This is a genomic window from Kitasatospora atroaurantiaca (assembly GCF_007828955.1).
GTDB lineage: Bacteria > Actinomycetota > Actinomycetes > Streptomycetales > Streptomycetaceae > Kitasatospora > Kitasatospora atroaurantiaca.
This window is the reverse complement of record NZ_VIVR01000001.1, coordinates 1,084,668-1,141,395: the sequence shown is the minus strand read 5'-3', so window position 1 is coordinate 1,141,395 and position 56,728 is coordinate 1,084,668. Positions and strand designations below refer to the sequence as shown.

Annotated in this window: 53 protein-coding genes and 2 pseudogenes (2 of these 55 only partly in view); 28 read left to right on the top strand and 27 right to left on the bottom strand. The window is 73.4% G+C overall.

What is annotated here, in order from left to right:
- Positions 1-241, top strand: partial view of a geranylgeranyl reductase family protein gene (locus FB465_RS05200; RefSeq protein WP_145788013.1) — the 3' portion only. Its footprint begins 1,055 nt before the window's first position; 241 of the gene's 1,296 nt are visible here — the last part of the coding sequence; its start codon lies beyond the left edge, outside the window; the stop codon is at positions 239-241.
- A 95-nt stretch (positions 242-336) separates the two neighbouring features.
- Positions 337-591: pseudogene (locus tag FB465_RS05195) on the top strand (cytidine deaminase); the annotation flags it as partial.
- Between the two features lie 42 nt (positions 592-633).
- Here the strand turns inward: FB465_RS05195 and FB465_RS05190 are convergent.
- Both FB465_RS05190 and FB465_RS05185 read right to left on the bottom strand, forming a co-directional pair.
- Positions 634-2,349 (bottom strand): pentapeptide repeat-containing protein, encoded by a 1,716-nt coding sequence (locus FB465_RS05190; RefSeq protein ID WP_145788012.1) that lies wholly within the window; start codon positions 2,347-2,349, stop codon positions 634-636.
- 53 nt (positions 2,350-2,402) lie between these two features.
- Positions 2,403-3,386 (bottom strand): ArsR/SmtB family transcription factor, encoded by a 984-nt coding sequence (locus FB465_RS05185; protein ID WP_145788010.1) that lies wholly within the window; start codon positions 3,384-3,386, stop codon positions 2,403-2,405.
- Positions 3,387-3,457: 71 nt separating this feature from the next.
- Between FB465_RS05185 and FB465_RS05180 the strand changes: the two genes are divergently transcribed.
- On the top strand, positions 3,458-4,756 hold the full coding sequence (locus tag FB465_RS05180) for an MFS transporter (protein ID WP_145788008.1): 1,299 nt from the start codon (positions 3,458-3,460) through the stop codon (positions 4,754-4,756).
- Here the strand turns inward: FB465_RS05180 and FB465_RS05175 are convergent.
- Positions 4,749-5,546 (bottom strand): ATP-grasp domain-containing protein, encoded by a 798-nt coding sequence (locus FB465_RS05175; RefSeq protein WP_145788006.1) that lies wholly within the window; start codon positions 5,544-5,546, stop codon positions 4,749-4,751. The two genes, FB465_RS05180 and FB465_RS05175, sit on opposite strands and share 8 nt — an antisense overlap.
- Positions 5,547-5,716: 170 nt before the next feature.
- Between FB465_RS05175 and FB465_RS05170 the strand changes: the two genes are divergently transcribed.
- Positions 5,717-6,478, top strand: a complete 762-nt coding sequence (locus tag FB465_RS05170; RefSeq protein WP_145788004.1) for an enoyl-CoA hydratase family protein — start codon at positions 5,717-5,719, stop codon at positions 6,476-6,478.
- Between the two features lie 18 nt (positions 6,479-6,496).
- Here FB465_RS05170 and FB465_RS05165 read toward each other — a convergent pair whose 3' ends face one another.
- On the bottom strand, positions 6,497-7,255 hold the full coding sequence (locus FB465_RS05165) for a maleylpyruvate isomerase family mycothiol-dependent enzyme (RefSeq protein ID WP_145788002.1): 759 nt from the start codon (positions 7,253-7,255) through the stop codon (positions 6,497-6,499).
- Between the two features lie 90 nt (positions 7,256-7,345).
- Between FB465_RS05165 and FB465_RS05160 the strand changes: the two genes are divergently transcribed.
- Positions 7,346-8,113: an acyltransferase gene (locus FB465_RS05160; RefSeq protein ID WP_145788000.1), complete on the top strand. Its 768-nt coding sequence runs from the start codon at positions 7,346-7,348 to the stop codon at positions 8,111-8,113.
- On the opposite strand, the gene FB465_RS05155 is transcribed toward FB465_RS05160, so the two are convergent.
- From FB465_RS05155 to FB465_RS05140, 4 genes are all read right to left on the bottom strand, one after another.
- Positions 8,087-8,356, bottom strand: a complete 270-nt coding sequence (locus tag FB465_RS05155; RefSeq protein WP_145787999.1) for a hypothetical protein — start codon at positions 8,354-8,356, stop codon at positions 8,087-8,089. The genes FB465_RS05160 and FB465_RS05155 overlap by 27 nt on opposite strands.
- A gap of 11 nt (positions 8,357-8,367) precedes the next feature.
- Positions 8,368-9,294, bottom strand: coding sequence for an NAD-dependent epimerase/dehydratase family protein (locus tag FB465_RS05150; protein ID WP_145787997.1), 927 nt, complete (start codon positions 9,292-9,294; stop codon positions 8,368-8,370).
- A gap of 8 nt (positions 9,295-9,302) precedes the next feature.
- Complete coding sequence (locus FB465_RS05145; protein WP_145787995.1) at positions 9,303-9,875, bottom strand: HutD/Ves family protein; 573 nt, start codon at positions 9,873-9,875, stop codon at positions 9,303-9,305.
- A gap of 74 nt (positions 9,876-9,949) precedes the next feature.
- Positions 9,950-11,185, bottom strand: coding sequence for an MFS transporter (locus FB465_RS05140; RefSeq protein WP_145787993.1), 1,236 nt, complete (start codon positions 11,183-11,185; stop codon positions 9,950-9,952).
- 134 nt (positions 11,186-11,319) lie between these two features.
- Between FB465_RS05140 and FB465_RS05135 the strand changes: the two genes are divergently transcribed.
- From FB465_RS05135 to FB465_RS05090, 10 genes are all read left to right on the top strand, one after another.
- On the top strand, positions 11,320-12,495 hold the full coding sequence (locus tag FB465_RS05135) for an ROK family protein (protein ID WP_246193133.1): 1,176 nt from the start codon (positions 11,320-11,322) through the stop codon (positions 12,493-12,495).
- An 83-nt stretch (positions 12,496-12,578) separates the two neighbouring features.
- Positions 12,579-12,998 carry a VOC family protein gene (locus tag FB465_RS05130; RefSeq protein WP_145787990.1) on the top strand — a complete coding sequence of 140 codons (420 nt, stop codon included), beginning with the start codon at positions 12,579-12,581 and terminating at the stop codon, positions 12,996-12,998.
- Between the two features lie 46 nt (positions 12,999-13,044).
- A complete protein-coding gene (locus tag FB465_RS05125) occupies positions 13,045-13,896 on the top strand; it encodes a PhzF family phenazine biosynthesis protein (protein WP_145787988.1) in 852 nt (283 codons plus the stop codon).
- Positions 13,897-13,990: 94 nt separating this feature from the next.
- Positions 13,991-15,187, top strand: a complete 1,197-nt coding sequence (locus FB465_RS05120; RefSeq protein ID WP_145787986.1) for a sensor histidine kinase — start codon at positions 13,991-13,993, stop codon at positions 15,185-15,187.
- Positions 15,184-15,852 (top strand): response regulator, encoded by a 669-nt coding sequence (locus tag FB465_RS05115; protein ID WP_145787984.1) that lies wholly within the window; start codon positions 15,184-15,186, stop codon positions 15,850-15,852. Before FB465_RS05120 ends, FB465_RS05115 begins: the two co-directional genes overlap by 4 nt.
- A 156-nt stretch (positions 15,853-16,008) precedes the next feature.
- Positions 16,009-16,257, top strand: a complete 249-nt coding sequence (locus FB465_RS05110) for an SHOCT domain-containing protein (RefSeq protein ID WP_211785725.1) — start codon at positions 16,009-16,011, stop codon at positions 16,255-16,257.
- Positions 16,254-17,009: an ABC transporter ATP-binding protein gene (locus FB465_RS05105; RefSeq protein WP_145787982.1), complete on the top strand. Its 756-nt coding sequence runs from the start codon at positions 16,254-16,256 to the stop codon at positions 17,007-17,009. Before FB465_RS05110 ends, FB465_RS05105 begins: the two co-directional genes overlap by 4 nt.
- Complete coding sequence (locus tag FB465_RS05100) at positions 17,006-19,573, top strand: ABC transporter permease (RefSeq protein WP_145787980.1); 2,568 nt, start codon at positions 17,006-17,008, stop codon at positions 19,571-19,573. Before FB465_RS05105 ends, FB465_RS05100 begins: the two co-directional genes overlap by 4 nt.
- 136 nt (positions 19,574-19,709) lie before the next feature.
- Entirely contained in the window at positions 19,710-20,813 is a 1,104-nt protein-coding gene (locus tag FB465_RS05095; protein ID WP_145787978.1) for a PLP-dependent cysteine synthase family protein, read from the top strand.
- Between the two features lie 63 nt (positions 20,814-20,876).
- A complete protein-coding gene (locus FB465_RS05090) occupies positions 20,877-21,371 on the top strand; it encodes a GNAT family N-acetyltransferase (protein WP_145787976.1) in 495 nt (164 codons plus the stop codon).
- Positions 21,372-21,390: 19 nt separating this feature from the next.
- Here FB465_RS05090 and FB465_RS05085 read toward each other — a convergent pair whose 3' ends face one another.
- From FB465_RS05085 to FB465_RS05035, 11 genes are all read right to left on the bottom strand, one after another.
- Positions 21,391-22,191 (bottom strand): DeoR/GlpR family DNA-binding transcription regulator, encoded by an 801-nt coding sequence (locus FB465_RS05085; RefSeq protein ID WP_145787974.1) that lies wholly within the window; start codon positions 22,189-22,191, stop codon positions 21,391-21,393.
- 173 nt (positions 22,192-22,364) lie between these two features.
- Positions 22,365-24,728: a right-handed parallel beta-helix repeat-containing protein gene (locus FB465_RS05080; RefSeq protein WP_145787972.1), complete on the bottom strand. Its 2,364-nt coding sequence runs from the start codon at positions 24,726-24,728 to the stop codon at positions 22,365-22,367.
- A gap of 204 nt (positions 24,729-24,932) precedes the next feature.
- The gene (locus FB465_RS05075) at positions 24,933-25,826 is read right to left on the bottom strand and encodes an MOSC domain-containing protein (protein WP_145787970.1); all 894 of its coding nucleotides are present in this window, start codon (positions 25,824-25,826) and stop codon (positions 24,933-24,935) included.
- Between the two features lie 205 nt (positions 25,827-26,031).
- Positions 26,032-26,733: a DUF6643 family protein gene (locus FB465_RS37865; RefSeq protein ID WP_145787968.1), complete on the bottom strand. Its 702-nt coding sequence runs from the start codon at positions 26,731-26,733 to the stop codon at positions 26,032-26,034.
- Positions 26,734-27,063: 330 nt separating this feature from the next.
- Positions 27,064-27,507, bottom strand: coding sequence for a large conductance mechanosensitive channel protein MscL (mscL, locus tag FB465_RS05065; RefSeq protein ID WP_145787966.1), 444 nt, complete (start codon positions 27,505-27,507; stop codon positions 27,064-27,066).
- A 190-nt stretch (positions 27,508-27,697) separates the two neighbouring features.
- A complete protein-coding gene (locus FB465_RS05060; RefSeq protein WP_145787964.1) occupies positions 27,698-28,897 on the bottom strand; it encodes a DegT/DnrJ/EryC1/StrS family aminotransferase in 1,200 nt (399 codons plus the stop codon).
- On the bottom strand, positions 28,884-30,428 hold the full coding sequence (locus FB465_RS05055) for a hypothetical protein (RefSeq protein WP_145787961.1): 1,545 nt from the start codon (positions 30,426-30,428) through the stop codon (positions 28,884-28,886). The genes FB465_RS05060 and FB465_RS05055 overlap by 14 nt, the downstream gene beginning before the upstream one ends.
- A gap of 37 nt (positions 30,429-30,465) precedes the next feature.
- Entirely contained in the window at positions 30,466-31,509 is a 1,044-nt protein-coding gene (locus FB465_RS05050) for a GNAT family N-acetyltransferase (protein ID WP_145787960.1), read from the bottom strand.
- 40 nt (positions 31,510-31,549) lie between these two features.
- Complete coding sequence (locus FB465_RS05045; RefSeq protein ID WP_145787958.1) at positions 31,550-32,647, bottom strand: glycosyltransferase; 1,098 nt, start codon at positions 32,645-32,647, stop codon at positions 31,550-31,552.
- Complete coding sequence (locus FB465_RS05040; protein WP_145787956.1) at positions 32,644-34,368, bottom strand: tyrosine-protein kinase family protein; 1,725 nt, start codon at positions 34,366-34,368, stop codon at positions 32,644-32,646. The genes FB465_RS05045 and FB465_RS05040 overlap by 4 nt, the downstream gene beginning before the upstream one ends.
- 288 nt (positions 34,369-34,656) lie before the next feature.
- Positions 34,657-35,793 carry a glycosyltransferase family 4 protein gene (locus FB465_RS05035; RefSeq protein ID WP_145787955.1) on the bottom strand — a complete coding sequence of 379 codons (1,137 nt, stop codon included), beginning with the start codon at positions 35,791-35,793 and terminating at the stop codon, positions 34,657-34,659.
- Between the two features lie 160 nt (positions 35,794-35,953).
- On the opposite strand from FB465_RS05035, the gene FB465_RS05030 reads away from it, so the two are divergent.
- Positions 35,954-37,033 (top strand): glycosyltransferase family 4 protein, encoded by a 1,080-nt coding sequence (locus FB465_RS05030; protein WP_145787953.1) that lies wholly within the window; start codon positions 35,954-35,956, stop codon positions 37,031-37,033.
- Between the two features lie 318 nt (positions 37,034-37,351).
- The gene (locus FB465_RS05025) at positions 37,352-38,224 is read left to right on the top strand and encodes a slipin family protein (RefSeq protein ID WP_211785724.1); all 873 of its coding nucleotides are present in this window, start codon (positions 37,352-37,354) and stop codon (positions 38,222-38,224) included.
- A gap of 172 nt (positions 38,225-38,396) precedes the next feature.
- Here the strand turns inward: FB465_RS05025 and FB465_RS05020 are convergent, their stop codons facing one another.
- A complete protein-coding gene (locus FB465_RS05020) occupies positions 38,397-39,851 on the bottom strand; it encodes a purine-cytosine permease family protein (RefSeq protein ID WP_145787950.1) in 1,455 nt (484 codons plus the stop codon).
- A 223-nt stretch (positions 39,852-40,074) separates the two neighbouring features.
- On the opposite strand from FB465_RS05020, the gene FB465_RS05015 reads away from it, so the two are divergent.
- The 4 genes from FB465_RS05015 (at position 40,075) to FB465_RS05000 (ending at position 44,158) form a co-directional block, all read left to right on the top strand.
- The gene (locus tag FB465_RS05015; RefSeq protein ID WP_170290500.1) at positions 40,075-40,713 is read left to right on the top strand and encodes a thiol:disulfide interchange protein DsbA/DsbL; all 639 of its coding nucleotides are present in this window, start codon (positions 40,075-40,077) and stop codon (positions 40,711-40,713) included.
- 161 nt (positions 40,714-40,874) lie between these two features.
- On the top strand, positions 40,875-41,771 hold the full coding sequence (locus tag FB465_RS05010) for an ABC transporter permease (protein ID WP_145787946.1): 897 nt from the start codon (positions 40,875-40,877) through the stop codon (positions 41,769-41,771).
- Complete coding sequence (locus FB465_RS05005; protein WP_145787944.1) at positions 41,761-42,954, top strand: ABC transporter ATP-binding protein; 1,194 nt, start codon at positions 41,761-41,763, stop codon at positions 42,952-42,954. Before FB465_RS05010 ends, FB465_RS05005 begins: the two co-directional genes overlap by 11 nt.
- Positions 42,955-42,958: 4 nt before the next feature.
- On the top strand, positions 42,959-44,158 hold the full coding sequence (locus FB465_RS05000) for a glycosyltransferase family 4 protein (RefSeq protein ID WP_145787942.1): 1,200 nt from the start codon (positions 42,959-42,961) through the stop codon (positions 44,156-44,158).
- Between the two features lie 43 nt (positions 44,159-44,201).
- Here FB465_RS05000 and FB465_RS04995 read toward each other — a convergent pair whose 3' ends face one another.
- Both FB465_RS04995 and FB465_RS04990 read right to left on the bottom strand, forming a co-directional pair.
- Positions 44,202-44,954: an SAM-dependent methyltransferase gene (locus tag FB465_RS04995; RefSeq protein WP_145787940.1), complete on the bottom strand. Its 753-nt coding sequence runs from the start codon at positions 44,952-44,954 to the stop codon at positions 44,202-44,204.
- A 23-nt stretch (positions 44,955-44,977) separates the two neighbouring features.
- On the bottom strand, positions 44,978-46,114 hold the full coding sequence (locus tag FB465_RS04990; protein WP_145787938.1) for a glycosyltransferase: 1,137 nt from the start codon (positions 46,112-46,114) through the stop codon (positions 44,978-44,980).
- Positions 46,115-46,183: 69 nt separating this feature from the next.
- Here FB465_RS04990 and FB465_RS04985 point away from each other — a divergent pair, with 69 nt between their 5' ends.
- On the top strand, positions 46,184-46,963 hold the full coding sequence (locus FB465_RS04985; RefSeq protein ID WP_145787936.1) for a glutamate racemase: 780 nt from the start codon (positions 46,184-46,186) through the stop codon (positions 46,961-46,963).
- Between the two features lie 44 nt (positions 46,964-47,007).
- Here the strand turns inward: FB465_RS04985 and FB465_RS04980 are convergent, their stop codons facing one another.
- Positions 47,008-49,413 (bottom strand): ATP-binding cassette domain-containing protein, encoded by a 2,406-nt coding sequence (locus FB465_RS04980; RefSeq protein ID WP_145787934.1) that lies wholly within the window; start codon positions 49,411-49,413, stop codon positions 47,008-47,010.
- Positions 49,414-49,684: 271 nt separating this feature from the next.
- Positions 49,685-50,668, bottom strand: a complete 984-nt coding sequence (locus FB465_RS04975; protein WP_145787932.1) for a polysaccharide deacetylase family protein — start codon at positions 50,666-50,668, stop codon at positions 49,685-49,687.
- Between the two features lie 306 nt (positions 50,669-50,974).
- Between FB465_RS04975 and FB465_RS04970 the strand changes: the two genes are divergently transcribed.
- From FB465_RS04970 to FB465_RS04950, 5 genes are all read left to right on the top strand, one after another.
- Positions 50,975-51,235 (top strand): hypothetical protein, encoded by a 261-nt coding sequence (locus FB465_RS04970; protein ID WP_145787930.1) that lies wholly within the window; start codon positions 50,975-50,977, stop codon positions 51,233-51,235.
- A gap of 199 nt (positions 51,236-51,434) precedes the next feature.
- Entirely contained in the window at positions 51,435-52,277 is an 843-nt protein-coding gene (locus FB465_RS04965; RefSeq protein WP_246192517.1) for a polysaccharide deacetylase family protein, read from the top strand.
- A complete protein-coding gene (locus FB465_RS04960) occupies positions 52,270-53,436 on the top strand; it encodes a glycosyltransferase family 4 protein (RefSeq protein WP_246192516.1) in 1,167 nt (388 codons plus the stop codon). Before FB465_RS04965 ends, FB465_RS04960 begins: the two co-directional genes overlap by 8 nt.
- A gap of 32 nt (positions 53,437-53,468) precedes the next feature.
- On the top strand, positions 53,469-54,134 hold the full coding sequence (locus tag FB465_RS04955) for a sugar transferase (RefSeq protein ID WP_145787928.1): 666 nt from the start codon (positions 53,469-53,471) through the stop codon (positions 54,132-54,134).
- Positions 54,135-54,185: 51 nt separating this feature from the next.
- On the top strand, positions 54,186-54,800 hold the full coding sequence (locus FB465_RS04950; protein WP_145787926.1) for a NeuD/PglB/VioB family sugar acetyltransferase: 615 nt from the start codon (positions 54,186-54,188) through the stop codon (positions 54,798-54,800).
- An 8-nt stretch (positions 54,801-54,808) separates the two neighbouring features.
- Here the strand turns inward: FB465_RS04950 and FB465_RS36685 are convergent, their stop codons facing one another.
- Positions 54,809-55,327: a hypothetical protein gene (locus FB465_RS36685; RefSeq protein WP_246192515.1), complete on the bottom strand. Its 519-nt coding sequence runs from the start codon at positions 55,325-55,327 to the stop codon at positions 54,809-54,811.
- Between the two features lie 193 nt (positions 55,328-55,520).
- A pseudogene (locus tag FB465_RS37860) lies at positions 55,521-55,901 on the bottom strand (tetratricopeptide repeat protein); the annotation flags it as partial.
- A 176-nt stretch (positions 55,902-56,077) separates the two neighbouring features.
- On the opposite strand from FB465_RS37860, the gene FB465_RS04940 reads away from it, so the two are divergent.
- Entirely contained in the window at positions 56,078-56,572 is a 495-nt protein-coding gene (locus tag FB465_RS04940; protein WP_145787924.1) for an NUDIX hydrolase, read from the top strand.
- Between the two features lie 22 nt (positions 56,573-56,594).
- On the opposite strand, the gene FB465_RS04935 is transcribed toward FB465_RS04940, so the two are convergent.
- Positions 56,595-56,728: the end of an NAD-dependent epimerase/dehydratase family protein gene (locus tag FB465_RS04935; RefSeq protein ID WP_145787922.1), read on the bottom strand. The gene runs 796 nt beyond the window's last position; the window shows 134 of its 930 coding nt (coding positions 797-930); the start codon falls outside the window, past its right edge — the gene reads right to left on this strand; the stop codon is at positions 56,595-56,597.

Here is a 56,728-nt window from a genome sequence, read left to right as displayed (position 1 = left end):
GCGGCGGCAGGCGCTCAACTACGCGTTCGCGATCAAGGCCGGGCTCGGCGTGGAGATGCGCGCGGGCAAGGTGATGCTGGGGGCCTTCGAGCGCCGGCCGCACCTGTTCCACGCGGCGGTCTGCCTGGTCACCCCGGCCTGGCGGGCCTTCGCCCGGACCACCCAGGGCCACACCACCTTCGCCCAGGTGATGCGGGACTACCGGGCCGCGCGCAAGCTGGCGGCGATCGCGGCGCGCTGAGGCGGCCGGCCTGCGGGAAGGGCTCCGGGGCCGGGGCCCTTCCCGCAGCCTGTCCCGGAAGCCGGCGCCGCATCGGGCAACGTTCGCCCCGTCGGCTCGGCGCGGCAGCCGCCCAGGGTGTCTACGAGCTGGACACGATCGTCGCCGCGGGCGACCGCGATCGGGGTGTGGTTCCCCCGTGCGGCCGATGCCGACAGGTCCTCCTCGACTACTTCCCGGCCCTCAAGGTCATCGTCGGTGCGGACGACCGCCTCCGGACCCTCGCCATCACCGACCTGCTCCCCGAGAGCTATGTCTGGGCCGACCACCAGCTCGACGCTGAGCAGACCGCGCCACTCGGCACGAGCTGACAGCGCCACACGGCACCAGGGCGAACGGTGCCGGATGCGGCACTAATTGCGGGTGAAGGTACGGGTCGCAGCCGCGGCGATCGCGATCCCGAGGGTCCAGCCCAGTACCGTCAGCACGGCCGTGACCACGGCGGGAGCGCCGTGGTACTGCCAGACGTCGGGCTGGCCGAACCGGATGACCGGGACCAGGTGGTCGGCGGCGTACAGCACCGGGTTGAACACCGAGGAGTCCTCGGTGTTGACGCGTACGGGCGTCACCCGGCTGAAGTACGCGCTGCTCGCCGCCAGCAGACCGATCGCCCAGCCGATCGCGCGCAGCGGCCGGTAGCCGTAGCCGACCGCCAGGTCGAGCAGGTGGCCGGGTATCCGCCGCCACCACGGCAGCTTGGCGCGCAGGGCCCGCTGCTTGGCGAGCAGTACCGTCCGTGCCTCGCCGTCGTTGCCGAGTGAGCGGTAGTAGGCGGCCAACTGCTCGTACGGCTGGGCGCGGAAGCCGCCGACCATGCCGTCGGACCGCTGGATCTGGCGCCTGAGCAGCGGCAGTCGCCGGGTCGCCTCGACGTACTCGCCGAACGGGCCGTAGGTGAAGCCGTCGAGATTCAACCGGCAGGGCCACGCGTCGAGTTCGTCGCGGATGCCGCCTTCGACGCTTGCCGCGTAGAGCGTCAGCAGGGCGTTCGGGCTGTCCATACCGGTCAGCTCCAGGTGCCCCGCGACGCGGGCCCCGGTCAACTCGATCTCGCCCTCGGTGCGGAAGCCGGCGTCGAGGTGCAGGCTGCCCTGGACGACCACGCGGTCGGCTTGGAGGGCAGGCTCGCCGGCTGCGGGGGTGAGCCGCGCCCCGCTGAGCTGCAGGTCGCTCCCGAACCTCGCTCCCGGCACGCGCACCGAACCGACGGCGGTGAAGTACCGCGGCTCTTCCCCCTCCGCCCGGCGCGGACGGAAGGAGACCTCGCTGGCGACCGTCAGGGCTTCGCCGTGCAGCGCGGACCGGCCGAGGCCGTCCAGCGTCGCACCGGTCAGCAGCAGTGAGCTGCCGATGTGCGCGCCGGGTATCCGCAGCTCTCCCGCCGTCCTGAGCCCCTGGGCCATCAGGCTCCGCCCGACCCTCATGCCGCCGGCGTTGAGCGACTTACCGTCAGGGGCCGTGTTGATCAGCTGCGCGTCGATGAAGGTGACCCGGCCGCCGATCTGTGCGTTGATCAGGTTGACCGCCCCTGTCACCACCGCCTGGTGGGCGAGCAGACTGCCGTCGATCCGGATGCCGTCGGCGTGGACGGCACGGTCGCCGCCGGTCACCACCGTGTCGCGCAGGTCCAGGGTGCCGCGTACGTGGGCGCCGTACGCGCTGAGGGTCGTCAGATGACACCCCCTCAGGTCGATCGATTCGGTGACGGCGCCGTCGAGATCGATCGGCCCGTCGAACCGGCACCCCTGCAACAGGAGGAGGGAGGAGACCTGCCCGTGGTCGATGCGGAGCTCACCGGTGATCCGCGCGCCGATGAGCCGGAGCGCTGCCACGGCTCCGACCGCGGCCGGGCAGGCGCCGAGCAGCAGGGCGGCGATCACCTCGCCTCGTACGGCGCGGTCGGCCGGCCAGCAGTCGGCGGCGGCCGGATCGTCCACGGCCGGGTCACCGGTGCGCAGATCGACCGACTCCCCGTGCGGGAAGGCTCGCCAGACCCTGCGTTCGGTCGCCGAGAGAGTGCCGAGCCGGCTCGGTACGGCGGGGTTGGAGGGAACGGATGTACGGGCCATGCCGGCCATCCTGCCCTAGAAGTGCACCGGTGGCCCCGGGTTCTGAAACAGGCTCAGCCGTACAACTCGTCGCCGAGCGGGCTGCGCAGGTACAGCACCACCCGGCCGTGCCGGGCCCGGGTGACCAGCCGGGTGGCGAACAGGACCGCCAGGTGCTGGCTGACGGCGCCCGGTGTCACGCCGAGGCGGGCGGCCAGCTCGGTGGTGGAGGCGGGCTCCTCCAGCATCGCCAACAGCCGGGCCTTCGGGGTGCCGAGGAGCTGTTCGAGCGCCTGCGGGGTGGGCGGCGGTTGCGGTGCCCCCACCATCGAGGCCTGGCCGCGTGCCGGGTACGTGATCACCGGTGGGTGCTCGTCGCTGATCGAGGTGATGGCGCCCCGGGCGAAGCAGGTCGGTATGAAGACCAGCCCGCGTCCGTCCACCACCACGTCCGCATCGCCGGGTGCCCAGTCCCGGCGGATCGTCAGGACCCCTTCCTCCCAGCGCAGCCGCGCGTCCAGATCCGCGAAGAGCGCCGCCGCACCCCGCTCGGCCAGGATGCGGGAGCGGTGGACGACGTCGGCGTGCAGCAGCGACCGGGCGCGCGGCCACCAGCCGGAGGCGAGGAGGCAGCGTTCCCAGTACTCCTCGACGGCGTCGGTGATCTGTGCCAGCAGTCGCGCCGGGTCGTCCAGACCCGCCGCCAGCGGCGCCGGGATCTCCCGGTCGTGCGGCAGGTAGGCGCGCTCCAGTTCGCCCTGCAGCAGCCGGGGCGGTGTCGCCCGGACGACCGCGAGTTCGGACGGGAAGTCGGGGAACGGCGTCGTCGGACGCGGCGTCAGGAAGTCCGGGATGTAACGGTTCGTGGCGACGAGCGCGCACAGGAGGGCGGTGTCCAGCCGCTCGAACTCCGGCCGGATCCGCTCGAACCAGGCCGTCTGCTGCGGGTACACACCCGGGTGCGTCCACATCCGCAGGCTCAGCACCGCCTCCTGCAGCGACGAGCAGGCGAACGAGGCGGCGGCGAGATCGGCGAGGCCGAGTCGGAATCGGTGCATTTGGGCCCCCAGGAGTTAGCCATAGCCTAAATCAGTTCCGAGGATGCGGCGTACCCGATGTGATCGACTCCATGACCGCCACCGCTTCCTCCTCCCCTGCCCCAGCCCCTGCCGATCCGTCAGCCCCGCCCTCCCGCTTCCTCCACCCGGACCCGATGGTCCGCCGCCTGGCCCGGATCACCCTGGTCAACTGCCTGGGCAACGGCCTCTTCATGACGCTCAGCGTCCTCTTCTTCACCCGCGTCCTCGGCTTCGGCGCGGCCCAGGTCGGCATCGGCCTCACCGCCGCCGGGCTGTGCGGCGTGCTCGCGAGCGTCCCCGCGGGGCGGGCCGCCGACCGGTGGGGCAGCAAGCCGGTGCTGGTCACGCTGGTCACCGTCGAGGCGGTCGGCACGACCGGGTACGTGCTGGTGCACGAGTTCACCGCCTTCGTCCTGCTCGCCTGCCTGGTGACCGCGGCCGACCGTGGTTCGGCGGCGGTGCGCGCGACGCTGTACGCCGAGGTGCTGCCCGCCGACCGGCGGGTGGCGGGCCGCGCCTATCTCCGGGTCGTCACCAACGTCGGCATCGGTGCGGGCACCGCGCTTGCCGCGCTCGCCCTGCAGGCCGACACCAGGTCGGCGTACGTCGTGGCCTTCCTCGCCGACGTGGTCTCCTTCGCCGTGGTGGCGGCCATGTACGCGATGGTCCCGGTGACCGCGCGCACGGCCCGTTCGGAGGCCGCCTCCACCGGGGCGGCCGGACGGAACCCCGCGCTGCGCAACCTTCCCTTCCTCGTGGTGACCGTGCTCAACGCCCTGCTCGTCCTGCAGTTCGCCATGCTGGAGGTCGGAGTGCCGCTCTGGATCGTCAAGCACACCGAGGCGCCGCGCGTCATGGTCGCCGGCTCACTGATCGTCAACACCGTGCTGGTGGTGGCCCTCCAGGTCCGGGCCACCAAGGGCACCGAGCAGCCGGGCGTGGCGGCCAGGGTCTTCGGCAAGGGCGGGCTGCTGGTGGCCGCCTCCTGTCTGGTGCTCGGGTTCGCCCACGGCGTTCCCGCCGTCGTCGCCGCCGTGCTGGTGCTGGCCGGCGTCGGGCTGCAGGCGCTCGGCGAGGTGTTCTCCCAGGCGGCCGGCTGGGCGCTGAGTTACGACCTGGCGGGCGAGGGCGCCCATGGCGCGTACCAGGGGGTCTTCAACGCCGGGATGTCGGCGGCCCTGATGCTGGGCCCCGCCCTGATCACCACCGCGGTGATCGGGCAGGGCCTGCTCGGCTGGGCCCTGCTGGCCGGGCTCTTCGCGGCGAGCGGGCTGGCCATGGGCCCGACCGTCCGCTGGGCGCAGCGGCGGAGTGCCCTGTCCACCCCGTCCGCCCTGCCCGTCACCTGACCACGGCGGGCAGCTCCCGGCAGTACGGCCGGTCCGCGGCCGCCACCTCGGTGGCCGGGCCGGCCGCCCGCAGGACGACGTCCAGCACCCGGTCCGGGTCGCAGGCGTAACCGCCGCTGGCCCAGGCCGGATTCGCCTCCACCACGGCCCAGCCGGCGGCCGTCGGGCCGATGTCGACCACGGTCGCGCTCGGCAGACCCTCGGCGCAGGCCGACAGGACGTCGGCCGCGAAGGCGAGCGCCTCCCGCCCGTCCGGATCCTCGCCGAGCGGCGCCACGTCCAGGGCACCGTCCACCGCGTACCGGCTCGCCGTGTGCACCGCGCCGTCGAGGACGAAGAGGCGGTACTCGCGCCGGAACGCCACGATGTCGCTGACCAGGACCAGGGTGTCGTCGTCCAGCGCGTCCGGCCCCGGCAGCCCGCTGCCGTCGGGGTAGACCCGGGCCGGGAACAGCTTGTCGACCGGAGGCTTGAGGAACGCCGGACGGCGCAGACGACGGGCCTCGGCGAGCGTGGTGCACTCGACGTGGCGGTGCGTCAGCTCACGGGGGAGGGCGGCGAGCCAGTCGACCGGGGCCTCCAGAGTGGCGACGCCGAGATCCTGCCCGACCGCGTCGGCGAAGAGCGGGCCGCCGTACAGGTGCGCCGGGCCCGGGCCGCGCAGTTCCTCGGGCACCTGCCAGCTGCGGGCGGTGTGGGCGCGCAGGCCGCGACGGCGGGCGGCGGTCAGCAGCTGAAGCCCGGTCTCGTTGATCCGGGGCGCGAGGAGGAGCAGGCGGTCGGTGGTCATGCCGACCGATGGTGCCGTAGTGGAGAGGGCGCGGACCAGCGGATTTTCGCCGGGCCCTCTGGTTGTGGGCGGGGTCGGCCTGGCAGAGTCCTCCCCGGGGGCGAATCCATCGCCCCACCTCCTGTCCCAGCCCTCCGACCCACCCTCAGCCGGAAAGCAGGCCAGCCGCGATGACCCGCGAAGTACAGTGCGTCCGCATCACCACCGCCGATGCCGTCACCACCCTGGAGCTGGACTCCCCGCACAACCGCAACGCCCTCTCCACCCGCCTGATGGCCGAGCTGTCGAAGGGCCTGGCCGATGCCGCCGCCGACCCGGCCGTACGGGCCGTGGTGCTCGGTCACACCGGCAAGGTGTTCTGTGCGGGCGCGGACCTCTCCGAGGCCACCGGCAGTGACCCGACGGTCGGCCCGCGCGGTCTGGTGGACATCCAGCGGGCGATCATCGACTGCCCGAAGCCGGTGATCGCCCTGGTCAACGGCCACGTCCGGGCCGGCGGCCTGGGACTGCTCGGTGCGGCGGACATCGCGATCGCCGGGCCGCTGTCCACCTTCGCCTTCACCGAGGTACGGCTCGGCCTGGCGCCCGCCGTGATCTCGCTCCCGCTGCGCCCCAAGCTGGACCCGCGCGCCGCCTCCCGCTACTACCTCACCGGTGAGACCTTCGACGCGGCCGAGGCCGCCCGGATCGGTCTGATCACCGAGGCGGCCGAGGACCCGGCCGGCGCCCTCAAGGTGCTGCTCGACGCCGTACGGCTCGGCTCGCCGCAGGGGCTGGCCGAGTCGAAGCGGCTGGCCAACGCCGACGTGGTGGCCTCCTTCGAGCAGGACGCCGAGGAGCGCGTCACCCTCTCCGCCCGGCTGTTCGGGTCGGCGGAGGCGCAGGAGGGCATGCGCGCGTTCCTGGAGCGCCGCCCGGCGCCGTGGGCGTAGGCCCGTCCGAAGACGGCGTCAGCTCCAGCGGATCTGGGCCGTCTCCCGCCACAGGTCGAGCAGCGTCGGGTCGCCGCCGATCTCGACCCGCGCCGGCGGGAGGCGGTTCCAGAGCAGCAGGTAGAGCTCGTGGGCGGTGCCGCTGACCGTGCAGTCGGCGGGGCTGCCCGCGTCGGGCTCCACCGTCACGGGGTCAGGCCCGATCCGCACCAGCCAAGAGTCCGTCGCGTCCGTCGGCCTGACCAGCAGCGTGCGCGGCTGTTCGCTGCGCAGGCGCGCACGGGGCCGGACCAGGAAGCCGGCCACCAGCTCCTCGATGCCGTCCAGCGCGAAGGCCGTCGGCGTCGGGGTGGCCTCGCGGCCGGCGGCCGACTCGGCGTCGACCCGGTGCACTGCTGTCTCGTGCGCCTGCCGCCGGGCCCAGAACGCCTGCGGCGACGGTGCGGGCAGAAAAGTCCAGCACTCCAGATCCGCCGGCGCCTGCTCCAGCGCGGTGACCAGCCGGGAGTGGCCCGCCCGGAACCAGTCGAGCAGCTCGGCGTCCGACGGCACCGGCCCCCAGGCGGCTTCCTGTCCGGCCTCGTCCAGCGGCCGCCGGTGCCCGTGGGTGACGTACGCCGACGCCCAACGGTGCACCTGGCCGGTGTGCCGGACGAGGTCGCGCAGCTGCCAGCCCGGACAGGTCGGGACGGCGGCGTCGAGGTCGGTGGCGGCGGCCGCGTCGGCGAGCAGGGCGCCCTCGCGCCGCAGCGCGTCGAGGTGTTCGGCGATCTCCATGAGGCCCGAGTCTGCCAGCCTTCGGGCGGCGCGTGTGATGTTGCTCCCTCTCCGCTCCCGTCCCGGCGCCCGGCCGATAGCGTGGGACGCATGCCGAACGCCCGTACGCACGCCCGTGCGCTCCTGACCGCTGTCCGCTCCCGAGGCCGCCGGGCCGCCGGGCGGCTGGTGCACCAGGGGTGGCGCTGGGTGCAGTCGGCCGGCGCGGTGTCGAACGACAATCCGGGGCCGTACCGCTTCCGCGAGCTCGGGGACGGCACCAAGCTCGCTTTCCCGCTCGGTGCGGTCTTCAACGAGCAGTGGATCACCATCGGGCCGTTCTCGATCATCGGCGAACGCGTGACCATCTCGGCCGGCTTCGTACCCGGACTGGACCTCGGCCCGGAGCCGATCGTCCGGATCGGCGGCGGCTGCGTGCTCGGGCGCGGCAGCCACATCGTCGGCCACCAGTCGATAACCCTCGGCGACGACGTCTGGACCGGCCCGTACGTCTACATCACCGACACCGCGCACTCGTACCACGACACCGATCTGCCGATCGGCAAGCAGTGGCCGCGCAACGAGCCCGTCGAGATCGGTGCCGGCTCCTGGATCGGCACCGGCGCGGTGATCCTCCCCGGGGCGAGGATCGGCCGCAACGTGGTGGTGGCCGCCGGGTCGGTCGTCCGCGGCGAGGTCCCCGACCACAGTGTGGTCGCGGGTGCTCCGGCCAAGGTCGTCCGCAGCTGGGCGGAGGCCGAGGGCTGGCAGCCGCCCTTCCGCCACGACCCGCCCAGCCCCCTCCCGGAAGGCGTCACCGCCGAACAGCTCCGCGCCCTGGTCGGCTGGGACCTACGCCTCCCCGGCGAGCCGGCCTGACGGTACGTCGGCCCGGCGCGGCCCTGCCTTCGGCGCCGGTTGGCCCGGCCTCCGGAAGTGCGCGTACGGCGGGTAGGCCATGAAGGAGATGTCGACCTGCGGGCGGTGGACGCTCCGGTCGGGCTCCAGCTCCCCGGTGATCGAGGAGACCAGGGCCGGATACCCCTTGCGGAGGTCCTTCTGCCGAGGGCCGTGCCCCGCCGCGTACTCGAACTGCGTGGCGCCACGGCGCCAGCGCAACACGAATTCCGGGGTCAGGTGGCGTCCTGCGCCGACCAGGCGTCGCGGATCAGCTGCTCCAGGGCGGACCGTTCGGCACGCCAGCCCAGTTCACGGGTGATCAGGGAGGTGTCGGCGACGAGGCGCGGCGCCTCCGGCTGCGCGGGGCGGTGCACGATCGGCACCGGGCGGCCGGTGATCCGCTCGACCAGTTGCACGATCTCCAGCATGCTCGCCGGTGTGGCGCCGACGTTGTAGGTCCGGGCCAGCCCCGGACGGGCGCCGGTCACCGCCAGGGCGTACGCCTGCGCCACGTCGTCCACGTGCACGAAGTCCCGTACCGTGCCGCCGTCGCCGGTCAGCTCGAGGTACGGGTGGCGACCGGCGGCCACGGCCAGCGCCTTGGGGATGATCCGGGCTTCGTCGACGTCGCCCGTCCCGCCGACGTTGAAGCACCGGAGGATCACGGCGCTGACCTCACCCGCCGCAGCCCGCTGCCGCAGCAGCTCCTCGGCGTCGAGCTTCGAGGCGCCGTACGGGTTCCCGGGAGCCGGCACGGTCTCCTCGGTGATGGGCTGTCTGTCGGGGGCGCCGTAGACGGCGGCGGTCGAGCCGAGGACGACCACCGGCGGCGCACCCCCGCCCGGCCGTGAGGCGAGCGCGTCCAGCAGGGCCGTCGTGCCGCCGAGGTTTACCTCCCGGTACGCCTCCGGCCGGTCGAGCGAGGTCCGGCTGTTCGTCAGCGCGGCCAGATGGCAGACCGCCGCGACCCCGTCCAACGCGGGCCGCAGCGCCTCCTGGTCCCGCACGTCGGCATGCCGGACCTGCGCGGCCGGAAGATCCGGCACGGCCGACCCCTCCGGCCGGTGCGTCAGCGCCCAGACCTCGTGCCCGTCCCCGGCGAGCCGCCGCACCACCGCCCGGCCGACGAACCCGAACGCGCCGGTGACCAGAATTCGCATCGCGCCGCTCAGACGGCGGGGCGGGAGTGGAGGGTCACCACGGCCGCCACCCCGTCGACCCGCAGCAGGTCGTCGTCGCCGCTGCTCAGCAGGGACGCGTCGAAGCGGCCGAGCCGGACGGCGGCCGCGCCGAGTTCGGCCGTGCCGGCGAGGCAGACGAGGAGCACCACGGCGCCGCGAGGCACCGTGACGGAGCGCTGGAAGTCCGTGACCTCGACCTCGGCCGTCGCGCGGCCGCGTCGCGTCATCACGTTGAAGTCGACGACCGGCCCGCCGAGGAGGCGGCAGTCGGTGTCCGCGTCACCGGGGAAGGCGAACGGCCGGTACGGCTGCGCGAGCCGGTGCTCCGTACCGTCCACGGTCAGCGCCATGCCCGCGCCCTCGACGACCGTGATCACCCGGTCCACGTCCGCGAAGCGGGAGAACGGTCCGCCCTGGCCGACGTCGGCGAGGCTGACCCGCCAGTCGAAGTCGGCGAGCCCGGAGCCGGCGGGGAAGCCGGCCACCTCGCGGGTCACCCCGCCGCCGTTCAGCCACGGGGTGGCCTTGCGCCGGTCGGCCCGCAGTACCTGAACCGTCATCACTCGTCCTGTCCCGGTGGTCGTGCTGCTCTCCTGCCGATCCTCCCACGGGGCCGGGCCTCCCGTGGTGCCGGTCAGCCGGCCGCGCCGCGCTGCCCCGGCCGTACCGCGAAGGCGAGCAGCCCCGCGAGGGCGGAGGCGCCCGCGACCGTGGTGAGCGCCACCGGCAAGGAGGCCGCATCCGCCAGGAACCCGATCACCGGCGGACCGATCAGCATGCCCGCGTAGCCGAGGGTGGACGCCGTGGCCACCCCCTGCGGCCCGCCGGCCGCGCCGGCCCGGGCGATCGCCAGCGGGAAGATGTTCGCCAGGCCGATTCCGACCAGGACGAAGCCGGCCAGGACGACGGGCACGGAGGGCGCGAGGGAGGCGATGAGCATCCCGGTGCAGGCCGTGAGACCGCCGGCCAGCATCACCCGGGTCTGGCCGAGCCTGATGGAGAGCCAGGTGCCGCTCACCCGCCCGGCGGTCATCGCGAAGGCGTAGGCCGCGTAGCCGGTCGCGGCGAGGCCCGCGCTCGCATGGACGTCGTCGGTGAGGTGCAGCGTCGCCCAGTCGGCGAGCGCGCCCTCGCCGTAGGCGGTGCACAGCGCGGTCAGGCCGAGCAGGACGACCAGCAGCCGGGCGTTGCGCGGGCTGCTCGTGCTGCGCTGCCTGATGGTACGAGCCTTGGCGGCAGGCAGGGAGGGGGCCGGGCTGCGCAGCAGGACCGCGCCGGCCAGGGCGGTGACCAGCAGCCCGAGACCGCCGCTGAGTGCGAGTGCCCAGGCCGCGCTGAGCGGCCCGGCGAGCAGGCCGCCGATGGCCGCGCCGAGGAGACCGCCGAGGCTGTAGCCGGCGTGGAAGCTGGGCATGACGGGGCGGTCGAGTTCGGCGACCAGGTCGACGGCCGCGCTGTTCATGCTGACGTTCGCCGCGCCGTACCCCGCACCGAAGAGCAGCAGTACGGCGCCCAGGCTCAGGACCGAGTGCGTGTGGGCGGGCAGCGGAACGGCGAGGCTCAGCAGGGCGAGCGAGGCGACCGTGACCGGGCGGGCTCCGTACCTGACGCAGAGTCGGCCGATCACGGCCATGGTCGCGACGGCGCCGGCGGAGATGCAGAGCAGGGCCAGGCCGAGGGCGCTGTGCGAGGCGCTCACCTGTGCCCGGACGTCAGGGATGCGGACCACCCAGGCGGCGAAGAGGAAGCCGTCGACGGCGAAGAAGGCGGTGAGGGCGATGCGGGCGGCGGACCAGGTGCGGGGCTTGAGGCCGCCGATCGGGTGGTTGTGGGCTTCTGAACGGGCGCTGGTTTTGTTTAGTAGCGGCACAAAGTCAGAATAGAGGAGTGCCGCACACACCTACAAGCCCGTTTCCGCCCGGCGCCGAGCCGCGTCGGACCGCTGCCGAGCCGGGTCGGCAAGCCGCCGAGCCGCGTCGCCCTGCTCCCGACCGGGGGCGGACGCTGCTCGGGCCCGCGCTCAGGCTGATCCACACCGGGCAGGCGCCCACCCGGTCTGCGCTCACCAGCGCGCTCGACGTGACCCGGGCCACCGCGGGCGCGGTCAGCGGCGAACTGGAGGCGCTCGGCCTGATCACGGTCGACTCCCGCCCCGCCGGCGGTGGCCGCGGCCGGCCCTCGCACCGGCTCGCCGTCGACCCGGCGGGCCCGGTCGTGATCGCCGCGCAGATCCACGCCGACGGACTGAGCGTCACCCTGGCCGGCCTCGGCGGGCAGCTCGTACAGCCCGTCCACCTGCCGCTGCCCGCGGCCACCGACCCTGCGCGGATGCTGCGCGCCGTCGCCGAGGCCGGGGCGGAACTCGCTCGTTCCTCGGCCCGCCGCTGCCTGGGCGCGGCCCTCGCGCTGCCCAACCCCGTGACCGAGCCGGACGGTACGGCGCTCGCCGCGCTCCACTTCGCCTGGCCGAGCGGCACACCCGTGGCGGACCTGTTCGCGGAACAGCTGCGCCGGGCCGACCTCGGCCCGCGCGCCCGGGCGCCGTTCCCGAGTGCCGTCGCCAACGACGCCAACCTCGCCGCCCTCGCGGAGCACCGCCACGGGGCGGGCAGGGGAGCCCGGCACCTCCTGCTGGTGACCTCCGGCCACCGGGGCGTGGGCGGTGCGCTCGTGATCGACGGCCGGCTGCACACCGGCAGCGCCGGACTCGCCCTGGAGGTCGGCCATCTGACGGTCGATCCGCAGGGCCGGCCGTGCCAGTGCGGCAACCGGGGCTGCCTCAACTCGGAGACCGACCCCGACGCACTGTTCGCCGCAGCGGGCCTCACCCCGGACCCGGATCGGCCGCTGCTCGGCCAGGCCCGCGCGCTCGCCCGGTCCGCCGCCGAGGACCCGCGGGCGCGGGAGGCCGTCGAGCGCGTGGTGGACCGTCTGGGGCTCGGCCTGGCGGGCATGGTGAACATCCTCAACCCGGATCGCATCGTGCTCAGCGGGCTGCATCTGGACCTGCTGGCCGCCGCGCCCGAGCGGCTGGCGGCGGTGGTGGCGGACCGCTGCCTCTGGGGGCGCAGCGGGCGGGTGCCCATCGTGCCGGCCGAGGTCACGCACGCGGGGCTGGTGGGTGCGGCCGAGCTCGCGTGGGAGCCGTATCTGGACGATCCCCAGGCGGTGGCGGGCTGAGGGAGTGGAGGGCGGCCTCCACCGCTGGGTATCAATCCGGGCGCGCGCTACGTTGTGAGAGGAGCAGCGAGAGGGGCAGCGCGATGGCCTATCAGCTGGACCACGTGGTCGTCTGGGTCGCGGACCCGGTGCGGTCGCTCGACTTCTACCGGCAGGTGCTCGGGCTGGAGCCGGTCAGGGCGGAGGAGTACGCCGCCGGGCAGGCCCCGTTCATCAGCGTGCGGCTCGGCCCGGGGACGATCCTCGACCTGACGCCGCTGACCGCAGCCCCGGCGCTCAACGCCGTGCCGGGAGCGGCGGGCACGGCCGGCAACCTGCTCAACCACATCTGCCTGGCGATGCCCGAGGCGGAGTTCGAGGCCCTCCACGAGCGGCTCGTGACGGGCGGGCACCGCACCACCCCGTACCTGAAGGACCTCTTCGGCGCTCGCGGCAACGCGCCCCGCGCCTTCTACTTCGGCGACCCGGACGGGAACGTCTTCGAGGCGCGGTACTACGAGTGACGCCGCGTCGGGAATCAGGTCGGCGCGCGCGGTGTTCGGGACGGCCATGACGATCTCAACGGACAGGGTCCTGCGCTACGCCGCGTTCACCAGCGACCCGGCGGGCGGCAACCCGGCGGGCGTGGTGCTGGACGCCACCGGACTGGACGACGCGGCGCAGCTCGCGATCGCCGCCGAACTCGGCTACTCGGAGACGGCCTTCCTCACCGCAGGGCCGGAACACCGCTCCTACACCGTACGGTACTTCAGCCCGAAGGCCGAGGTGTCGTTCTGCGGGCACGCGACCGTGGCCGCCGCCGTGGCGCTGGCGGAGCGGATCGGGCCGGGCGCGGTGGTGTTCAGGACCCAGGTCGGATCGGTGCCCGTCGAGGTGACGGGCGAGGCGGTCCTGGAGGCGACGCTGACCAGCGTGGAGCCGTACGTCGAGGAGATCGCGGAGCGCGACGTGGCGGAGGCCCTGGCCGCGCTCGGCTGGCAGCGCGAGGAGCTCGACCCGACGCTGCCGCCCCGGATCGCGTACGCCGGCGCCAAGCATCTGGTGCTCGCCGCGGCGACCCGCGAGCGGCTGGCCGACCTGGCGTACGACTTCGACCGGCTGGCCGGGTTCATGACCGAGCGGGATCTGACCACGCTGCAGCTGGTCTGGCGGGAGTCGGCCGACACCTTCCACGTCCGCGACCCCTTCCCGGTCGGCGGAGTGGTCGAGGACCCGGCGACGGGCGCTGCGGCCGCCGCCTTCGGTGCGTACCTGCGCGAGCTCGGCGAGGCCAAGGCGCCCGCCGTCCTCACGCTGCACCAGGGGGAGGACCTGGGCCGCCCCGGGCGGCTGCGGGTGGAGCTGCGCGAGGGCGAGCCGGGGGTCAGGGTCAGCGGCACGGCGGTGCGCATCCCCGGCTGAGCCGGGCGCAGGCGTGCCTACTCCGCAGGGAGTAGGCACGCCCACTTCGCCGGGCTGACGCCCAAGGGGACGGCGCGCTACTAGCCTTCCCGGCATGACCGCTGAACGCCCGCCCTGGCTGCCCCCGTGGGTCCGTGCCGCCAAGGCGGGCTGGCCGGTGGCCGCCTCGGTGCTGGTGGCCGTGGCCCAGGTGGTCGGGACGACGGTCGCCGGCCGGCACCAGGGCCACCGCGTGCCGGTGGACGCCTTCGGCTACCTGCTGCTCCTGCTCGGCCCGGCGCTGCTGGTCTTCCGCCAACGGCATCCGGCGGCCGTGGTGGTGGGCACCACGGCCGTCACCGTGGTCTACGTGCTCGCCGGGTACCCGTACGGGCCGGTGTTCCTGAGCATGGTGGTGGCCTTCTGTGCGGCCGTCCAGCGGGGGCAGCGCCGGGTGGCGTGGATCAGCGCCGGGGTGTTCTACGCCGCGCACCTGCTGCTCTCGTACGTGCTGCCGAGCAGCTGGCTGCGGGGGGCCGAAGGACGGCCGAGCTGGTGGCAGGAGCTGGGCGTGGCGGCCTGGCTGCTGCTCGTGGTGGCCTTCGCGGAGATCCTGCGCTTCCGCCGCGAGCAGATGGCCGCGCACCGGGCCGCGGAGGTGGAGGCGGAGCGCCGCCGGGCCGACGAGGAGCGGCTGCGGATGGCCCGCGAGCTGCACGACATCCTGGCGCACAGCATCTCGCTGATCCATCTCCAGGCGGGCGTGGCGCTGGAGCTGATCGACACCAGGCCGGAGCAGGCCAGGAGCGCACTGGTCACCATCAAGGCCGCCAGCAAGGAGGCGCTGGGCGAGGTGCGCCAGGTGCTGGGCACGCTGCGGGCCCCGGGTGCGGCTGCGCCGCGCAGCCCGGCTCCGGGGCTGGCCAGGCTGGACGAGCTGGCCACCCAGGCCGGGCACGCGGGCCTGACGGTGTCGGTGCAGGTGGAGGGCGATGAGCGTGAGGTACCGGCGGGGCTGGACCTGGCGGCGTTCCGGATCGTCCAGGAGGCGCTGACCAATGTGATCCGGCATTCCGCGGCGCGCGGGGCCACGGTGGTGCTGGACTGGCGCAGCGCGGACGGTCTGGTCGTCCAGGTGGACGACCCCGGGCCGGCCGGGGGCGCCGACGGCGGAGGCTCGGGCAGCGGGTTGGTGGGCATGCGGGAACGGGTCGCGGCGTTCGGCGGCACGCTGGAGGCGGGGCCGCGCGGGGACGGCGGATTCCGGGTACGGGCCTGGCTCCCGACCGGTGAGGAGAGGGGCGAGGTGTGATCCGGGTACTGCTGGCGGACGATCAGGTCCTGGTCAGGGCCGGGTTCCGGGCGCTGCTCGACGCGCAGCCGGACATCGAGGTGGTGGGCGAGGCCGATGACGGTGCCCAGGCCGTCGAGCTCGCCGGCCGGTTCGTCCCCGATGTCGTCCTGATGGACATCCGGATGCCCCGGCTCGACGGGCTGGAGGCCACCCGGCGGATCAGCGGTGATCCCGAGCTGGCGGGTGTGCGGGTGGTGGTGCTCACCACCTTCGAGCTGGACGAGTACGTCTTCGAGGCGCTGCGCGCCGGCGCGGCGGGATTCCTGGTCAAGGACACCGAACCGGCCGACCTGCTGCGCGCCGTACGGGTCGCTGCGGCGGGGGACGCGCTGCTGTCCCCGGGTGTGACCCGCCGTCTGATCGGCGAGTTCGCGGCCCGCTCGAAGTCTCCGGCCACGACCGGGGCCGATCTCTCGGCGCTGACCGAGCGCGAACGGGAGGTGCTGGCGCTGGTCGGCATGGGCCTGTCCAACGACGACATCGCCCGCCGCCTGGTGGTCAGCCCGCTCACCGCGAAAACCCACGTCAGCCGGGCCATGGTGAAGCTCGGCGCCCGCGACCGGGCCCAACTCGTCGTGATCGCGTACGAGTCCGGCCTGGTCCGCCCCGGCTGGCTCGGCTAGCTCGGTCAGCGGGGCGGGCGGTCGGCGGGACCTCGCGGCCTCGCCGTACTTCCCGTGGAGTACGGCGACTGCCGCTGCCGGTAGGACGCGCGGGGAGGTGGCCGGGCGGGAGGCTCGGAGTACCCCGAGACCTGCCGAACGAGGAGATGGATTCCCATGTACGCACTGCAAGCCGTGGCGGACGGCCACTGGCCGGGCCCCTGGTTCCTGCTGTTCCCGCTCTTCTGGCTGGCGCTGGTCTTCCTGGTCGTGGTGGTCCTGCGGCGGACGGTCTGGCGCCGCCACTGCGTCGGCAGTCCGGTTGCGGAGCTGGGCCGCCGGTACGCGCAGGGGGAGATCGACGAGGACGAGTACCGGGCCCGGCGGGCCGTGCTCACCGAGCAGTACAAGGACGGCGCGAAATGATGACGGTCGTGGAGACGGCGGTTGCCGCGCGGGTCGCCGACGCCGTGAAGATCTACGGCGTCGGCGACACCCAGGTCCGGGCGCTGGACCATGTGACGGTCGAGTTCCCGGCCGGGCGGTTCACCGCGATCATGGGGCCGTCCGGCTCAGGCAAGTCGACGCTGATGCACTGCGCGGCGGGCCTGGACACGCTCACCGCCGGGAGCGCTTACATCGGCGGGACCGAGCTGGGAGGGCTGAACGACCGTCGGCTGACGGTGCTTCGGCGCGAGCGGATCGGCTTCGTGTTCCAGTCCTTCAACCTGGTGCCCGCGCTCACCGTGCGGGAGAACATCACCCTGCCGCTGGACCTCGCCGGGGCCGACCCGGACGAGGAGTGGGTCGCGACGCTGATCGACGTGATCGGTCTCGGCGACCGGCTGCGGCACCGGCCGAGCGAGCTCTCCGGCGGCCAGCAGCAGCGCGTCGCGGTGGCGCGGGCGCTGGCCGGGCGGCCGCAGGTGGTCTTCGCCGACGAGCCGACCGGCAACCTGGACTCCCGCAGCGGCGCCGAGGTGCTCGGACTGCTCCGGCAGGCCGTGGACGTGATGGGCCAGGCGGTGGTGATGGTCACCCACGACCCGAGCGCCGCCGCGCACGCCGACGAGGTGCTCTTCCTGGCCGACGGCCGGCTGGTCGACCGGATGTCCGGGCCCACCGCCGACGGCGTGCTGGACCGGATGAAGGCCTTCGAGAGGGGCGAGGGGCGGTGAACGGCACCCTCAGGATCAGCCTGCGCTCGCTGCGCGCCCACCGGCGCCGGCTCGCCGGGACCTTCCTGGCCATCCTGCTGGGCGTCAGCTTCCTGACCGGGACGATGGTCCTCGGCGACACCCTGCGGTCCAACTTCGACACCCTCTTCGCCGACGCCAACGCCGGTACCGACGCGGTGGTGCGCAGTGCCGACGTGCTCGAGGCGCAGAACACGCCGGGCGGCGTACGGGCTCCGGTGGACGCCTCGCTCGCCGACCGGCTGCGCGCGGTGCCCGGGGTGGCCGCGGCCGAGGCCTCCGTCCAGGGTGCCGGGCAGCTGGTGGGGAAGAACGGCGAGCCGGTCGGCGGCCAGGGACCGCCCACCATCGCGGGGAACTGGCTCGCGGACGGCAAGTTGAACCCGTACCACCTGGCCGAGGGCCGAGCGCCCGCCGCGCCGGGGGAGGCGGTGGTCAACCGCGGTGCGGCCAAGGCGGGTGGCCTGAAGGTGGGCGACACCACCGTGCTGCGCACCCCCGACCCGCTGCGGATCACCATCGTCGGCATCGCCACCTTCGGCACCAGCGCCGACGGCATGGGCCCCAGCACCTTCACCGGGCTCACCTTCGCGGACGCCGAGCGCTACCTCATGCCGAAGGGCGAGGGACAGGCCAGTGCGATCAAGGTGCGGGCGGTGCAGGGCACTTCGCAGCGTCAGCTGGTGGAGAAGCTGCAGCCCGGACTGCCCAAGGGCGTCGAGGCGCTGACCGGTGCGGCCGCCACGGCGGAGAGCACGGCCGAGGTGTCGGGACGCTTCCTGAGCATGTTCACCACGCTGCTGCTGGTCTTCGCCGGGATCGCGCTGCTGGTGGCCACCTTCACCATCCACAACACCTTCGCCATCGTGGTCGCCCAGCGGACCAGGGAGAACGCCCTGCTCCGGGCCCTCGGCGCGGCCCGCCGTCAGGTCCTGGCGGCGACCCTGGCCGAGGCGCTGGTGGTCGGCCTGCTCGCCTCGCTGGCCGGGCTGCTCGGCGGTGTCGGCGTCGCGGCCGGGTTGAAGGCCCTGTTCGCCGCGTTCGGCTTCTCGCTGCCGACCGGAGGCATGGTGATCGGCGCGGCCTCGGTCGTCCTGCCGCTCCTGGTCGGCACGGTGGTCGCGCTCGGCTCGGCCCTGCTGCCGGCGGTGCGCGCCGGGCGGACGGCTCCGCTGGCCGCGATGCGGGACACCGCCGTGGACGGCACGGCCGCCGGCCGGTCCGGGCGGGTGCGGTCGGTGCTCGGCGCCCTGCTGCTGGCCGGCGGCGTGCCGGTGACCGTCCTCGGTGCGACGGACGGCCCCTCGGTGGCCCTGGCCACCACGGGTGCGCTGGCCGTCCTGGCCGGCATGGTGGTGCTCGGGCCGGTCGCGGCGGCCCTCGCCGTACGGGTCCTGGGTGCCCCGCTGCCCCGGCTGCGCGGCGTCTCCGGCGCGCTGGCCCGGCGCAACGCGGCCCGCAACCCCGCACGGACGGCGGCGACCGCCACCGCGCTGCTGGTCGGCGTCGCCGTGGTCACCCTGTTCACGGTCTTCGGCGCCTCCATCAAGGCGACCATGGACCGCACGGTGCAGGACTCCTTCGCCGGGGACCTCGCCGTCAGCGCGCCCTCGCGGGGCGCCGGCGGCAGCGGCGTCAGCCCGAAGCTCGCCGACGCCGTGTCAGCTCTGCCCGAGGTGCAGCAGAGCGTCGGTCTCGGCCGGGGCGTGGCCAGGATCGACGGCCACGGCCGGACGCTGGACGTCACCGACCCGGCGCGCCTGGGCGGCATCGTGGACCTGGGCCGGGTCGACGGATCGCTCGCCGCACTGGGGACGGACGGCCTCGCGGTCTCCCGTACCGAGGCGGCCAAGCAGGGCTGGGCGCTGGGCAGTTCGGTCGGCGTCGCCTTCTCGGACGGCACCCAGACGTTCACGGTCAAGGCGCTCTACCAGGGCGGTGGGGTGGCGGGCGACTACCTGATCACCCGCCAGGCCTGGGCCCCGCACCGGGGGCAGGACAGTGACACCATGGTCGCCGTCGCCCTGAAGCCAGGGGTCCCGCTCGGCGAGGGCAAGGCGGCCGTCCAGCGGGTCGCGGCCGAGTTCGGGAACCCGCAGGTGCAGGACCGGGACGAGTACGCGGCGAGCGCCGCCTCGGGCGTCGACATGATGCTGTCGATCGTCTACGCGCTGCTGGCCCTCGCCGTACTGATCGCCCTGCTGGGCATCGCCAACACGCTGACCCTCGCGGTGCACGAGCGGACCAGGGAGCTCGGTCTGCTGCGCGCGGTCGGCCAGACCCGGGGGCAGCTGCGGGCGATGGTCCGCTGGGAGTCGGTGCTGGTCGCCGCCTTCGGGACGGTCGGCGGGCTCGGCCTCGGGGCCTTCCTGGGCTGGGCGCTGGTGAAGGCCTCCGACACGGCGGGTACGGGATCGTTCGCCGTTCCGCCGCTGCAGCTGACGGTGGTCCTGCTCGCCGGGATGCTCGCGGGCGCCGTCGCCGGCCTCCGCCCGGCCGGCCGGGCGGCCAGGCTGGACGTGCTGCAGGCGGTCGCGGCCGAGTGACGGGATGTCGGGCCCCACTCCTCGGGGTGGGGCCCGATAAGCGGAAGCTGTACTTGTCGTAATAGTTACTTATCGTAATTACTTGTTACACTCGGTAGGAGCCAGGAGGTGCCCGGCGATACCGAGGAGAAGCGTGATGGCCATCGAGACCACCGATGTGGACCGGACCGACACCGCGTACCGGGCGTGGCTCAAGGAGGCCGTGCGCAAGGTCCAGGCCGACGCCAACCGCTCCGCCGACACCCACCTGCTGCGCTTCCCGCTGCCGGAGGAGTGGGGCATCGACCTCTACCTCAAGGACGAGTCCACCCACCCCACCGGCAGCCTCAAGCACCGGCTCGCCCGCTCGCTCTTCCTGTACGGGCTGTGCAACGGCTGGATCCGGCCGGGGAAGCCGGTGATCGAGGCGTCCAGCGGCTCCACCGCGGTCTCCGAGGCGTACTTCGCCAAGCTGATCGGCGTGCCCTTCATCGCGGTGATGGCCAAGACCACCAGCCCGGCCAAGATCGACCTGATCGAGTTCCACGGCGGCAGCTGTCACCTTGTCGACAATCCGGGTGAGGTCTACGACGTATCCGCGACGCTCGCGGAGGAGACCGGCGGCCACTACATGGACCAGTTCACGTACGCCGAGCGGGCCACCGACTGGCGCGGCAACAACAACATCGCCGAGTCCGTCTTCGCCCAGCTGAGCCTGGAGCCGCACCCCGAGCCCGCCTGGATCGTCGCCACGGCAGGCACCGGCGGCACCTCGGCCACCATCGCCCGCTATGTCCACTACATGCAGCACGACACCCGGATCTGCGTGGCCGACCCCGAGAACTCCTGCTTCTACGAGGGCTGGGTCAACCACGACCCGGCGGCCAGCTGCGAGAGCGGCTCGCGGATCGAGGGGATCGGCCGCCCGCGGATGGAGCCCAGCTTCGTCCCCGGCGCCATCGACCGGATGATGAAGGTGCCGGACGCGGCGTCGATCGGTACCGTCCGGGTCCTGGAGCAGGTGCTCGGCAAGAAGGCCGGCGCCTCCACCGGGACGGGGCTGTGGAGCGCGCTGAAGATCGTCGCCGAGATGCGGGCGGCCGGGGAACACGGCAGCGTGGTCACCCTGATCTGCGACCCGGGCGACCGCTACCTCGACAAGTACTACTCCGACGCCTGGCTGGCCGAGCAGGGCATCGACATCGCGCCCTACCAGGGCCGGCTGGAACGATTCCTGGACGGAGCCGGTCCGTTCGCCTGAGGCTGACGGCGGGGACGCAAGTCGATGGACGGTCGATCTCGTGACGTGGTACTCAACGCTGTTATGAATGATCTTCTGACTGAACGTCTGGCCCTGCACCCCTTCACCACCGCCGAAGCCGAGCAGGTCGCCACCGCCACCCCCGGCCCCGACAGCAACTGGGCCCCCGGCTACCCGGCCGAGGGCGAGCAGAGCGGCGCCCGGATGTTCCTGCGCGCCTGCGAGGCCGTCGGCGACCCGCACCCCTTCGGCGGCTACGAGATCCGCCTCCGCTCCGACGGCCGGGCCATCGGCGGCATAGGCTTCCACGGCGGCCCGGACGAGGACGGCGCCGTCGAGATCGGCTACGGCCTCGCGGAGTCCTTCCGCGGGCAGGGCTACGCCGCCGAAGCGGTGCGCCGCATGGTGGAGTTCGCCCGCGAGCAGGGTGTCACCACCTTCCTCGGCAACACCACCCACGACAACGTCCCCTCGCAGCACGTGATGCTCGCCGCCGGCCTGCAGTTCGCCAGGCAGGACGAGGAACTCCGGTACTACGAGCTGGCGCTGAAGCAGTAGGGCGCCGAGAGCCGGTCGCTCAGCCCGCCAGGATGAGCTCGCGGACGTGCTCGCGCGCGGCCTCGGCGGCCTCGGCGGGGAGCGCGGCGTCGGTCACCCAGGTGTCCACCTCGGCCAGTTCGGCGAAGGTGGAGAGGCCGACGATGCCCCACTTGGTGTGATCGGCGACCGCGATCACACGGCGGGCGGACGCCACGAAGTTCCGGTTGGTCTCCGCCTCCGCGAGGTTGGGGGTGGAGAGCCCGGCCTCGGGGGAGAGGCCGTGGGTGCCGAGGAAGAGCAGGTCGAAGTGGAGGGAGCGGATCGCCCGGTCCGCCACCGGGCCGACCAGCGAGTCGGAGGGGGTCCGTACGCCGCCGGTCAGCACCACCGTCGCGTGCGGCACACCGCTCTGGCGCTGCGCCCGCTCGAAGACGTCCGCGACCCGGACCGAGTTGGTCACCACGGTCAACTGCTCGATCTCGGTGAGGTGCTGGGCCAGCGCGAAGGTGGTCGTCCCGCCGGAGAGCGCGATCGCGCTGCCGGGGGTGACCAGCCGGGCGGCGGCGAGCGCGATCTCCTCCTTGGCGGAGAGCTCGAGCGCCGACTTGGCCTCGAAGCCGGGCTCGTGGGTGCGGGCCTCCTCGACCACCACCGCGCCGCCGTGCACCTTCTCGACCGCGCCCGCCCTGGCCAGCGCGTCCAGATCCCGGCGGATCGTCATGTCCGAGACGTTCAGCCGCCGGGTCAGCTCGTTGACCCGCACGCCGCCGCGCCGCCGTACCTCGTCGAGGATCAGCGCACGGCGCTGCTCGGCCAGCAGGTTGCTGTTGTCGGCCACGTGGTCGCCCTCCCGGTCTCCGCTACGCGACCATCCTCGCAGATCGCGAATGAGCCGAAGGGCGCGCCGGTGTCGAAAGGGAGGAGCGAGGAAGCGAGCGAAGCGAGCGCGGGAGCGACGAGTGTCGGCGCCGGGTCGGAGCGCCCGGAGGTGAGTGAGCGCAGAGAGGGGGGTCAGCCTGGAAGATCCGCCGGGACGAGCAGCTGCAGCTCCTCGGTGGAGGGGTCGGCGAGCTGGGCGACCCGCATCGCGTGCCGCTCGACCATCGTCTCGAAGACCTGCCGGGCGGTGCGCCCGTTGCCGAAGCCGGGGCCGCGCTCCAGGCCGGCGAAGTGGTCCAGCAGGGCGCCCTCGGTGGCCTCGGCCAGGGCGTACTCGTGTTCGGCGCACTGGGAGCGGGCGATCTCCAGGAGCTCGGAGGCGGAGTAGTCGGGGAAGGTGATGGTGCGCGAGAACCGCGAGGAGACCCCGGGGTTGGCGGAGAGGAAGCGTTCCATCTCGGCCGTGTACCCGGCCACGATCACCACCACCTCGTCGCGGTGGTCCTCCATCAGCTTCACCAGGGTGTCGATCGCCTCCCGGCCGAAGTCCCGGGCACCGTCCTCGGGCGACAGCGCGTACGCCTCGTCGATGAAGAGCACCCCGCCGCGGGCCCGGTCGAAGGCGGCCTGGGTACGGATCGCGGTGGACCCGATGTGCTCCCCGACCAGGTCGACCCGGGCGACCTCGACCAGGTGGCCCTTCTGCAGCACCCCGAGCGAGGCCAGGATCTCGCCGTAGAGCCGGGCCACCGTGGTCTTGCCGGTGCCCGGGGAGCCGGTGAAGACCAGGTGGCGGCGGAGCGAGGGGGCCTTCAGCCCGGCCTGACGCCGCCGTCGGCCGACCGAGATCAGGTCGATCAGGGTGCGCACCTCCTGCTTGACGGTGGCCAGGCCGATCAGCGCGTCCAGCTCGGCGAGGGCCTCGTCGGCGGGCCGGCAGTCGAGGATGGGGGCGATCTGCGCCACCGGGGCGGGGGCGGCGGTCGTCAGCTGCGCGGTACGCGGCGCCGGGACCTCGGCGGCCGGTGCCACGTCGTCGGAGGTGCACGCCTCGGTGACCGGGCCGGGTTCGGAGAACTCGAAGCCCGCCCGGCCGTTCTGCTCGGCCCGGCAGCGGGTGAGCGCGGTGCGGCAGCCATCGATGATGTGGAAGCCGAAGCCCTTGCCGTGCGAGACCCGGCAGTCCTCGAAGCTGCCGCGCCCCTGGGCCGAGACGTACACGGCGGCGTCGGTGCTGCCCCGGACCGTGCACTCGCGCAGCTCGGGGTCGGCGCCCTTGGTGACGATCACGCCGGTGGCGACCTCGGAGATCTCGCAGCCCGTCAGCCGGCCGCCGCTGCCGTGGTCGCGGAACCAGAGCCCGGTGCCGGCCTGCTGGATCCGGCAGTCGGCCAGCGCGACGGTGGCGCCGCCGCTGACCGAGACGGCCGAGCTGCGGATCCGGCTGAACGAGCAGTCCTTCGCGGTCGCCCGGGACTCCCGGTCCAGGACGAAGAGCGCGTCCGGCAGGTCGTGCAGGGCGCAGTCGGTGAGGGTGAGCTGGGCGCCGTCGCTGACCCAGACGGCGGGGTAGTCGCCGGTGCTGGAGTGGATCTCGCTGGCCAGCGCCTCGACGTGGGTGCCCTGATCCCAGACCGAGAGCGCGCCGCGGCCGAAGTCACGGACGGTGCTGTGCTCGAGGGTGAGCCGGGATCGGCCGCGCAGGTCGGCCGCGTTCTCGGGGAGGTCGTGCACCCGGCAGCCGGTGAGGGTGAGTTCGGCCTGGGTGTCGAGGGTGAGGCCGTTGCCGGTGACGCGGTGGATCTCGCAGTCGGCCAGCCGGCCGACCGCCTGCGCCTCGGCCTGCACCCCGCTGCCCCTGATCTCGTAGATCTCGCAGCCGGTCAGCTCGGCACTGCTGCCCTGGTCGGCGAGCAGCACGCCGGCGCCGCTCGCGTGGTGCAGCTTGCAGCGCTCCAGCCGGGCGGTGGCGCCGCCGAGCACCGCCAGACCGGCCTGGCCGGCGGCGGCCACCTCGCTGTCCTCGATCACGGCGGTGGCCTGCGCCCGCAGCCGCAGGCCCAGCCCGGTGGGGTTGCTGACCGTGCAGCCGCGCAGGGTCGCCAGGGCCTGGTCGGTGACCTCGACGCCGACCGCGGAGCGGGTGTCCACCCGGCAGCCGGCCAGCTCGACGGCGGCGTCCGGGCCGGTGACCAGCACGGCGGGGGCCGAGCTCTCCGACCCCTCGATCACCAGGTCGCGTACGGTCGCCGCGGCGGTGACGGTGAGCGGGACTCCGGCGGGCGGGTCGATCCGGACGGTGCCCGGGCCGTCGGCGGCCCGAAGGGTGACCGGCCTGTCGAGCACCAGGTTCTCCCGGAAGGTGCCGGGGCGGACCGTCACGGTGTCACCGGGCTCGGCGGCCGCGAGGGCCTCGCGGAGCGTCTCGTACTCCCCGGCGCGCCGCCGCCACCGCGAGGCGCTGTCCTGCGTGACCCGGACCCTGTGCTCACCCATGACGATCCGTCATCCCCACCTTCGTCGAGCCCTGCGCGCCGCGTGTCCGCCCACGGTAGCGTGCTTCGCCGGTCGCCTCGGCCGCGCGCTGCCACGGACCTCGCCCGCTCGCCTCCGGGCGCTCCGATCCGGTGGCGCGCCCTTCGGCTCAGGGGCCAACCGTCGTCGCAGTCAACGAGCGAGCATGCTTTCGGTTCCGGTTCGTCAGTCCCGGATGTCCGGTACGGGGCGGGGGCCCTCCTCCAGCACCGTGACCTCGTCGCCGAGGCGGACGGTGCCGAGCAGGCTGCCGGTGACGCCCTCGGGGCGCTCGGGGATCAGGTTCTGGCCGAAGGCGAGCTTCTTGCCGAAGCGGTGGTGCCGGCCGAGCGCCCGGAGCGGCTCCGGGCCGCGCCTCTCACCGGTCTCCTGGTCGGTGGTGGTGACCAGGCAGCGGCCGCAGGGCTTGACCACCCGGAAGGTGACCTCGCCGACCCGGATCCGGCGCCAGCCGTCCTCGGCCCACGCCTCGGTGCCGTCGACCACCAGGTTGGGGCGGAAGCGCTCCATCGGGAGCGCGGCCCCCTTCCGCTCGTCGTCCGGGTGGTCCGCGGCGATCCGGGCGTTCAGCTCGGCGAGCGAGGCGGTGGTGGTGAGCAGCAGCGGGTAGCCGTCGGCCATGCTCACGGTGTCACCGGGGGAGGCGTACTCGGGCTCGACGGCCCGGCTGGTGCCGGGGCTGTCCAGATGGACCAGGCGGACGGCCCCGAAGCGCTCGGCGAACCACAGCTGGGCCTCCTTGGCCGCCTCGGCGGCGGTGAAGACCGACCCGAAGACCTCGGCCTGGACGATCGGGTCCCCGGCGGCCGTCGACGGGGCCGCGACCTCCAGGCGGTCGCCGCCCGGGGCGGTGATGCTCAGGGAGCCGTCGGGCGCGGGGAGGACGCGGAGCTGACCCAGCGTCGGGTCGTCGCGCTGGGTGACGGCACGGCCGCGCTCGTCGACGAGCATCCAGCGCCGGTCGCCGGTCAGGCCCCAGGGTTCGACCTGGGCGCTCTCCGGGCTCAGTCGGTAGGCGGACTTGAGGGGGTAGATGTGCAGTCCGGTCAGCTGTGGCATACCCCCATCCTGCCAGGATGCCTCGCGCGCGTGTGCGAGGGAGCACGCACGAAGGCCGCCCGGACCGCTCTGTGCGGTGATCCGGACGGCCCTCGGGACGACCTTGCCCTGCTCGCTCGATCCTCGCTCGCCCGGCGGAACTCCGGTCGGGCTCGTGAGGCGGCCCGGCGCCCTCGTTCGCCGGGTGCGTGTGGTGCGGGTGGGGTCAGTAGGCGTTCCCCTGGTAGCCGGCCTGCGGGTACTGCGCCTGGTCGCCGTACTGGGCGGGACGCTGCGGCTGGGCGGGCCGGACGGGGGTGACCGGGGCGGCGGGGCGGAGCTGGTTCCCGCCGAAGCTCTGGTCGGCGAAGCTCTGCTGGGCCGGGCCGTTGAAGCCCTGGCCCCCGAAGGGCTGGCCTCCGAAGGTCTGGCCGTTGAAGCCCTGCGGCGCCGTGGCGAAGCTGTTCTGCCCGCCGAAGCTCTGGCCGCCGCCGTTCTGGTAGCCGGCCTGCTGCTGGAACGCCGGGGCCGGGGCCTGGGGGCGCTGCGGCGGCAGGTACGGCTGCTGGCCGCCGTACCCGGGAACGGGCGGCTGCGGTGCGGCGGCGTACGAGGCGGGCTGGGCCGGGACGTAGGAGGTGGCGGGGCCGCTGCTCGGACCGGGGCCGAGGGCGAGCCGGGCCGGGGGCAGCGCCGGCAGGTTGCTCGCGGGGCTGTCGAAGCCCGGCGTGCTGTAGCCCGAGCCGTACCCGGAGGCGTAGCCGGAGCCGTAGCCCGAGGAGAGGGCCGGGGGCAGTGCCGCCGGCACGTTGATGGGGGCGATCTGCGGGACACCGCGTTCTGCGACGAGGCTGTCGTAGATGGGCGTGCCGGAGGAGAAGGACGGAGAGGGGTAGCCGACTCCGTCGTAGGAGCGGGGCGAGGTCATGGGGCATACCGTAAGCCCACAATGTGCCTGCTGAGGAGAGTGGAAGGCAGAGGAGTTCGAGTGTTTACAGAGTCTTCGCTCGAACAAAGCTCTCGAAAGCGGTTAGAACGGACATTTTGGCGACGAGATCCGGCCAGCTGAAGGGTGGTCAGGCGCCTGGCGGAGGTCGAACGGGGGGCGAACGGGCCGTTTCGGGCGACGGGCGCCGCCGCCACGGAGCGTCGAGGGCGTGCGCGGCGGCGCACAAGCCCCCCCGTCCGGACGCGGCTCGGCCCGGCAGCCGTGGCCGCCGGGCCGGTCATCGTTGAATGACTGTCAACGGCGCTCCGGTCAGCGCGGCTGAAGCGCCTGGGCCGGGAAGCCGGGGCGGCCCGCCAGCTCGGAGGTGCAGTGGGAGCAGCGCACGGCGGCGGCCGGGACGGTGCTCAGGCACTCCGGGCAGTCGGTCTTGGCGACGGGGGTGTCCTTGACCGGCTCGAAGCGGGCCTGCAGCTTGCCGACCGGCACCACGACGGCGAAGTAGATCACGGTGGCGATCAGCAGGAAGCTGATCAGGGCGTTCAGGAACGCGCCGTACGGGAAGGTGGTGGTGCCGACGGTGAACGTCTTCTGGGTGAAGTCGCCGATGGTGCCGGTCGCGACGCCGATCAGCGGGGTCAGGAAGGCTGTGACGAACCCGGTGACGACGGCGGTGAAGGCCGCACCGATGACGATACCGACGGCCAGATCGACGACGTTTCCGCGCAGCAGGAAGCTGCGGAATCCCTTGAACACCGGGAACTCCAGAGGGTAGAGGGCGTGAGGGTCGGGCCGGAGGACGGCCCGGCGGGCCATCCTGCCGACTCAACAGGCCTGTGGTCCAACCGAGTTCACCTGAATCGCCTAACCCCAGCACCCCTGTCCGGCGCTCGAAAGCACGTGCCGCCCCACGCCTGCGGGGCGCCGGGCGGCACGTGCAGGCCGGTCAGATCCCCGCGGCGCGCAGACGCTCCGCGTACGGCTGGATCCTGACCACCGCCTCGGCGGTCCGGCGGACGGTGGCGGCGTCCATGTGCGACCAGAGCGGCACCGTGAGCACGGCGGCGGCCAGCCGGTCGGTCACCGGCAGGGCGTCGGCCTGGCCGAGATGGGCGTACGCCTGCTGGCGCTGGACCGGCGGGTGGAAGTACCGCCGGGTGTCGATGCCCTCCGCCTTGAGGGCACGGGCCAGCTGGTCGGCCGTCAACCCGAAGTGCTCGGAGTCCAGGATCAGGGTCAGGTCCTTGAAGGTCGACACGTCACCGGGCTCGGGCAGCGCCAGGCGCAGGCCGGGCAGCCCGGCCACCGCGGCCGCGAACTCGGCGACCAGTGCACCCCGGTGGGCCACCCGCTCGGGCAGCACGGCGAGCCAGTTGAGGCCGACGGCCGCGTGCAGCTCGCTCATCCGGGCGTTGAGGCCGGGGAAGAGGGTGTTGTAGTCGCCCGGGTTCCCGTAGTCGCGGGCGGTGCGCAGGGTCGCGGCGAGCGCGCCGTCGCGGGTGGCGACCAGGCCGCCCTCGCCCGCCACGGCGACCTTGGTGGGGCTCATGCTGAACACCTCGGCCAGGCCGAAGCCGCCGACCGGCACACCCTGCCGGCTGCTGCCGAAGCCGTGAGCCGCGTCGTAGACCAGCGGCACCCCGGCGGTGTCGGCGATCCGCTGCAGCTCCTCGACCTGGCAGGGAGTGCCGTAGACGTGCGTGGCCATCAGGGCGGCGGGGCGGTCGGCGGACTTGAGCCGGGCCTCGGCGTCCGCCGGGTCGAGGGTGATGTCCTGCTCGCGGGCCTCGGCGAAGAGCGGGGTGCCGCCCGCCCAGTGGGCCGCGTGGGCGGTGGCCGAGAAGGTGAACCCGGGCATCACCACCGGCCGGCCGCCGCCGACCCCGGCGGCCTGCAGCACCAGCATCAGCCCGGCGGTGCAGTTGGAGACGGCCACCACGTGCGGCACCTCGAGGAGCTCGGCGGCGGCCTCCTCCAGCTCGGCGACCGTCCGTCCGTTGGTCAGCTGGCCGCTGTCCAGGATGCCGCCGAGCCGGCCCAGCAGGGCCTCGCGGTCGGGCACCTGGACGCGGGTGAGCGGCAGCCCGTCCGGGAAGGCGGGTGTGCCGCCGAGGGCGGCGGGCAGGGTGGTTTCAGTGATGGTCATGGTCGGGTCGATCCCCCCTGGGTCGAGGTGGTGCGTCGATGTGCTCCGGTCCGCCGACGCGGGCCGGTGGTTCGGGTAGCGGTTCGCGCTCGCCCCACTGGCCCGGCTGGGCCCGCCAGACCGGTGGCCGGGACCGGCTCCGCCGCGCGGCGGCCGCCCGCCCGGCGGGCGGACTGCCGGCCGGGCGCGGGACGGCCAGCAGGACGAGCACCAGCGGCAGCACCTGGACACGCTCGCGCGACAGGATGCCCAGGTTGTTGATGGTCGAGAAGGCCCAGCAGAACAGCAGCGTGTAGACCACCGCGAAGGCGATGTACGAGCGCTGCACGAAGAGCCTCGGCAGCTGGCGCAGGCGCGGCCAGCCCCGGATGAACATCACCAGCAGGGCGAAGCACTCCACCGACTGGATCAGGTTCTGGATGTTGGAGGCCTCGAAGGGGAACGGCCGGAACAGCACGCTCACCACGGCCAGCGGCAGCCCGGCCGGGTTGAGGCTGAAGGCGGGCGCGGCGTCGTCGGCCGTCGGCTGGTTGATCACCGAGGCACCCTGCGAGGTCCGCCGGGAGGTCTCCGAGAGCACGTGGTTGACGGCGTCCCCGTTGGCGCCCGCCGTCCCGAAGAAGGTGCTGACCTGCTGCAGCATCAGCATCACCATCACCCCGAGCACCGCGACCGTGACCAGCGTCCGCAGCGGCCCCAGCGCACTGACCTGCTGCGGACGCTTGCGCAGCACGTACGCGACCATCAGACCGGCCCCGGCGAGGACGGTGACGTGCGGGCGGACCATCGCGGTGCCGAGCGAGCCGAGGGCGATGCAGACGAAGGCGCCGAGGCGGCGGTCGAGCAGCCGGGCGGTGCCGTAGGTGGTCAGGCCCAGGCAGAACATCATCCAGGCGTCCTTGCCGATGCTGGACGGCCAGAAGAGCAGGGACGGCAGGAAGAAGACCAGCTTGGCGTAGCGCCGGGTGTCCGCCTCGGGGAAGGCGATCTGCAGGGCGCGCCAGAACAGCAGCAGCCCCCAGAAGCCGAGCCAGGAGAACACCAGGAAGCCGCCGACCAGCGAGGGGCCGGTGATCGCGTAGACCACACCGGTGACGATGATGATGAAGCCGGTGCCGGCCACCTTCATGCCCAGGTCGTAGTGCAGGTTGCCGGAGAGCAGGTCGGCGTTGTCCAGGTAGAGCGCGAGGTCGGTGCCCCGCTGGTGGTACATCTTGGCGTCGGCGGCGCCGCCGTAGAGCACGAAGGCCATCAGGTAGCGCGGGAAGGCGCAGAGCAGCTTGAGGCCCATGGCCAGCATCAGCAGCCGGAAGACGTCCCGTTCCGGGTTGGCGGCGGCGACCCGCGCCAGGATCGGTGTGCCGATCGCCATCAGGGCGGGGAGGACGAGCAGGGCGCCCCAGGTGTCGTACGTGGTGTGCACCATGGCGAGCACGAAGACGGTGACATAGCCGACCACCAGGGTGGCGGCCACGGCGGAGGGCCAGGGCACCCGCCGGGAGATGGTGCTGAGAGCCGCCCGGTCGATCAAGGAAGCTCCCGAGTGCGGTGGCGGCGGTGGTGGCCCATCAGAAGACCTCCAGGTCGCCCAGGCTGAACCGCCAGGACGGCAGTGTGAGGTCGGTGGGCAGGGGGCCGGTGGGCGTCCGGGCGGCGAGCGTCATGCCGGTGCGCGGGGCGGTCAGGTAGCCCGATCGCAGGGCGGCCGCCGCGGCTTCGGTGCCGGGGGACAGGTGGGTGGCGACGTGGTCGCAGCCGGAGTCGGCGGCCGCCCGGCGGAGCAGCCGGGCGGCACCGGCGCGGTCGCCGGGGCGGACGATCAGCTCGGCGAGGGTGAACTCGGTCAGCGGGCCGCGCCGCCGGGGGCGGCCGAAGGCCACACCGGTGAGTTCGCCGCCGCGCCGGGTGGTGAGGACGCGGTAGTCGAGCCCGGGGGCCTCGCCGTAGCGCCAGCTCAGGAAGGCGGTGGTACGGGCGACGGCGAGCCGTCGGTCGGCGGTGTCGGCCTCGGCCCGCTCGCGCAGCAGCTCGTCCAGGACGCCGGGGTTCTCGGCGAACCACTCGGCTGCGGTGGGGAGTCGGCAGGGGACCGGGCCGGTCCGGCGGGCCGGGCGGCGGGCCAGCGCGGCGCGGGCGCCGAGCGCGAAGGCGGCCGGGCGGGCGATGCGCAGGGCGACGGGCACCCGGCCAAGCTCGCGCCAGCCCATCTTGAGGTAGCCGGGCAGGCTGTTGCCGTTCGGGGTATTGAAGACCAACTCGGCCTCCGGGGCCACCTCTTCGAGCAGCTGGACGGTCAGCCGCCGGAAGATCCCCTGCCCCTGGAAGTCGGGGTGCGTCGCGGTGTCCACCGGCCGTACGGCCCGGACGGTGCGGCCGTTCGCCGCGTCCCGCCACTCCCAGCGGAGGAAGAGCCGGACGCCGGCGATCCGCCCGTCCGGGGCCTCGGCGAGCAGGCCCGGGCTGGCGCCGAAGGGATTGCGCCGGTGCTTCCAGTCGAAGAAGTCCGCGCTGCGGGTGCCGGTCGGGCCGCCGGCCAGCGAGGCGGTCAGCAGGTCCAGCACCGCCGGGGTGTCGGCCTCGGTGAGGGGGCGGCAGACCAGCTCGGGGCTCACGTACTCGATTCCTCTCGGTCGGGTGGTCGGTGAGGAGGAGTCAACGCCGCAGTACCTGCTCGTACACCCGCTCGATGGAGCGCTGCGCCCCCGCGACGTCGAAGGACTTGGCGCGCTCGCGGGCGGCCGCGCCGAGGCGCTCGCGCAGGCCCTCGTCCTCGGTGAGCCGGCCGAGGGCCGCCGCCAGCGCGGCCGGGTCGCCCGGCGGCACCAGGTAGCCCTGCTCGCCGTCGTCCAGCACCTCGGGCATGCCGCCGACCCTGGTCACCACAGAGGGCAGGCCGCTGGTCATGGCCTCCATCAGGGCCACCGGCAGCCCCTCCTGACGCGAGCTCAGGGTGAAGACGTCCAGTCCGGGCAGCAGCGCCGGTACGTCCGAACGCGAGCCGGCGAAGACCACGCCGTCACCGGCCTGCGCCCTGAGCTGGGCCTCCAGCGGCCCGGCGCCGATCAGCACCAGTGCGGTCTCCGGGTGGTCGCGGCGCAGCTCGGCGAAGGCCGTGAGCAGGCCGGCCTGGTCCTTCTTCGCGGTCAGGTTGCCGACGGTGCCGATCACCACGGCGTCGGCGGGCAGCCCGAGGGTCTCCCGCGCCGAAGCACGGGCCTCGGGCCCGCTCGGCGCCCCGCCCAGGTCCGGCCCGTGGTGCACGACGTGGACGAACTCGCCCGGTCTGCGGCGGGAGGCCGGGATCGTCCCGGCGACGGCCCGCGAGACCGCCACCACGGCGTCGTTGCGACGGTAGGTGAGCGCGTTCGCCCAGCGGGTCGGCCTGCGGTAGCGCTCCCAGACGTTGTGCTCGGTGTGCACCAGCCGGGGCGCCCGCCGCCCGTACGAGAGCAGCCGGGCCGCCACCGCCGGGACGGGCATGTGCGAGTGCACCAGGTCGTACCGCCGCTCGGCCAGCAACTGCCGCAGCCGCCACGGCCAGAGCCGGCCGGGCGGGCCGCCGAGGCAGTGCACCCGGACCCCGGCCCGTTCCAGGTCCGCCACCAGCGCGTCCTTCCACGGCAGGACGTACGCGACCTCGATCTCGTAGCGCGAGGTGTCCGCGTGGCGGGCGCAGTTGACCAGCAGCTGCTCGGCGCCGCCCCGGCCGAGGCCCTTGGCCAGCCAGAGCACCCGGATGCGGTCCGTCACAGCTCCTCGCCCTCGCTCCGGGCGACGGCCGGTTCCCCGGCGAGCACGGGGCCGCGGCGGGCCCAACTGGGCGCGGACTTACGCCCCTTCGGCTCATCGAGGGCCTGCCGCGGCAGGGCCGGGGAGGCGGGGCGGGCGCCCAGTGCGGCGGGGGAGCGCAGGGCGTCCCGGTTCCGGCGGCCGGAGGGGCCGACCGTACCGAGCAGTGCCACCCCGGCCACCGGCACGCCGGTACGGGAGAGCAGCTCGCTCACCCGGTCGGCCTGTTCCGGCGTCACATTGCCCGCCATCACCGTCACCAGGATGGCGTCGGCGTGCTGCACCAGGTCGTACGCGTCGTTGGCGTGCAGCAGCGGGGAGCTGTCGATCAGCACCACGTCCGCGTGCCGCCGGGCCCGGCGCAGCACCTCGCCCGCCCGCAGCACCAGGGCGGCGGGGTAGGCGGTGGTGTTGCCGCCGGTGATCAGGCTGACTCCGTCGACGTTGGTGCCGCGGATCAGGTCGTCCAGCTCGGGCAGCTGCTCGCCGCTGAGCAGCTCGGCCATACCGGGGCCGTCACCGACGCCGAAGTGGACGTGCGCCTGCGGCTGCCGGAAGTCGCAGTCCAGGACCAGCACCGCGCGGCCCGTCTCGGCCAGCGCGGCGGCCAGGTTGGCGACCGTGGTGGTGCGCCCGTCGCCGCTGCGGCCGGACATCACCAGGATCACCGGCGCCGGGTTCGCCAGCCGGCGGGAGATCAGCTCGGCGGGGTTGAGGGTGCCGTCGGAGAGCTGGGCCGAGAGCGTGCTGGGGCCGGTCAGCAGGAGGGTGGAGCGCAGGGAGCGGTACGCCTCCGCGCCGGGGTCGGAGGGGCGGGCGACCACCAGCGGTTCGCGCAGCCTGCGCAGGCGGCGGGAGAGCTGCGGGATCTCGCCGATCACCGGCAGGTTGAACGCCTCCTCGGCGCCGTTGCGGGTGCGCAGCCGGGTGTCCATCCGGCTGAGCATCAGCGCGGCGACCACACCGAGCGCCAGCCCCAGCACCACCGCGAGGCCGAGCCGTACGCCACGGCTGGGCGAGCTGAGCAGGCTGCCGCCGGTCTCGCGGGCGTCGATCGAGCCCCACTGCTGGATGGCGTCGGTCTGGCTGTAGTTCTGCAGGGTGCTGATCTTGGTGAGGGTGCTGGTGAGGGCGTTGACCGCGGCCGTGAGCTGGGGCTGCAGCTTGGGCTGGTCGGCGCCGCTGGCCTTGTTGAAGTCGTGCTGGAGCTGGTTGACCTGGTCCTGCTGGCCGGCGGCCTGGGCCTGCAGCCGCTTGATCGAGTCGTTGGCGCTCTTCGCCGCCTCCTGGCTGTACCCGTTGATGGTCGCCTCGGAGAAGGCCGCCGCCAGCTCGGTGCAGGACTGCTGGGTCGGACCGGTGGTGGTGAAGACCAGCATCTGGGTACTGGCCGCGGCCACCGTCCGCCGGGCCACCAGGCCCTGGACGTCGGTGACATGGAGCTTCTTGGCGGCGGCCGTGGTGACGTCCGAGCCGGAGGCGTAGGAGAGCACCTGGTCCGCCCGGACGGTGTCGCCGGCGCCCGCGACCGGCGTTATGGCCACCTTGCACTGCCACTTGCCGTTGTCGACGGCGTTGCCGGCCGGCGTGAGCAGGAAGCCGACGACCAGCGCGGCCAGGGTGCAGCCGACGAGCAGTCGCCAGTACCGCCGCAGGACACTGAAATGGTTTGCCGGTTCCACCGGTTGGATCCCCTCGCGTTCGTGGTGCATGCGCTCTGCTGCGTGGCCGGCGGTGCGCACGGATACCGCGTCGCCGGCGCAGTGCAGTGGTGATCAGCTCCCCTGGGGCGCCACTACGCGCCTGACCTCCTGGTGCGCCGTTCCCCCCGGCGTCCCAGGCCCCCGGATGCGATGCTTGCCGCACGCGACGTGCGGCGCAAGCACTTTGGGGATTCTCGGACGGCGCATTGTGGTGTTCCCTCGCCCCATGCCATGATTTCCGGCCCTCTGTCCGGAATTCTCCAAGGCTCAGCGCCGCAGCGCGCGCTCGTAGAACTCGACCATCCGGCCGGACACCTGATGCAGGGTGAAGCTGGTCAGGAAGCGTGCCCGGGCCGACTTCACCCGGACGGCGGCCGCCGCCGGGTCGTCGAGCGTCTCGACCAGGGCCGCCGCCAACTCCGCCGGGCGCTCCGGCGTCACCAGCCGCGCGTAGTCCTCCGAGCCGACCGTCTCGCGCAGGGCGGGCACGTCCGAGCAGACCAGCGGCACCCCGACGCCCATCGCCTCCATCGCCGCGCTGCCCAGGCCCTCCCAACGGGACGGCACGGCGAACGCGTCCGAGGCTGCCATCAGGTCGAACACGTCGCCGCGCGGCCCCAGGAAGCGCACGTTGCCGGCCGTCTCGGCGAGCGCCCGAAGCCTGGCCGTCTCCGCACCCGGGCTGCCCGCCAGCAGCAGCACCGCCTCCGGCGCACTCCGCCGCACCTGCGGCCAGGCCTCCAGCAGGACGTCCAGGCCCTTCTGGTACTGCTGCCGCGCCGCGGCCAGCACCACAGGCGTGTCCTCCGACAGCTCCAGCGCCGCGCGGACCGCCGCCCGCCGCTCGGGCGTCACCGAGCCGAGCAGCTCCGGGTCCCGGCCGCGTGGCACCACGTCGATCCGGTCCGGCGAGATCCGCAGCCGCCGGGTCATCGCCCCCGCCACATGCCTGGTCAGCGCATGGAACCGCCGGGTGCCCTGCGCCGTCGCCGCGTCCACCACCTGCGCGGCCCGCACCTTCCACGGGCTGAGCCCGCGCGCGTGCAGATGCTCGGGCCCGTACGAGGAGTTGACCAGGCTGGACACCACCGGGGTACCGGCCGCCAGCGCGGCCGCCCGGCCCAGTACGTCCGACTCGTAGAGCGTCGTGTGCACCAGCTCGGGCCGCCGCTCCCGCACAAGTCTGCGCAGCGCGGCCGCGGTCCTGGCACGGTTCGGGTGGTGCACGCCGAACACACCCACCCCGGCGGCCGTCAGCTCGGGCTGGAACCCGCCCGGGGACTCCTTGAGGTACGCCACGTCCAGCTGGACGCCCGCCCGTACCAGCTGCGGGGCCATCGCCACCAGGCCCTGCTCGGCCCCGCCGACCCGGTTCAGGCTGTCGATCACATAGAGCACACGCACCGCAGCAACCCCCCGGATCTCCCGCCAGACGGATCTCCCCACCGCCGGGCGCCCTGACTGCGGATCAGCATCCCAGGCCGGAAGGGGTGTCCGCCAGGGATTCGCTGGTATAGGAGCGAACCGGCTGCGCGCCGGCGCGGCCGTGTGCCAGGGTCGGGGCATGCCCGACGCCTCGTCAGCTCAGCCCCGCGTGCTCCATCTGATCACCGATCCCCGGCGCAGAGGCGCCCAGAACCTCGCCCGGGACCTGCACGCCGAGCTGCGCCGCCGGGGGCAGTCCTCCGAACTGCGCTCCCTCCAGCCCCACCCCGACGCCCCCGCCCCGCACGACACTCCGGTCCTCGGCCCGTCCCGCCACCACCCCACCACCCTGCGAGCGCTGCGTGCCGCCGCCCGGCAGGCCGACGTGGTCGTCGCGCACGGCTCCAGCACCCTCCAGGCCTGCGCGATCGGCCTGTTCGGCAGCGGAACGCCCTTCGTGTACGTCAACATCGGCGACCCCCGGCACTGGACGGCGAGCACGGCCCGGCGCCTGCGGGTCGGCGCCTTCCTGCACCGCGCCGCCGCCGTCTCCGCGATCTCCGACGGCGCCCGGCAGGTGCTGATCGAACGCTTCCGGCTGCCCACCGACCGTGTCCTTACCATCCCCAACGGCCGTGCCGCCGACCGCTTCCCGCCCGCCGCCGGCGAGGCCGAACGCCGGGCGGCCAGGGCGCAGCTGGGGCTCCCGGACGACGGCCCGCTGGTCGCCTGGGTGGGCGCGCTCGCCACCGAGAAGCGGCTCGACCTCGCCCTCGACGCACTCGGCCGCCTCCCCGAGGTCCGGCTCGCGGTGGCCGGCGACGGCCCACTGCGCGACACGTACGCCGACACCACGGGGCGGGCCCACTTCCTCGGCCAACTCGCCGACCCCGCACCGCTCTACCGCGCCGCCGACGCGTTGCTGCTCAGCAGCGACAGCGAGGGCGTGCCCGGGGTCCTGATCGAGGCGGCGCTCGCCGGGCTGCCCGCGGTCGCCACCGACGTCGGCTGGGTGCGTGACGTCGTCCAGGACGGGGTCACCGGAGCCCTGGTCCCGCGCGGGGACGGCGCCGCGCTGGCCGAGGCGCTCGGCAAGGTCCTGGCGGGCGACCGCGCCGCCCTCGGCGCCGCCGCCCGTGAGCACGCGCTGGGGCGGTTCGACCTCACCGTGGTCGCCGACGCCTGGCAGCAGCTACTCCGGCGGGTCGCGCGGCGTTAAGCGCTCCAGCGGGTGGGCAACCGACCAGGATCGGGTCTCCCAGGGGCGCGTGGGGGCACCTCCCGGCCGAAGGCTGGGGAGAACTGCGCGAGATCGGAAGGCGACGACCTGTGCCCTACCGTTTCGCGCAGTTCCCCGCGCCCCTTGTGGTTACCCGATCCTGATCGGCCAGCCCGGCGTTAACGGGCCATCAAGAGCCGTTGCGGGACTGTCGGTCGACGGCCCCCGCGCGCATACTTGCCTGCGCGGCTCGCACCCGCGCGACAGGGCCACCAAGGACCCGGCCCGGGCGCGCCGCCACGGGGAAGGTCGAACGACGTGGCAATTCTTGCGGTCATCGTGGGGCTGGGACTGCTCTGGCTGGTCACCGGCGTCCGGGTGGTGCAGCAGTACGAGCGCGGGGTGGTCTTCCGGCTCGGCCGGGTGCGCGGCGCCGTCAAGGGCCCCGGGCCCACCCTGCTCATCCCGGTGGTGGACCGGATGCGCAAGGTCAACGTGCAGGTCATCACCATGCCGGTGCCCGCCCAGGAGGGCATCACCCGGGACAACGTCTCCGTCCGGGTCGACGCGGTGGTCTACTTCCGGGTGGTGGACCCCGTCCTGGCCACCGTCGACGTGCAGAACTACACCTTCGCGATGTCCCAGGTCGCCCAGACCTCACTGCGCTCGATCATCGGCAAGAGCGAGCTGGACGACCTGCTCTCCGGCCGGGAGAACCTGCACCGAGGCCTGGAGCTGATGCTGGAGAGCCCGGCCCTCGGCTGGGGCGTGCACATCGACCGGGTCGAGATCAAGGACGTGGCCCTGCCCGACTCCATGAAGCGCTCGATGGCCCGTCAGGCCGAGGCCGACCGCGAGCGGCGGGCCCGGATCATCACCGCGGACGGCGAGTTCCAGGCCGCCGCCAAGCTCTCCGAGGCGGCGGCGATGATGGACGGCACGCCGTCCGCGATGCAGCTGCGCCTGCTGCAGACCGTGGTCGAGGTCGCGGCGGAGAAGAACTCCACCCTGGTGCTGCCGTTCCCGGTCGAGCTGCTGCGCTTCTTCGACGGGGCGACGCCGCCCAAGGCCGGCCCCAAGCCGGAGGCCGCGGCCACCACGGCCGAGGCCGTCACCCCCGAGCTGCCCGCCCAGGCCCAGCCCGCCATCCCGCCGCGCCCCGAGCACGCGCCCCAGGGCCTCCGGCAGTAGGCCTAGGCAGCCGGCCAGCCACAACAGGGGCGCGTGGGGGCACCTCCCGGCCGAAGGCTGGGGGAGAACTGCGCGAGACCGGAAGGCAACGGCCTACAGCCTCCCGCTTCGCGCAGCTCCCCGCGCCCCTGGGATACCCGATCCTGATCGGTGCACCTACTGGCGGAGCCCCTCAGACGGGCTGAGCCGCCACGGGCTGGTCGACCGCGGCCGGAACGGTGCCGCCCGCCCGCCCCCGCGAGGAGCGGGAGAGGAGCACGTACAGCACCGCGGCGACCAGCCCCGAGAGCAGGAAGCTGACGTCGATGCCGCCGGTCAGCGGCAGCATCGGCCCCCGGTAGACCGGGGTGTCCACCGAGCAGAGCCCGACCAGGCTGCCGCCGATCCAGGCCACCGTGGCGGGGATGTTCCAGCCCGCCCGGTACCAGTAGATGCCGCCCTTGGTGCGCTGGTTGAGGACCTGCAGGGACTCGCGGTCGTAGTCGCCCCGGCAGCGGCGGAAGCCGATCAGGGTGATCACCGCCCAGGGCGCCCCGATGGCGGTCAGCACCAGGACGAAGGAGGTCACCGCGTCCTGGGCGCTCCACACGAAGTGGCCCAGGAAGACCAGTACCGTCGCCATCGCCGCCACCACGTAGGTGGCCTGGCGGCGGGTGGCGCGCGGCATGATCGCGTCCAGGTCCAGGCCCATGCTGTAGAGCATCAGCCCGGTGTTGCCCGCACTGCCCAGCAGCCCGTTGAGCAGCAGCGGCAGGAGGAACCAGGCCGGGGCACCGGCCAGCAGACTGCCCACGTAGTCGTTGCCCGCGCCGGTGGCGACGGCGGTGAAGGTGCCGAACAGCTGGGGGATCAGCAGGCCCAGGAAGAGCCCGGCGGCGGTGGACCAGAGGACCCTGCGGGAGCTGTGCCGGGTGGGGGAGACGTACCGGGTGTAGTCGCCGAGCAGGGTGATGAAGGCGATCGGGCCGCTCAGCCCGGCCGAGACCACCGCGAGCAGCCAGGTCGGCCAGAAGCCGCCCAGCAGGTAGTCGCCGTGCGTCGAGGCGTCGAAGTGCGGCAGGAAGGCGAACAGCCCGGCCAGCAGCAGGCCGGACATCGCCCACATCAGCACCCGCTCCAGCCGCAGCATCAGCCGGTAGCCGAACACGGCGGCCGTCGCGCTCAGCGCGGCCAGCACGCTGTACGTGACCACGTAGGCGGCGCCGTTCGCCGGCAGGCCGAGCATCCGGTTCAGCGCGCCCACCACCACGTCGCCGCCGACCCAGAGGGACAGCGCCGTGTACCCGAGGGAGAGCAGCAGGCCCACCACCGAGCCGATCAGCCGGCCCCGCACGCCGAAGTGCGCGCCGCTGCTGGTGGAGAGGTTGGTCGCGGTACGCAGCGAGATCAGCGCCAGCGGCGCGGTCAGCACGATACCGAGCGCGGTGCCCACGACCAGCGAGGTCACGCTCGCCCAGAACGACAGCCCGAACGAGACCGGGAGCCAGCCGAAGACCACCACGCCGAAGGCGAGGTTGGAACCGACCAGGATGCTGAGGACATCGCGCGGGGTGCTCGTCCGCTCTGCCTCGGGGATCGTGTCGACGCCGTGTTGCTCGATCAGCGAGGCGGTGGGGGAGTGCGACATGCGGTGGTCTTTCTGGTGGTCTTCCCGACGACGCAGGGGAGGGCGCGCCAGGCTGTCCATGATTCGCGGTGCGGCGGACCTCGCACAACGGTGCATCCCACAACAAGCCGGGCGGCTCAGCCCGGTCCCGCCTGTACGGTCGTACGGCTGCGAACTGCTCCGATCGGGTGAGGGCCGCGGGTGCCGCTGGCCGGTGGCTCCGAGTGACTGGCAGGCTACGGGCGTGAAGTCTCTGCTGCGCACCGCCGCCGTGCTCGCCCTCGCCGGCGGCCTGCTCTCCAGCCCCGCCGCTGCCGCCGCCCCCGACGTCCCGCACGACGGTATGCACCTGGGCCACCCCAGGCCCGTCCGCGAGGCGGCGAAGCGCGAGGCCGTCGAGTTCTTCTCGTACGACTGCTACCACTCCCAGCAGCTGGAGCTCCCGCTCGAGCGGTGGGCCGAGCGTCACCGCGGCGATGTGGTGCTGCGGCGGGTCCCGGCGGTCTGGGCCGGCAGCCCCGACGAGCAGGTGCAGCTCGGGCACGCGCGGCTCTACTACACGCTGGAGCGCCTCGGCCAGGTCGACCGGCTGCAGGCGGAGGTCTTCCGCTCCGTACGGGAGCAGCACGCCGACCTCACGAGCGAGGACCGGGCCGCCGACTGGGCGCAGCTGCACGGGGTCGACGCCGCGGGTTTCCGGGAGGCGTACCGCTCTGCGGAGGTGCAGCGGGCGGCACAGGACGCCTCCGGGCTGCTCATCCGCTACCGGGTGGACGAGCTGCCGACGGTCGTGGTGCAGGACCGCTACCGCACCGCGCCGAGCAAGGCCGGCGGGGTGGAGCAGATGCCGGCCGAACTGGACCGGCTGGTCGAGCAGAGCTGAGCCCGCGCGCCTCCTGAGCAGGATCATCTTCACCGAACCAGCCCCCCTCGTGCACACTCTGTGCCAGAGTGGACGCCGCGGCCGAACTGCCTGAGCAGCGGCCGAGGTTCGACGCCTCCAAGAGGCGACACTCAACTCGGCACCGGAGAGGGCGGGGTTCCGTGGGGGGACAACGCGCGCAGGTCATCGACGAGCGCGACAGCCAGACCGAGGCGCGACGGAAGGTTCCGGACGGACCACCACCCGAGCTCGTTTTCAAACGGCGGCTCCGCCCTGCCCAGGTGGCCCGGGAGCTGTGGGGGGCAAGGGAGTTGGTCCGCGCGCTCGCCGAGCGCGACCTGCGGGCCCGGTACAAGCAGGCCGTTCTGGGCTTCGCCTGGGCGGTGCTCACGCCGCTCGCGCTCTGCGCGATCTTCACCCTGGTCTTCCACCGCGCGGTGAAGATCGAGACCGGTGGCGCGCCGTACACGCTCTTCGCGTACGTCGGCCTGATCGTCTGGCAGTTCTTCAGCAACACCATGAACCAGGGCGCGCTGAGCCTGGCCAACAACCTCAGCCTGCTCAACAAGGTCTACTGCCCTCGCGAGGTCTTCCCGCTGGCCACCATGCTGGTCGCCAGCGTGGACATGCTGATCGGCATCGGCGTGCTCGGCCTGCTCTTCCTGGTCTTCTGGACGGCCCCGGCGGCGACCTTCCTGTGGGCGCTGCCGCTGCTGCTGATCCAGTTCGCCTTCACCTACGGTGTCGCGCTGATCATGTCGGTGGCCGTGGTCTACCTGCGCGACGTGCGCCACCTGCTGCCGATCATCACCCAGATGGGAGTGTTCGCGACCCCGGTCGCCTACCCGCTGGCGAAGATCCCGGTCCGGCTGCAGGAGATCTACGTCGGGATCAACCCGCTCGGCGCCGTCATCGAGGGCTACCGCAGGGCGCTGCTCTACGGCGACACCCCCGACCTCGGGCTGACCCTGATCGCCGCGGTGAGCTCGCTGGTCTTCCTGGTCGGCGGCTACCTGTTCTTCAAGAAGCTGGAAACGGGGATCGCCGATGTCGCCTGACCACCCTCTTGGCACCATCCGTACCGAGCAGGTCTGGAAGCGCTTCAAGGCCGACCAGCAGCGCATGCTGCTGCGCGACAAGGTCGAGTCGGTGGCCCGCCGGCTGCGCGGCGGCCGTGGCGAGGACTGGCGCTGGGCGCTGCGGGACATCAACATGCACATCGAGCCGGGCGAGTCGGTGGGCCTGATCGGCTCCAACGGCTCCGGCAAGTCCACCCTGCTGAAGATGCTGACCAGGGTGATGTACCCGTACGGCGGGGTGATCGACGTGCGCGGCCGGATCGGCGCGCTGATCGAGATCCGTGCGGGCATCCACCCGGATCTGACGGGCCGTGAGAACATCTACCTCTTCGGTGCGTTGCTCGGCCTCAAGCGCCGTGAGGTGGCCTCGCGCTTCGACGACATCGTGGAGTTCGCCCGGCTCGGCGGGGCGATCGACCGGCAGGTGAAGTTCTACTCCTCCGGTATGCAGATGCGCCTGGGCTTCGCGGTCGCCGCCTACCTGGAGCCGCACGTCCTGCTGGTGGACGAGGTGCTCGCGGTCGGCGACGCGGTGTTCCAGCAGCGCTGTCTGGACCGGATGCGCGAGGTGGCCGAGCAGGGCACCACCATCGTCTTCGTCTCGCACGACCTGCCCGCCGTCGAGTCGATCTGCCGCCGCGGCATCTGGCTGGAGCAGGGCTCGGTGCGGGTGGACGCGGGCATCAAGGAGGCGATGGCCGGCTACCGCGACAGCATCGAGGCGCAGTCCGAGGCCGGCGCGCGGGTGGGCGAGCCGGTTCAGCTGCTCAAGTACCAGGTCCGGGGCGAGGAACGGGAGAACCTCACCACGGACGAGCCGATGACGGTGGAACTCACCCTCGGCGGCGGCTACCGGGGCGACGCCACCCTGCACCTCGGCGTGAGCGAGGGCACCTCCAGCCCGATCTTCCAGATCAGCCACGAGCTGCGGCTCACCGGTGACGACCACCAAGTGGCGTGCGTGATCCCGAGGCTGCCCCTGCCGCGCGGCCGGTACACACTGTGGGCCGGCGTCTACAGCATCGGGCGGACGGACGGCGGCACGCTGATGAGCTGGCACTCCGTCGGCCAGTTCGACGTGTTCGGCCCGATGCTGGACACCCCACCGCGGGCCGTGGTGCTGGCCGCGCCGGTCTTCGTGCCGCATCAGTGGGAGGACTGAGGCAGTGAGATCCGTCCGGGTGCTCGTGCACCTGAACAACCTTGCCCTGGGCGGCGCACAGCTCAACGCGGTGGACATCGCCCGTACCCTGCGCGACCGCGGGCACGAGCCGGTGCTCTTCGCGCAGGGCGTGGCAGGCCCGGCCCCGCTGGTGGAGGTCGCGGCCGGCCACGGCCTGGACGTGGTGGTCGCGGGCGGCCCCGACACCCCCGCCCGGGAGGTCCGGCGGCGCCTCAACCGGCTCGCCGCCGAGCACGGCACCCAGCTGCTGCACGCCTGGGAGGTCCGGGCAGCGCGCAACTCCTACTTCGGGCCGGGTCGTTACGGCCGCATCCCGGTGGTCACCACCTTCTACGGCATCCGCATGCTGCGCGGTCTGCCCCGGCACCAGCCCCTGGTGCTGGGCCTGGGCGCGCTGATGGGGGACGGACGGGCCTTCGGCCACCGGGACGTCCGGCTGGTCGAGCCGCCCGTCAACACCGGGACCGATGCGCCGGGCGTCGTCGACGGCTCCGGGTTCCGCCGCGAACACGGCATCCGGGACGACGAGTTGCTGCTGGCGATCATCACCCGGCTGGTCCCCGACCTGGAGAAGGACGCCGGAGCCGAGCTCACCATCGAGGCCGTACGGCAGCTGGCCGACCCACGGGTGCGCCTCGCGATCGTCGGAGCCGGCCCGAGCCAGGAGCGGCTGCGCGCCCTGGCGGCCGCCGCCAATGCCGGACTCGGACGCCAAGCGGTTCTCGTACCCGGGCAGTTGGCCGACCCGCGGCCCGCGTACCAGGCGGCCGACGTGGTCCTCGGCATGGGCGGCTCGGCCCTGCGAGGCCTCGCCTTCGCCAAGCCGGTGATCGTGCACGGCGCCGCCGGCTACACCGCCGTCCACGAACCGGGCCCGCTGGTGGAGCCGCACGCCTCCCGCTGCATGTACGGCTTCGGCGACGGCACCCGCTCCCCGGCAGCGCTTGCCGAGCAGATCCGCTCGCTGCTGGACGACCCGGCCCGGCGGGCCGAACTCGGCCGCTGGGGACGGGAGTGGGTGGTCGGCCGCTTCTCGCTCGACAGCGTCACGACCGCCTTCGAGGACATCTACCGCAAGGTCCTCGCCGAACCCCCGGGCCGCCGCCGCTGGCTGCTCGACCTCGAACAGATGAGCCGCTACGAGTTCAGCAAGCCGGCCGCCCTGCGGCTACTGCGGCGCTGACGGCAACCACCAGTGCATGGCCGACCGCGTGCCCACGTTGGCCCTAGGCCGCAGTCCTGCGGAGCAGGAGGGTGACGAAGCCGAGCGTGCCCCGGTAGCCGCTGAGCCAGCCGTGGCGGTGTTCGGCGGCCACCGTCGCGGCCTCCTCGCTCTCGGGGTGGCCCGGGTTGTCGAGGGCCCACTCGGCGAGGGAGCCGGTCCAGGCCCACTCGTAGTCGTCCCACTCCTGCAGCGAGCTGACATGCCCCTGGACGGGAGTCCAGCCCTCGGCGACGACACGCTCGACGGTGGTCGGCAGGTCGGCGTACTCCTCGGCCGCGATGCCGCCCAGTTCGTCCAGGGCCGCCCGGCTCGGCTCGCGCTCCCAGAAGCAGTCGCCGACCACCGCCACCCCGCCGGGCGCGAGGTGCTCGCGTACGGCGGCCAGCGTCGGCAGCAGCCCGCCGAAGGCGTGCGTGGCACCGACACAGAGCACCACGTCGAACGGCTCCGCCGAGCTGAACTCGCGCGCGTCCTGATGGTGCAGTCCGAGCCGCCGGGCGACGCCGAGCGCGTCGGCGCTGCGCCGGGCCAGGGTCAGGGCCTCGGCGTCGAGGTCCACGCCGACGGCCCGCAGCTTCGGCCGGGCGGCCAGCGCCCGCAGCAGCCACGGCGCCTCGCCGCACCCGAGGTCGAGCATCCGCTCGGCCCCGCCCCGGGTGGCCCGGTCGAGCAGGCGCTCGACGGACTCGTCGGACAGCGGCGCCGCGATCGGGTGGTCGGTGTGGGCGATCCGGGAGATCAGGTGACGCTCCATCGCCTCAGTGTGGCGCAGTTCGGTCAGTATGTCCGGCCTTTCCAGGAGGCTCCCCGCCCGCGCCAGTGCTGCACCGCCGAGTCCACCGTCATCAGGAGGTAGAGGAAGGCCGTGAACGGCAGCAGCAGCGCCGCCCAGGCCGGCTGCCGGTAGTACCGCAGCATCGGCAGGAAGGTCCCGGCCATCAGCGCCCACGCCGACGCGCCGGTCGCCGCCACCGCGGGCCACCCCGCGGCCAGGCCGACCACCGTCGCCACCGGCGGCACCAGGTAGACCACCGACAGCCCGAGCACGGTGCCCACCAGCAGCAGCGGCGAGTGCCGCAGCTGGGCGTACGCGCTGCGCGAGACCATCCGCCAGAGCTGGGCCAGCCGGGGGTACGGGCGCACGCTGTCCACCTGCTCCGCCAGGCCGAGCCAGATCCGGCCGCCCGAGGTCTTCACCGCGCGGGCCAGTGAGACGTCGTCGATCACCGCGCCCCGGATCGCCGCGACCCCGCCGGCCCGTTCCAGCGCCTCGCGCCGCACCACCGAGCAGCCGCCCGCCGCGGCCGCCGTACGGGAGCCGGGGCGGTTGCTCCAACGGAAGGGGTACAGCTGCGCGAAGAAGTACACGAACGCCGGGACGATCAGCCGCTCCCAGCCCGTCACCACCCGCAGCCGGGCCATCTGCGAGACCAGGTCGAGCCCGTTGCTCTCGGCGGCGGCGACCAGCTCGGCGAGCGAGTCGGGCCGGTGGGCGATGTCGGCGTCGGTGAGCAGCAGGTACTCGGTCTGCCCGGCCAGCTCGACGCCGTGCCGCAGCGCCCAGAGCTTCCCGGTCCAGTCCGGCGGCAGCGGGGGAGGGGTGGTCACGGTGAGCGGCAGGGCGGCGGCGGTGCCGAGCCGCTCGGCCAGCGCGCCGGTGCCGTCGCTGCTGTGGTCGTCGACCAGGATCACCCGCGCCCGGCCCGGGTAGTGCTGGGTCAGCAGGCTCGGCAGGCTCACCGGCAGCACCTCGGCCTCGTCCCGGGCCGGCACCACGATCACGACCTCCGGCCACCGGGCCGGCGGCCGGCGCGGCGGAAGCCGCTGGTCGGTGCGCCAGAAGAACCCCTGGCAGAAGGTCAGCCACAGCCAGCTGAGGAGGGACAGGGCCGAGAGCCAGAGCAGCACGGTCACCCCGGCAGTCTGCCGTACCGCCCCGCCGTAGAGCGGTCGGCGGGGCGGGGTGCAGTAAAGTCGTCCCCTGTGAAGATCGCACTGGTGGACTCCGGCATCGGACTGCTCCCGGCCGCAGCGGCCCTGCGACGCCTCCGGCCCGACGTCGATCTGGTGCTCTCCTCGGACCCGGACGGCATGCCCTGGGGCCCCCGAACCCCGGAGGACATCGCCGACCACGCGCTCGCCTGCGCCCGGGCCGCCGCCGCCCACCGCCCGGACGCCCTGGTGATCGCCTGCAACACCGCCTCCGTGCACGGCCTGGAGACCCTGCGGGCCGAGCTGGAGCCCGGGCTGCCGGTGATCGGCACCGTTCCGGCGATCAAGCCGGCCGCGGCCCGCGGCGGCCGGGTCGCGATCTGGGCCACCCCCGCCACCACGGGCAGCCCGTACCAGCGTGGGCTGATCAGCGAGTTCGGCGGCGCGGCCGAGGTCACCGAGGTGGCCTGCCCGGGGCTCGCCGACGCGGTCGAGCGCGGGGACGAGGCGGCCGTGCAGGCGGCCGTCGCCGACGCCGCGGCCAGGACACCCGCCGGGACGGACGCCATCGTGCTCGGCTGCACCCACTACGAACTGGTCGAGGACCGGATCCGGGCCGCCGTGAGCGGCATCGCGAGCCCGGACCTCGTCTTCCACGGCTCGGCGGGCGCCGTCGCCGCCCAGGCGCTGCGCAGGATCGGCGACGCCGCCGGTTCCCAGGGCGCGGCCCGCCTCACCGTCCTGCACAGCGGCCGGGTCTCCGCCCTCCACGCCGCGGCGGCCCGGTACGCCGAGGGCCGCCTGATCTCCGGCCCCGTACCCGCCGTCTGACGTCTGAAAGCGTCCGCCGGCAGGTGGGCCATCGATCACCTCGGTCAGGTGCCGACGTACGCCGCGAGGTGCTCGCCGGTGAGGGTGGAGCGGGCGGCGACGAGGTCGGCGGGTGTGCCCTCGAAGACGATCCGGCCGCCGTCGTGGCCGGCGCCGGGGCCGAGGTCGATGATCCAGTCGGCGTGCGCCATGACCGCCTGGTGGTGCTCGACCACGATGACCGACTTGCCGGAGTCGACGAGCCGGTCGAGCAGGCCGAGCAGCTGCTCGACGTCGGCGAGGTGGAGGCCGGCGGTCGGCTCGTCGAGGACGTAGACACCGCCCTTCTCGCCCATGTGGGTGGCCAGCTTGAGCCGCTGCCGCTCGCCTCCGGACAGCGTGGTGAGCGGCTGGCCGAGGCTGACGTAGCCGAGCCCGACGTCGGCGAGCCGGCCGAGGATGCGCTGTGCGGCGGGCGTGTGTGCCTCGCCGGAGCCGAAGAACTCCTCGGCCTCGGTCACCGACATCGCGAGCACCTCGCTGATGTCACGGCCGCCGAAGTGGTACTCCAGCACCGATGCCTGGTACCGCTTGCCCTCGCACTCCTCGCAGGTGGTGGCGACTCCGGCCATCATCGCCAGGTCGGTGTAGACGACGCCGACGCCGTTGCAGGTGGGGCAGGCGCCCTCGGAGTTGGCGCTGAACAGGGCCGGCTTCACGCCGTTGGCCTTGGCGAACGCCTTGCGGATCGGGTCGAGCAGTCCGGTGTACGTCGCCGGGTTGCTCCGTCGCGAGCCGCGGATCGCGCCCTGGTCGACCGACACCACGCCCTCGCCGGCGGCCCCTGAACCGTTGACCAGCGACCCGTGCACGAGCGAGCTCTTGCCGGAGCCGGCGACGCCGGTGACGACGGCGAGCACCCCGAGCGGGATGTCGACGTCGACGCCCTGCAGGTTGTGGGTGGTCGCGCCACGGATCTCCAGCGCGCCGGTGGCCTTCCGCACCGTCTCCTTGAGGGCGGCCCGGTCGCTGAAATGGCGGCCGGTGATGGTGCCGCCGGCCCGCAGCCCCTCGACCGTGCCCTCGAAGCAGACGGTGCCGCCCGCCGTACCGGCGCCGGGGCCGAGGTCGACGACGTGGTCGGCGATCGCGATCGTCTCCGGCTTGTGCTCCACGACGAGCACCGTGTTGCCCTTGTCCCGCAGCCGCAGCAGCAGGCGGTTCATCCGCTGGATGTCATGCGGGTGCAGGCCGATGGTGGGCTCGTCGAAGACGTAGGTGACATCGGTGAGTGAGGACCCGAGGTGGCGGATCATCTTGACGCGCTGCGCCTCGCCGCCCGACAGCGTGCCCGCCGACCGGTCGAGCGCGAGGTAGCCGAGGCCGATCTCCACGAATGAGTCGAGGGTCTGCTGCAGCGCGGTGAGAAGCGGCGCCACCGAAGGCTCGTCGAGGCCACGGACCCACTCGGCCAGGTCGCTGATCTGCATCGCGCAGGCGTCGGCGATGCTGATCCGCTTGATCTTCGACGACCGGGCCCCCTCGTTGAGCCGGGTGCCGTGGCACTCGGGGCAGGTGGTGAAGGTGACCGCCCGGTCCACGAACTCCCGGATGTGCGGCTGCATGCCCTCCCGGTCCTTGGCGAGCATCGACTTCTGGATCCGCGGGATCAGCCCCTCGTAGGTCATGTTGATGCCCGCGATCTTCATCCTGGTCGGCTCGCGGTGGAGGAAGTCGTGCAGCTCCTTCTTTGTGTACTTGCGAATCGGCTTGTCAGGGTCGAAGAAGCCCGATTCGCTGTAGAGCCGGGAGTTCCAGCCGCCCCCCGTGTAGCCGGGGACGGTGATCGCGCCCTCGGAGAGCGACTTGGACTCGTCGTAGAGCTGGGTGAGGTCGATGTCGGAGACCGTGCCCCGGCCTTCGCAGCGCGGACACATACCGCCGGTGATGCTGAAGCTGCGACGCTCCTTCACGGTCTCTCCGCCGCGCTCCATGGTGACCGCGCCCGCTCCACTGATCGAGGCGACGTTGAAGGAGAACGCCTTGGGCGAGCCGATGTGCGGCTTCCCGAGTCGGCTGAAGAGGATGCGCAGCATCGCGTTGGCGTCGGTGGCGGTGCCGACCGTGGAGCGCGGATCGGCACCCATCCGCTGCTGGTCGACGATGATCGCGGTCGTCAGCCCGTCCAGGACGTCGACCTCAGGCCGCGCCAGCGTCGGCATGAAGCCCTGCACGAAGGCGCTGTAGGTCTCGTTGATCAGCCGCTGCGACTCCGCGGCGATCGTGTCGAACACCAGTGAGCTCTTGCCCGAACCGGAGACGCCGGTGAACACCGTCAGCCGTCGCTTCGGGATCTCGATGCTGACGTCCTTGAGGTTGTTCTCGCGCGCGCCGTGCACGCGGATCAGATCGTGGCTGTCGGCAACATGCGGCGCAGGAGACTGCGTGTCCGTCCTCGTGGCCATGCTCATCGTGTCTCCATCCGTTGGGCGGGCCGCCTTCGCGGTCTCCGTCGACGTCGCCTGGCTCGATCTAACCAAGCTTCGAGCAGGACGTCTGGTTCTCCTTCACTTCGGCATGCCAGCGGTACGGCGTGGCCGGCGCATGCGGGTCGAGGCCGGTACGCGCGACGAGGCGGAAGGCAACAGGCCGTTGCCTTCCGCCTCGCGCAGGCAGTTCGTCAAGCAGAGCCCCGCGCCCTGTGGCCGGCCCGCCGTCTCACCTACCGGCGGACGCCCTGGGTCAGTCCGTGCCCGGCCGGCCCCGCCAGCGCTGTACGGCCGGTTCCAGCCCGGACAGGATCGTGTCGAAGCGGCGGGTGCTGGTCGTCGAGTCGACCTGCAGGCGGCTGATCCGCAGCGGATGGGCGGGCAGCCGGGGCCCGAGCCGGTGGTCCGACAGGAACCCGAGCCGGTAGCCGAGCTGGCGGAGCACGGAGTCCGCCCGCGGGTCGAAGCCGCCGTTGGGGTAGGCGAATGCGGTCGGTGCCTCGCCCAGCCACTGGGTGAGGGCCAGGTGCGCCCCCGCGATCTCCGCGTGCACGGTGGAATCGTCGCAGCGGCTGAGGCAGGGGTGACCCAGGGTGTGGTTGCCGATCGCCACCTGGGCGGCCCGCAGCGCCCGCAGGTCGTCCGGGCCGAGCTGCTCCTGACAGGGCGGACGGCGGTACGCACTCACCCGCAGCTCGTGCAGGCTGCGCCGGCGGTCCGGGTCGGGCAGGGCCTTGAGCCGGGCCAGCAGCTGCTCCGGCCGGCCGTGGGACGGCAGCGAGCGCGCCTGGCCGCCGTGCCTGGCGAGGAACGCGGCCTCGTGCCACCAGAACGGCCGGTCCGTGCCGATCAGCTCGGCGATCACGAAGGCCGCCGCCGGGATCCTGCGCGCCGCCAGCGCGGGCAGCGCATGCGTCAGCACCGTACGGTCGGCGTCGTCGAAGGTGATCAGCACGCTGCGCGGCGGCAGCGGCCGGCCCTCCGAGATCGCCCGCTCCACCGCCTGCAGCGACACCGGTGTGGCCAGCCGCCGCAGCCGGTCGAGCTGGGCGCCGAAGGAGCTGGGGTCGGTCACCCCGTGGTACGCGAGGACGGCCAGCCGCTGTGCGGCCCTGGCCCGGAACAGCGGCTGGACGGGCGCGAACCGCAGCCAGCCGCCCCGGTCGCGCTCGGGCGGCGGGCTCGGGACGGTGGTCTGCGGTGGGCTGCTGATGGTCGTGGAATCGGAATGCGGCACGGTTCCCCCCTCGGTCGCCGGTGCGGCGTGGCGGTACCGCCGGAGAGCCGTGGCCGGCCTCCGACACCGGGGCGCGGCGGCTCCGCCCCCTGGTTCTCCGGCCGACGGCGGGGACTCCCAACCCGCGCCGTGGACGGTTCTGTGCTTGGTGCTGGATCGTTCGATGTAAGGGAGACCACTACTCCCCACGGATGGTTGTACGGCAGTCGGCGCGTTTTCGCGGCGGCGCACGGAAGGTCTGTGGGGCGCGCCGGAGCACGCCGTCGGGCCCGACGTGCCGCGCCGCCGAGGTATACCGTGGGTCCCATGGGAGAGACGCAACGTGATCGAACGGGCATCCGGACGGCACGGCTGTGGAGCGGCTGCGCCCTGCACCGGCACCAGCTGCTGCTGACCGCCGTCGGGGCGGCGTGCATCGCCGCGGGGATTCTGATCGCGGTCGCGGTCCCGGACACGGACGGCCCGGCGTGGGCGATGGCGGTGGCGGGCTGCCTGGCGGCCGGGGTGCTGCTGCTCGTCCGGGTGGCCTTCGCGCGGTTCCGTCCCGGCCGGGGCGCCGCGCTGTAGCCGAACGGACAGTTCCGTCCACCCGATGGACACAGACGATCCGACCGGCCGATTTTCGGCCTATCTCCGCGCTTCTTTCACAATTTCGGGGCAACAGCCCCACAGTTCCCCCTAGGGTGAGTCTCGCTCGGCACGGCAACTGCCGCCGGGCGCAAGGCCACTTGGCGGCGCCGGGGAGGGTGCCGCAGAGGGGGGAACCGTGGGTACGACCGTCCCTGTCGACGGCGGCATCAGGTCCGGCGGTATCAGGTCCAAGGTCAAGCGGCAGCTTGCCCGTGCCGCCGGGAGCAGCCCCGGCGAGGGCGCCACGGTGCTCATCTACCACCGCGTCGGTGGCGGCTCCGCCGATGAACTCGACGTGTCCACGGCAGACTTCACCGCCCAGGTCGATCTGCTCGCCGAGCTCCCGCCCGGCCGGGTGGTCAGCCTGGACGAGGCCGCCGACCGGCTGCAGGCCCATCGCCGCACCCCGAGCACCGTGCTCACCTTCGACGACGGCTTCGCGGACGTCCACGAGAACGCCTGGCCGCTGCTCAAGGAGCGCGCCCTGCCGTTCACCGTCTACCTGGCCAGCGGCCACGTCGGCGGCGAGATGCGCTGGGAGGGCTCCACCGCCAAGGGTGCGGGCGCACCCGGCCTCAGCTGGGAGCAGCTCAGGGAGATGACCGACTCCGGTCTCTGCACCGTCGCCAACCACACCCGCAGCCACGCCCGCCCGCAGTTGCTCAGCACCGCCGAGCTGGACGCCTGCAACGACGACGTCGAGCAGCACCTCGGCACCCGGCCGAAGCACTACGCGTACACCTGGGGCGTGCCCGTCCCGCACATGGAGCCCGCGCTGCGCGCCCGTTTCCGGACCGCGGCGACCGGCGAGGTCGGCCGCAACACGCCCGGCTTCGACCCGGTGCGGCTGTGCCGGGTGCCCGTCCGCCGGACCGACCCGATCGACTTCTTCCGCGCCAAGCTGTACGGGAGGCTGATCCCCGAGCGCGCGTACGCCCGGATCGTCGCCACCGCCAAGGCGGTGGGGGCCCGTGCCTGAGACCCCCGCCCCGAGACTGCGCGGCCCGGGCGGACGACCGCTGCGCGTCGCCCACCTGACCACAGTCGACATGAGCCTGCAGCTGCTGCTCGCGACCGAACTGCGCGTCGACGTCGAGGCCGGGTTCGAGACCTACGGCATCAGTGCCCCGGGCCCGTACGTGCCCCAGCTGGAGGCGATCGGCGTCCGGCACGAGCCGCTGAACGCCCTGACCAGGGCCTGGCAGCCGCGCGCGGACGCCGCCGCCGGGCGGGAGCTGCTCGCCGTCCTGCGCCGCATCCGGCCCGACGTGCTGCACACCCACAACCCCAAGACCGGTGTGCTGGGGCGGATCCTCGGCCGGGCGGCCCGCGTGCCGGTGGTGGTCAACACCTGCCACGGGCTCTGGGCGCAGGCCCACGACCCGTTCGCCAAGCGGGCGTTCGTGCTCGGCGCCGAGGCTCTCGCCGGGCGCTTCTCGCACGCCGAGCTGTACCAGAACGGCGAGGACCGCAGGACGCTGGCGCGGGCCGTGCCGGCCCACCGCTCCCGGGTGGTGGGCAACGGTGTCGACCTGACCAGGTTCGAAGCCGCCGACCGCGCCCTGATACGGGCCGAACTCGGCGTTGCCGACGACGAGTTGCTGGTCGCCGGGGTCGGCCGCCGGGTCGCCGAGAAGGGCATCAGGGAGTACGCCGAGGCGGCTCGCGCCCTCGCGGGCAAAGCGCGCTTCGTCTGGGTCGGCCCGGACGACCCGGACAAGGCGGACGCCCTGGCCACCGAGCTCGGCGGCGTCGAGTTCCTGGGCAGCCGCGCCGACATGCCGGACATCTACGCCGCCCTGGACGTCTTCGTACTCCCCTCCTACCGGGAGGGGTTCTCACGGTCCGCCATGGAGGCGGCCGCCAGTGGGCTGCCGATGGTGCTCAGCGACATTCGCGGCTGTCGCGAGATCGGCACCCACGGCGAGCACCTGCTGCTCGCCCCACCCGGCGACGCCCGGGCCCTCACCACAGCGCTCGACCGGCTCCTCACCGAGCCGGCCCTGCGCGAGCAGCTGGGCACGGCGGCCCGCCGCCGGGCCCTGGAGCAATTCGACCAACGGGCGGTCGCCCGGGTCTCGCTGGAGACCTACGCGGCCGTGGCCAGGGCGAAGCGATTGCCCTGGCTGGTCGGCTGAGCCGCCCACCACACCACACTGCTGGGGGAGAAATGAAACGAGGGGGGGACCTCGTGGTCACCTCGCTGGCCGGGATCATCGCGATCCCGCTCGGTCTGGTGATCGCGTTGATGGTCCGCTGCACCATGGGCGGACCGGTGATCTTCCGTCAGACCAGGACCGGACGAGCAGGCAAGGAGTTCGAGATCCTCAAGTTCCGCACCATGCGGGACAAACGTTTCCCCGAGGAACCGGACGCCCCCCGGATCACCCGGCTGGGCGCCCTGCTCCGCAAGACCAGCCTCGACGAGCTGCCGCAGCTGTGGAACGTGGCGCGCGGCGAGATGGGCGTGATCGGGCCCCGCCCGACCCTGCCCGAGCAGGTCGTCCACTACTCGCCCGAGCAGCGCGGGCGCCTCGCCATCCGGCCGGGCCTGACCGGCTGGGCCCAGGTCAGGGGCCGTAACTCCATCACCTGGCCCGAACGCATCGAACTCGACCTCTGGTACATCGCCCACCGGTCCCTGGCGCTGGACCTGCGGATCCTCGCCCTCACCGTCAAGGTCCTGCTGCGCCCGGCCGGGATCACGGCGGCCGGTGGCGTCAACCCGGGCTTCCCCGTCCCCGCCGAGGCGGCCACCGTCACCCCGATCCGCCTGCCCCGGCAGGCCACCGGCTCGCGCCTGGCGCAGCCCGTGGTGGTGGAGGAGGCTTCCTGACCTGCCATCAGGCGCCGGGGTCACGGCCCCGGCGCCTGAGAGGATGAGCGAATGCCAGAAGAACTGTGGATCGCCGGCGCCGGCGGCGTCGGCCGTGAGGCCCTGGACACCGCGATCGCGGCAGGCGTACCGGTGGCCGGGTTCCTCGACGACGGGGCGCAGGGCGGCACCGTACGCGGCCTGCCCGTCCTGGCACCCGATCAGCTGCCACCCGGCAGCACGTACCTGATCGGCATCGCCGACCCGGCGGTACGGCTGCGGCTGGCAGCCCTGCTGGACGGGCTCGGCGGCCGGCCCGGAACGTTGGTCCACCCCCGGGCGATCGTCGCCCCGGAGACCGAACTCGGGCCCGGCTGCCTGGTGATGGGCGGGGCGTACGTCTCCAGCAGCGTCCGGATCGGCGCTCACAGCCAGGTGCACTACAACGCGACCGTCGGCCACGACAGCGTCCTGGGGGACCGGGTGACGGTCTACCCGGGCGGCAACGTCTCGGGCTCGGTGCTCCTGGAGGACGGTGTGACGGTCGGCAGCAACGCCGTGGTCCTCCAGGGCCGCAAGCTGGGCCGCGCGGCGTTCGTCGGCGCGGCAGCCGTGGTCACCCGGGACGTCGAGGCGGGGACGGTGGTGGTGGGCTCCCCGGCCCGGCCGCTCCGAACGAACGGCTGAGAGCTCACCTACCGGAGCAGCGCGGCCAGTTCGGCCCGCACCTCGGCCTCACCCGTCCCGTCCCCGGCCTCGGCGTACGCGTCGGCGGCCCTCGTGTACGCAGCGACCGCCGCGTCCCCGTTCCCGGCGAGCCGGAGCGCTGCCGCGAGTCGGCGCAGGGCCAGGGCCTCGGTCCGCCCGTCCTCCGTCAGGGCGGCGGCCTCGGCCGCCCTGGTCCGGACGGCCACCGCCTCCTCGTACCGCTCCGCCAGTTCCAGCCCGTCGGCGAGGTTGCCGAGGACCACGAGGGCGTTGCCGTGGTCGTCGGTGGCGATGAGGAACTCGGCGCCCTCCAGCCAGGTTGCGATGGCCTCGTCCGAATCGTCCGAGGCGGCGTTCAGTGAGCCGGCGAGGTTGACCAGGAGGACGCCGCGGAGGTGGTGGTCGTTCGTCGCCTCGCAGAGGGCGACGCCGTGGCGGTACACCTCGACGGCCTCGTCGAGCCTGTCGAGGTCGTGCAGGACCAGGCCGTAGCTGTTCGCCGCCACGGCCTCCAGGGGGGTAGCCGGAGAGTCCCGCCAGGCTGACGGTGAGCGCCAGTGCCTCCGCGGCCTCCTCGTGCCGCCCCGCCCGCCACAGCGCGACGCCGTGCAGCCGCCGCTGGCCGTTCGCCGAGTAGTGGTCGCCCAGCGAGTCGAGCACCTTGAACGCCCGTGCGTGCAGTTCGACCGCCTCCTCGGGGCGGCCCGCCGTCTGGAGTGCCTCGCCCAGGGCCCCCAGAGCGTCGGCCTCCCGGGCCGGATCACCCGCCTCCGCGAGCATCCGGACCGCCTCCCGGTGCTCGTGCAGGGCCTCGGCCTCCCGCCCCATCTCCTCCAGTACGAGGCCGACATGCGTGCGGACCTGGGCGAGGGCTTTCGGGTCGTCCAGTTCGGTGAAGACGGCGGTGGCCCGACGATAGGCGTCGAGCGACTCGTCGAGACGCCCTGACTGTCGCAGACAGAGGCCCAGCAGGTCGGTCGCCCTTCCCTCCCCGGCGCGGTCGCCGGCGGAGACGAAAGCCGCCACGGCCTCGCGGCAGATGTCGACGGCCTCGCGGAGCCGGCCCGTCGTACGCAGCACCTCGGCGAGCCCGTAGAGGGCGTGCCCTCCGGCTGCGGGCCGGGAGCCCGGACAGGGCCATGCGGTCCTCGCGAGCCGGCCCCAGGGTGAGGTGCTCGATGTGCCCGCTCTGGATCACGGTGTGCGCCTGGCCGTTCAGCACGTTCCTGGTGCCGTCGTTCGCATAGGGTCTGTCCATGGCCATTCCTCCCTTCCTGGCGGAGCTCCGCTCCTTCGTCGGCACCCGTCCGCTCTGGCTCTCCGGTGTCGCCGCCGTGGTCCTCGACGACCGGGGCAGGCTGCTGCTGGCCCGTCGCGCCGACAACGGGCGCTGGTCGATCATCGGGGGCATCCTCGACCCGGGGGAGCAGCCTGCCGACGGGGTCGCCAGGGAGTGCTTCGAGGAGACCGGCGTGACGGTGGAGCCGGAGAAGCTGACCTCGGTGACCGTCTCGCCGATGCTCCACTACCCGAACGGTGACCAGGCCCAGTACCTGGACCTGACCTTCCGCTGCCGCCTGGTGTCGGGCGAGGCCCGGGTGAACGACGACGAGTCGCTCGAGGTCGGCTGGTTCGAGCTGGACGCGCTGCCCGAGCTGGACGCCTACACCCGCGAGCGCCTCGAACTCGCCCTGGTGGCCAAGCCCGAGACGGTGTTCCTCTTCTCCGGCCCGGTGGCCGACCCGGTCTGACGTCCGAGGTGGCTCGGGCGGGTCAGAGCGTCCTGAACCACTCGGCCGTACGCTCCAGGCCCTCGCGCAGCGGGACCGGCACGACCTCGGGGAAGAGCTCGCGCAGCCGGGAGTTGTCCGCCTGGGAGTCCCGGACGTCGCCGGGCCGCGGGTCGG

Coding starts and splice junctions, on each gene's coding strand:
- FB465_RS04995 (WP_145787940.1), bottom strand. CDS start 44,954: ATGGAGCGTCACCTGATCTCCCGGATCGCCCACACCGACCACCCGATC.
- FB465_RS05150 (WP_145787997.1), bottom strand. CDS start 9,294: ATGCGAATTCTGGTCACCGGCGCGTTCGGGTTCGTCGGCCGGGCGGTG.
- FB465_RS04950 (WP_145787926.1), top strand. CDS start 54,186: ATGCCAGAAGAACTGTGGATCGCCGGCGCCGGCGGCGTCGGCCGTGAG.
- FB465_RS05080 (WP_145787972.1), bottom strand. CDS start 24,728: ATGGGTGAGCACAGGGTCCGGGTCACGCAGGACAGCGCCTCGCGGTGG.
- FB465_RS05020 (WP_145787950.1), bottom strand. CDS start 39,851: ATGTCGCACTCCCCCACCGCCTCGCTGATCGAGCAACACGGCGTCGAC.
- FB465_RS05005 (WP_145787944.1), top strand. CDS start 41,761: ATGTCGCCTGACCACCCTCTTGGCACCATCCGTACCGAGCAGGTCTGG.
- FB465_RS05120 (WP_145787986.1), top strand. CDS start 13,991: ATGACCGCTGAACGCCCGCCCTGGCTGCCCCCGTGGGTCCGTGCCGCC.
- FB465_RS05090 (WP_145787976.1), top strand. CDS start 20,877: ATGAATGATCTTCTGACTGAACGTCTGGCCCTGCACCCCTTCACCACC.
- FB465_RS05125 (WP_145787988.1), top strand. CDS start 13,045: ATGACGATCTCAACGGACAGGGTCCTGCGCTACGCCGCGTTCACCAGC.
- FB465_RS05075 (WP_145787970.1), bottom strand. CDS start 25,826: ATGCCACAGCTGACCGGACTGCACATCTACCCCCTCAAGTCCGCCTAC.
- FB465_RS05030 (WP_145787953.1), top strand. CDS start 35,954: ATGCCCGACGCCTCGTCAGCTCAGCCCCGCGTGCTCCATCTGATCACC.
- FB465_RS05095 (WP_145787978.1), top strand. CDS start 19,710: ATGGCCATCGAGACCACCGATGTGGACCGGACCGACACCGCGTACCGG.
- FB465_RS05185 (WP_145788010.1), bottom strand. CDS start 3,386: ATGCACCGATTCCGACTCGGCCTCGCCGATCTCGCCGCCGCCTCGTTC.
- FB465_RS05145 (WP_145787995.1), bottom strand. CDS start 9,875: ATGACGGTTCAGGTACTGCGGGCCGACCGGCGCAAGGCCACCCCGTGG.
- FB465_RS05180 (WP_145788008.1), top strand. CDS start 3,458: ATGACCGCCACCGCTTCCTCCTCCCCTGCCCCAGCCCCTGCCGATCCG.
- FB465_RS04955 (WP_145787928.1), top strand. CDS start 53,469: ATGAAACGAGGGGGGGACCTCGTGGTCACCTCGCTGGCCGGGATCATC.
- FB465_RS37865 (WP_145787968.1), bottom strand. CDS start 26,733: ATGACCTCGCCCCGCTCCTACGACGGAGTCGGCTACCCCTCTCCGTCC.
- FB465_RS04970 (WP_145787930.1), top strand. CDS start 50,975: ATGGGAGAGACGCAACGTGATCGAACGGGCATCCGGACGGCACGGCTG.
- FB465_RS04940 (WP_145787924.1), top strand. CDS start 56,078: ATGGCCATTCCTCCCTTCCTGGCGGAGCTCCGCTCCTTCGTCGGCACC.
- FB465_RS05110 (WP_211785725.1), top strand. CDS start 16,009: ATGTACGCACTGCAAGCCGTGGCGGACGGCCACTGGCCGGGCCCCTGG.
- FB465_RS05190 (WP_145788012.1), bottom strand. CDS start 2,349: ATGGCCCGTACATCCGTTCCCTCCAACCCCGCCGTACCGAGCCGGCTC.
- FB465_RS05160 (WP_145788000.1), top strand. CDS start 7,346: ATGCCGAACGCCCGTACGCACGCCCGTGCGCTCCTGACCGCTGTCCGC.
- FB465_RS05130 (WP_145787990.1), top strand. CDS start 12,579: ATGGCCTATCAGCTGGACCACGTGGTCGTCTGGGTCGCGGACCCGGTG.
- FB465_RS05175 (WP_145788006.1), bottom strand. CDS start 5,546: ATGACCACCGACCGCCTGCTCCTCCTCGCGCCCCGGATCAACGAGACC.
- FB465_RS05105 (WP_145787982.1), top strand. CDS start 16,254: ATGATGACGGTCGTGGAGACGGCGGTTGCCGCGCGGGTCGCCGACGCC.
- FB465_RS05165 (WP_145788002.1), bottom strand. CDS start 7,255: ATGGAGATCGCCGAACACCTCGACGCGCTGCGGCGCGAGGGCGCCCTG.
- FB465_RS05170 (WP_145788004.1), top strand. CDS start 5,717: ATGACCCGCGAAGTACAGTGCGTCCGCATCACCACCGCCGATGCCGTC.
- FB465_RS04980 (WP_145787934.1), bottom strand. CDS start 49,413: ATGAGCATGGCCACGAGGACGGACACGCAGTCTCCTGCGCCGCATGTT.
- FB465_RS05060 (WP_145787964.1), bottom strand. CDS start 28,897: ATGACCATCACTGAAACCACCCTGCCCGCCGCCCTCGGCGGCACACCC.